Here is a 57,671-nt window from a genome sequence, read left to right as displayed (position 1 = left end):
CTGATAAGTTAACACGATCAATCTCTCCTGTTTGATACAGGTTAACATCAGAAGCTGTTTCTTTAACAACACTGACGTTGATTTGATTAAGTTTAACGTTTTCTGCATCCCAGTAATCTTCATTCTTCTCAAGAGTCCAACCTTCTCCATGACTCCATTCAGTCATTTTGAATGGTCCGTTTGCCATCATTGTATCCGCTTCCATTGCATAATTCTCACCTTGTTCTTCTACGAACTTCTTATTCATTGGTAGGAATGTGCCAAATGTTGTCATTGATTCGAAGTAAGGAACAGGTTTTTCTAAGGTGACTTCTAATGTATAGTCATCTACAGCCTTAACGCCTAGCTCTTCAACTGGAGTGTCTCCTGCAGCGATCGATGAAGCATTTTTAACAACTCCGCCTAACATGTATGGACCGTATTCGGAACCCGTGTCAGGGTTAACGGCACGCTGCCATGCAAACACGAAATCATTTGCAGTTACAGGGTCTCCGTTAGACCAAGTGGCGTCTTCACGTAGTGTGAATGTCCAAATAAGACCATCTTCACTTACTTCATGACTCTTTGCGATTCCTGGCTCAGGCTCTCCGTTTTCGCCAAGACGGTAAAGACCGTCTTTCGTAGATCCTAACCATTGGAATGCTACCGCATCTGTAGCTAGTGATGAGTCCATTGTTGGAATTTCAGCTGAGTCAGATAGGTTAAGTACTTGCTCGCTGTCCCCAGCAGCTTCTTCTCCTTCGCTACCGCTGTCAGTACCGCCATCAGATCCAGTTTCTGAATCTCCGCCTCCTGAACAAGCAGCGAGGAACATGCTAAATACTAGTGCTAGTACTAGCAATAACCAATTTGTCTTTTTCATGTAGAAAATGACCTCCCCTAAAATTTTTCTGAATTTTGGTGTGGCTCTTTGTCCACATTACGAATTATACAAGTTTTCAAACTATTTTGCATTACCTTTTTTTTATAAAAATTTCACAAAGCTTGCTATTATTACGTTCGCGTAACATAAAACACAACTAATTACCTAGTTTAATTTACAAAAAGCTAACTATTATATAATGGTTTAGGATAATATTTTACTACTTTGTGATATGAAAACATTCACGTAATCAATTTTACTACTACAAGCATTTGGTGACTTTTTGAACATTCTCTACAAATCAAAAGGAGGGGATCTGTCAGATCCCCTCCTCCTTAATTGTTCTATTATTTACCTTCAACAAAGGCATATTTGTACGTATAGTCAGGACCCATTGGGTTGGCGGTTACATTTTTCACATAAGGCTTCCAAAGCTGTGCCCTTGCTCGCTGGTAGAGAGGTGCAAGCACCGCATCTTCTTTAATGAGCAAATTCTCGGCCTCTAAAAATGTCTCAAAGCGTTCAATCGGCTTTAATGCAAGTTCGGTAGCTGCTTTTTCAATTAACTTATCATACTTTTCACTTGAATAACCCGTTTTATTATTCCCCTGATTCGTTACCCAAATGTTTAAGAATGTATTCGGGTCGATATAATCAGGTCCCCAACCGTAATTCTCGAGGTCATAATCCATATTCTTATCTCGCTCTAGACGAATTTGAAAAGGTACACTCTCCACATTGACTGTTAACCCTTCCAGTTGTTCAAGTTGGTCTTTCACATAGGCATCAAGGTTTTGAGCAACTTCTGTGTCGCCACCTAAATACCCAAGCTCTGCTTCTTCAATGCCTAGTTCTTCTTTTGCTTGAGCCCACAGCTCATTTGCTTTTTCTACATTTGTTTCAATAAGGCTTCCATTGATTTCTCGGAAGTCTTTTCCAGACTCAGGGTGTTTGACAAAATTCCCAGGAACAATCCCCCAACAGGAATGGATCCATTATTTAAAATAACATCTACCATCGCCTGACGGTCGATCACCATCTGAATCGCCTTACGCGCTTTCTTGTTTGCCAGTATTTCATTTTCCTGGTTCATCTTAAGGAAGAATGTCGTTGGTTCTTCTTCCACCTTAAATTCTTCAGAGGACCGATACTCATCTACGAATTCTGAGGATAGATTCACACGGTCAACTTTCCCTGTTTGATATAAGTTAACGGCTGCTGCTGTTTCTTTTACAACACTTACGTTAATCTGATCAAGTTTAACCGCATCAGCATCCCAGTAATCTTCGTTTTTTTCCACTGTCCAACCTTCCCCATGATTCCATTCAGTCATGATAAAAGGTCCGTTTGAAAGCAATGCATCTGCTTCCATCGCGTAATTTTCACCTTGTTCTTTAACAAATTTCTCGTTAAGCGGCAGGAATGTCCCGAACGTCGTCATCGATTCGAAATAAGGTGTTGGCTGCTCTAACGTAACTTCAAAAGTATAATCATCAACAGCTTTTACTCCTAATTCATCAACAGACACTTCCCCTTTTGAAACAGCTGTAGCGTTTTTAATCACGCCCCCCATCATATAGGGACCGTACTCAGACCCTGTGTCTGGATCAACCGCCCGCTGCCAGGCAAAAACAAAGTCATGTGCCGTAACAGGGTCTCCATTAGACCATGTCGCATCATCGCGTAAATGAAAGGTCCATACTAATCCGTCATCACTTACCTCGTGCTCCATCGCAATTCCAGGCTCCGGCTCACCGCCTTCGCCAAGGCGATACAGTCCATCCTTTGTTGATCCTAACCACTGAGATGCCAGCGCATCTATCGTGAGTGATGAATCCATTGACGGAATTTCCGCTTTATCAATTAGATTAAGTACCTGTTTGCTGGATTTAGAACTTTCTCCATCACTATTGCCTTCAGAACTAGTTTCTGAATCTTCTCCACTACAGGCGGACAGAAAAATACTTAGAACTAATGTCAACGCTAGTACAAACCACTTTTTTCCTTTCATGTAATCATTCCTCCCTTTATTTTATGTACATTTTGCCAACGCTTTCAATTATACAAATTTTAGTACAACTTTGCACCCCCTGTAATTAAAATACATTTCAACCCTCGTATAAAGCATATATTTGAAATCAAAAACATGCTATAATATGTAAGAGTTTTTCAGAAAGGTGTGAACGAAATGGCCATTGTACGGAGCAAATGGACAATCGTTGTGTTGAATTTCTTCCTATGCGCACTGCTCTTTGTATTTTGGGCGCCAGCTCATGACCTCCTTAACTTCATCAATTTATTATTTTATATAGCTTACGTTTATTTATTTATCGGATTGATTTTATGGGTTGTTCGCGGTGGGTTCTTTGATGGAATCACTTACAGCATGAGAAGGTTCACAAACCGTATGTCAAAGAATAAGGACTACCTCGATGAATGGGAAGATAAACCTTTGCCATCTGAGATTGTGCATCGTTCATGGTCACGTTTCTTTATGTTTCAAGGGGTAATTTTGAGTATTGGGTTAGCCGCATTGCTTGCTGTATATTATAATTAAGGACTAGACTTGCAAAGGAAGAGAGACTCTTCTATAATTTTCTAAAAGCTACTTACTAGTGTGTGTTCGAAAAGTTGACGAATGGGAACGTCGACACTGGCACATCCCGTACGTCGCAAGAAGGTCGAGGGCGCGACAGTTTTTCCGACCACAGCGTATGCCTTTCCTACGTGAGGTCGGAAAAACCGAGCAACAAGAAATGCGCCGTTAATCATTTGAGGACTTTTTGAACTTCCTCTTATACATCTAAATCGCTATGATAAAGTGAAGTAATTTTATTCTATTGCTTACAAGAGAAACTGTGGTTGGCTGGGAGCAGTGAAGCGGAATAAAATGAAATTGGGGCTTTGGAGCAGATTTACGTAAATTCGGCGATAACGAACTTGAGCTGACTTTTCAAGAAAAGCGCTGGGGGCAATCTAAAAGACATTCTAGTCTTAGCGACTGAACTGAGCATTTTCAAAAAGTAATAAGGGTGGCACCGCGAAACATTCGTCCCTTCCATATAAATGGAAGGGACGAATGTTTTTTTATTTAAAATTTATTCAAGGGGTGAAGAAAATGAAAACTATTTTTTCTGGTATTCAACCTAGTGGTACATTAACATTAGGGAATTATTTAGGGGCATTAAAGCATTTTGTTGACTTGCAAAATGACTATAACTGTTATTTCTGCGTGGTAGATGAACACGCCATCACCGTGCCCCAAGACCGTCTTCAACTTAGAGAAAACATTCGATCCCTAGCGGCCTTGTACATCGCTTCAGGGATTGATGTAAGCAAATCAACATTGTTCATTCAATCTGAGGTGCCCGAGCATACGCAATTAGGATGGATGTTGCAATGTGTCAGTTATATCGGGGAACTCGAGAGAATGACACAATTCAAGGATAAATCCCAGGGAGGTAAAGAAGGGGTGACCTCTGGGCTGTTAACCTATCCTCCTCTCATGGCTGCAGACATTCTTTTGTATAAAACGGATATTGTACCTGTAGGAGAAGATCAGAAACAGCATCTGGAATTGACTAGAAATTTAGCCCAGCGATTTAACAATAAATATAATGATATCTTTACTGTACCAGAAGTCAGCATACCTAAAGTCGGGGCACGAATTATGTCACTTCAGGAACCAACTAACAAAATGAGTAAATCGGATGCTAACCAAAAAGCATTCATCTCCATGCTTGATGATGAAAAGAAAATTTTGAAGAAAGTCAAAAGCGCTGTGACAGATTCTGAGGGTGTCGTTAAATACGATAAGGAAAATAAACCAGGAGTAGCCAACTTGCTCACTATCTATTCTATTTGCTCCGGTATTTCTGTTGAGGATTTAGAGGAAAAATACCAGAATACTGGATATGGAGTATTCAAAGAGGATGTGGCCCAAGCTGTTATTGCAACTTTAAAGCCCATTCAAGAGCGATATGATCAACTCATCCAATCAGATGAATTAGACGATATGTTGGATCAGGGAGCCAATCATGCGAGCTTCCAAGCAAATAAGATGTTGAAAAAAGCCAAGAAAGCTATGGGCTTAGGACGTGTTAGGAAAAAGTAAGAAAGCAAGGCAAGTTTCCCATCTTTGAAGCGGAAAGTTCCTGCCCAAACTTGAGATCATTCTACCCTAATTCGTCATCATTTCACCAAAAACCGGAAAGTTTCTGACGAATTTTGAAAAGATTCTAACTAAAAGGTAGATGATTCTGACTAAATTCATGATGATTCCGCCCAAACACATCCATAGACTGACAAAAAGCCAGAATTGAGCTTAACCTCAATTCTGGCTTTTAATATGTTTGGCTGCCTTCTGGTTTTCCCCTTCCCAAATGGTTTCGAAAAAAGGCTGCCCTTTAATAAGCTTTCCGCATAATTCTTCATGGTGTACACTCCAGCCATGAGATGCACCATAGTACAGACGCTCCCATGCTTCTTCATTCGTTAATTCTTTTATAAAACGATATTCAGCAGGATTCCATTCTGTTAACCAATAACGAATTTCCTCTGGGTAATCCGAATGTTTCAACTCATCAAGAGCCATCATTAACAGTTGTTTCAATTGTCTTTCTCGTCTAGTTAATCCAGACATTTTTTTTGGTTCTAATGAAAGAATATGGTATTCTTTGGTTACTAGCTCATCCACTCTGTATGATGCTGGTTTTTTACCATGGACCATTTCAAATACAAGTCGTTCCTGTCGTGGAATTAATCTGCTTTTTTTAACAGGTAACGTGTAACCTAGTGTATCAAAAACAATTACATCCTGTCCGTTTGTCACAACAGCGGCGTATTCAATCGTATGTCGTTCTTGATTTTTCTTCATATAAGTTCTTTTTTGTACATCTTGCAGTAATGACATTGGTAAATCCTGTAAATCGTTTTGGATACATTCAAAAAGCTGGTCTTCAATAAGTAATAATGGAATTTGATCGACAATCTCTATTCCATCCTCTTTCCGCCACTCGTGGAACCTGCAAACATTATAACCATTCTCTTCTCCTTCAAACCAGTTAACCCATAAATCGTGCATATATAACATCTTGCACCCTCACTTTCTAACAGTGATCTCTTTAGGTTACATTATGACCAATACTGGCTTTTTTATTCTTTGAATCCATTATTTAGTAAAGGAATCATTCATTAATAAGATGGCAAAAGATATAAGCACGATCCCAATGGGGAATAAGTAGCATTCCGGACGGGACCTGATAAATAGTAAAAATTCTATCCAGGTTAATCCTGCGGGAATAAGGTTTAAGTAGGTAATCGTTACTGTTCCGCCTGCCACAGAGAATCCAAATCCTATTAAAAATAATAGCCACCGCACCATTGCTTGTCCTCCCGATCTTGTCCCTTTCTTTATTCTATGAAAACTTACCTGTGGACATGCTTTTCATTAATCGAGGATTTCATACATAATTCCCCTTTACTTACACCGAAAATACAGGTAAATTTAATGGAGGAGCTTTCAGGATAGAAAGGATGATATATATGACAGCTAAGCGCTCCGTGCGTAGACGAAAGAGGCGTTTACGTAAAAAGAGGCTGTTCGTAGCTGCGTTGCTTTTAATTTTCATTATTACCCTTGGTTATTCAGGTTATCAATATATGATGGGGAAACAAGAGTCCCTAGGAAAGGTATCTGGGGAAGATGGTGAAGTTCAACTAGATGAAATCTCTAGTAAATATAAAGATGAATTTAAAGGGGTTGACAATCATGATGGGAAAACAAACGTTTTGCTATTGGGTGTTGACCAGCGCGGCAGTGAGACTCCACGTTCAGACACGATTATGATCGCACAATATGATCCCGAGAACGAAAGTGCTAAACTCGTCTCGATTATGAGAGATACGTTCGTTAATATTCCAGGTCATGGATACAACAAGATTAATGCAGCATTTGCCTTTGGCGGACCTGAACTATTACGCCAAACCATTGCTGAGAACTTCGGTATTAAAACAGAATACTACTCAATTATTGATTTTACTGGATTTACACATATTGTGAATACATTAGCTCCAAGTGGTGTAAAAGTTGATGTGGAGAAAGACATGCAGTATAAAGGTGGAAAAGACACCAACATTAACTTGCAAGCAGGTACGCAAAGGCTAAACGGTGATGAACTTCTCGGTTACGCACGATACCGCAGTGACTCAAGAGGCGACTTTGCCCGTGTAGAAAGACAACAAAAAGTTATTAAACTGTTAAAGGATGAACTTCTATCGTTTAGTGGTGTGTTGAAAGCTCCTCGTCTAATTGGAACGATTCAGCCTTATGTTGATACGAATATGGGAAATGCCAAAATCTTAACACTTGGAAAAGACTTTATCTTAAACCCTCCTAAAGATATTGAGACACTGAGTGTTCCTACAGATGATAATGTACAGAGTCTGCGTAAACCCTACCCTATTGGGCTAGTATTATCGCACGACGAACAGGAAACAGCACAAACAATTCAAGAATTTCTAAAATAAAACAAGGCAAGCTCCCAGAAAATACGAAACACAAAATAAAATCCCGATGCCGGAGCGGCATCGGGATTTTTTAATCATGATACTTTTGAAAAATTAGTGAAGCATTATGACCACCAAAGCCTAGAGAATTACTCATCACGATGTTTAACGCCTTTTCCCTCGCTTCATTGGGTACATAGTCCAAGTCACAATCAGGATCAGGTGTCTCATAATTGATTGTTGGCGGCATGATTCCCTCATTAATAGCTTTTAAGGAAATAATCGCTTCGATCGCACCTGCAGCTCCTAACAAGTGTCCTGTCATGGATTTGGTTGATGAGATCGCCAAGCTATAGGCATGGTCACTAAACACAGACTTAGCTGCAATCGTTTCAAATTTGTCATTAAGATCTGTTGATGTACCATGTGCATTTACATAATCGACCTGCTCAGGCTCAATGCCAGCATCGCTCAGTGCTTGATTCATTGCTCGAGATGCCCCTCCCCTTCTGGTGCTGGGGAAGTAATATGGTGAGCATCACCAGTTGAACCGTAGCCTGTCAATTCACCGTATATTTTTGCTCCACGTTTTTTAGCTGATTCAAGTGTCTCGAGGACAAGAATGCCTGCTCCTTCACCCATTACGAACCCGTCTCTGTTCTGGTCAAACGGTCGACTCGCTGTATTTGGGTCTTCATTCAATGAGAGGGCCCGTGCTGCAGCGAACCCTGCAAATGACATTTTATTCATAGGCGCTTCCGTCCCGCCTGCAATCATAACATCGGCATCTCCACGCTCAATTACTCTAAATGCATCGCCAATCGAATTGGCTCCTGAAGCACAAGCTGTTACCGTACAAGAGTTAATCCCTTTCGCTCCTAAAGAAATGGAAACTTGTCCGGCTGCCATATCTGGAATCATCATCGGGATAAAGAATGGACTAACACGACGATAGCCCTTCTTTTGAAAGGTTTCAAATTGGGATTCATATGTTCCCATGCCGCCAATTCCAGATCCAATCCACACTCCTGTTCTTGGTGCATTCTCTTCATTGATTTCTAAGCCCGCATCTTCTACAGCCATATGAGAAGCTGCCATTGCGTATTGAACAAATGGATCCATACGGCGCACATCTTTACGATCAATATACAAAGATGGGTCAAAATCCTTTAATTCAGCTGCAACACTGACTGGATAGTCTTCTTTGTTCACTTTCGTAATTTCACCGACTCCCGATTTTCCTGATTTAATACTTTTCCACATTTCATCGACTGTATTACCTACTGGAGTAACTGCACCCATGCCGGTAATGACGATACGACGTTTATCCATTACTATATTCCTCCTTGATTACTTACCCCACCTGAGTGCAACGGCGCCCCAAGTAAGTCCGCCACCAAATCCTACAAGTACGACAAGATCATTTTCTTTTATTTTACCTGCTTTTACTTCTTCTGACAAAGCAAGGGGGATCGAAGCTGAAGATGTATTTCCATATCTCTTCACAGATGTAGCCATTTTCTCTTCAGGAACACCAAGACGTTGCCTTGCTGCTTCCATAATTCGAATATTCGCCTGATGAGGGATCAAATAATCCACATCCTGCTCACTTAGCCCTATTTTTTTAATCACATTTACAGACGACTCAGGCATTTGTCTAACAGCAAATTTGAAAACCTCTCTCCCATTCATGTAAAGAAAGTCATCCTCTTTACCCTGATACAAATGAGGTCCTCCACTACCGTCAGAACCTAGCTCGAAGGACAGAATTCCTTTTCCCTCACTTACTGGCCCAACGACTGTCGCACCAGCTGCATCACCAAAAAGGACACAGGTGTTTCTGTCCTCCCAATTAGTAATTTTAGAAAGCTTTTCAACACCCACAACAAGGATGTTCTTATAGGCGCCATTTTCAATAAACTGCTTAGCGGTAATGAGTCCATACATAAAGCCAGAGCACGCAGCGCCTACATCCATAGATGCTGCGTGCTTTGCACCTAAGCGATTTTGCAGCATGTTTGATACGGATGGAAATGGTTGGTCAGGTGTAACCGTAGCTACTACAATCATGTCCAATTCTTCAGCTTTAACTCCTGCATTTTCAAGTGCACTCTCAGCTGCATGAAAAGCCATATCAGATGTGTCCATATCATCAGATGCAATTCTTCTCTCCTCAATCCCCGTACGTGTGCGAATCCACTCGTCACTCGTCTCGACAATTTTCTCTAAATCTTGGTTTGTTAATACCTTTTCCGGTACGTAATGACCCGTTCCGATGATTCCAGCATTCATTATGTTCATCCCCTTAAAGGTAAGATCTTATAGTGTGTGTTCAAAAAGTTGACGAATGAGAGACAAGAAGTTCGAGGCGCGAAAGTTTTGAGGACCACAGCGTATGCCTTTCCTACGTGAGGACCGGAAAAACCGAGCAACGAAGACATTCGCCGTTTATCATTTGGTGACTTTTTGAACATCCTCTTATAGCAAATATTATGACTTGGTACTAATTTTAATTCATATCTATTTTTTCTGCAAGTAAACAAAGTCTGCATTCATAGGCATGTTAATCCCACATCTTTAGGATTGTCAGCATATCGTAAAAAAGGAGGTGATTATCATTGAAGAAAGAGACTCCTTCGCCTTTTGATTCATTTATGTGGGGAGAAAAACCTGAATCTAGTAAACCTGCAGATACGGAAAATAAAGTAGAGACAGAAAGTCAAGCCGATTGGTCCACTATTATAAAGGAAGTTCAGAATACCTGGGTCGCTGTTTCCCCCTTGGTACAACCGCTTCTTAAAAAATTCAAGAAATAAGAAAGAGCTCAGAAGCATCTCGCTTCTGAGCTTTATTGGTTAGGTAATTGACCCGTTTCCTCGTAGCTTTTTACAGTATTATCCATTACAAATTGAAACTTTTCAGGAACCACGGGACTATATTCGCCCATTTCTATTGCTCCTTCCTGAAAACCAAAACGAATGACCTTACCTGGTAACTCACCTGCCAAAAACTTCTCCATCGTAATATTATAAACACGGTCAACTCGCTGCACAGTACTTGTCAGAACAGTATTCTCCGCAACGAAGGACTGATCTGATACATAACCGATCCCATAATGGGCATCGTCTTGGATTTCACGAATTAATGGGATATTAAACATATCCCCAGCTGGATAGAATACATCTGCTCCATTTGCTTCCATTTGGTTGTACAGTTGAATCGCCTTCTCCGTGTCTTCCCAGTTATTTGTATAGGTAATATTAATATCAGCCTCTGGATTTTGGAATTTAGCTCCTTCATAAAATCCTTCTACCTCGGGCTGCCACTGAAAGGCTGCTATTAAGCCAATTTTATTGGTTTCTGTCATTTCTCCAGCAACCATGCCAGCAAAGAACCCCATGGCATTTGCACTGAAGTTTAAACTCGTAACATTATCAGCCGAAAACTGACCATTGAAATATATAAAATGAACTTCTGGATAGGATTGATGAAGATCTTGAAAGTAACTGCCATATGCATTACCATGACCGAAAATAACATTTATCCCTTTATCAACAAGTTCAGCAACAGCTTGAGTTGTTTGAGATTCGGTTTTTATTCCTTCTTTAAAATAAACATCTACTCCGAAGTCCTTCTGAATAGACTGCAGACCTTTGTAACCTTGTTGCCCCCATGCTTGATCATGGATGGTAGTTTCAACAAGCATTCCTACTTTATCTGTATGTCCTGATGCAAATGGATGCTGACACCCCGATAGCAGCATAAGTGTGATTAGAATCAAAATATAAAAAGTTTTCACCCGAAGCACTCCTATTAACCTTCATTCACTCCTTTATTTTACATGCTTCTGCCTAATGAAGTAAATGTGTATATGTGCTTATAAGGTAAAATTATCCACCTCTTCTCTAAACTTTTGATAGGTTTGCCACACATTTTCAAGATGACCTTTGTCCTCACCTCGGGAAAAACGCTGGTCATCTAGGCGAAAAACATCTCCATTGCTCACATACTTAAATATTTCTTTAATAAAATCCTCCACATAGACTGCCCGAGAATTTATCACCCAATGACGAAATTCTTCGTATGTGTCTGCTTGAATATCCATCCACTCCCCGTATAGTTGAGGAAGCTCGACACATAACCTGTTTGATGTGCGCCCATTGGGACAAATCTCGATCATATCATTATAAATATACAGTCGTTGATCCTCATAAGATTGGTGGCTATGATTTTCACGATCTTCTCCCGTGCTAAAATGCTGAAAGTTGCTATTTCGACCGACGCTCATATACAAATGTTCTTTAACCTGTGTATCGATTTTGTCTATTCCTATTACTTCCCTGCCGTCTTGGAGTAAATGTTGAATACAGTGATATCCAATCCAATGAAAACAATTATATATAATAGAAACCATATCTATTTCCCCCTTTTCACCTCACATTTTATTCGGAAACTGCTTGCCTCATGCTAAATCAAGCGATTTCATATTTATTTTTCATGAAGACTCTGGTAGAATGAATAAAGAATGTGTGAAAATGAGGTGAATATCCATGCGGATTGTTATGACGATAGTGTGGGCCTTCTTGTTAAGCCTAATGACAGCATATGTCATCAGTAATATGACTGGAACAGGTTTTTCTTTTCTTCAAGTAATGGTTATGACCATTTTGTTCGGTGGCACCACTATTGTGCTTGGTGAAGGGATCATTAAAGAAGAAGAAGCCTAATATTTGAAAGAAAACGCTGCTACTTATGTATGTTAGTAATAAGCAGCGTTTTTTTGTTGCAATAGTGTAGGGGATCATTTTTCTAACACGTCTATAGGTTAATAAAGAATAGCACCCTGTTCGCTATTCTTCTGTCCATGAAGGAGGAATACATACATGCAGGAATTTTGGTTGTTAATTAAGTATTTATTTTTAGGGTTATTCCAGGGAGTTACAGAACCTATACCGATATCTTCCAGCGGTCATTTAGTCATTTTACAGTCATTAATGAACTTGGAAATCGAAGGTATTGAATTTTTAGTTTTAGTGAATTTCGGATCGCTCATAGCTGTTCTTATAATTTATTTTGACGACATTATTCGTTTATTTAAAAATAGCATCGGCTACCTAACTTCTAAGGATACCAGACAAAAAGACGATTTCGAGTTTGTATTATATTTATTTATTGGTACCGTACCAGCTGGTGTTCTAGGTATATTATTTAAAGACTTTTTCGAACAGCTTGAATACGTTGAAACGGTTGCTATTGCTCTAATCATAACTGGGATTGCCCTGTGGATTATTCGTAACATCCGCGGCAGTAAAGGAGAAGGCATGCTAACGTGGAAAGATGCGATTATTGTAGGCTTGGCCCAAGCTGTCGCATTAATTCCAGGCATCAGCCGGTCAGGAGCTACCATTGTAGCAGCCATGCTGCTTGGGATGAAGCAGCAAACGGCACTGCGTTTCTCGTTCCTGCTTTATATACCTGTAAGTTTAGGGACGATGCTTCTTTCGGTAGATGATTTACTGGCAGATGATTTATCGACATTTTGGTTACCTTATTTGCTTGCGTTTATTGCATCTGTCTTCGCTTCTTACTTTTCACTTAAATGGTTTATGAATATTATGGAACGAGGAAATTTAAAATATTTTGCTTTCTATTGCTTCATTGTTGGAGGACTTGTATTAATTTTCCTTTAAGAGGATGTTCAAAAAATCACCAAATGATTAACGGCGAATGTCTTCGTTGCTCGGTTTTTCCAGTCCTCACGTAGGGAAGACATACGCACGCTGTGTGATCTTCAAAACTGTCGCGTTTCGATCTTCTTGCGACGCACAAGGAACGTGCTCGTGTCGACTTCGGAACAGGAAGTAGACGATTTTTGTCGACGTTCTCATTCGTAAGGATATAATACGTTAACTTCCTCTTTAGTTGAGGCCATTAAAAAATTGCAATGCTTTTCAATACAAGCCAACGTGATCTTTGCGTATTTAGCTTGTTTTATGCACGATTTAAAGCCATATATGCATATTTACAATTTTCCCTTCTATATTATGCCTTGAAGCTCATGGGGTGTTTCATATCTGAATTAACATAAAATGGCTTCCGACTTTGGATGATATCCAAAATCGGAAGCCATTTTATGTTTCCCACCATAATTTTCAGTGTCCTTCTGTTTTATTGGTGTAGTTATAAAATTAAATTGGTATAAGGTAAGGCTGCCAGTATTTTTGGAAATAAAGGCAGCCTTACCATTGCCTGTCCTGTTTATCCACCGCTAACTGGAGGAATGAATGCGACCACATCCCCTTCGCCTATCTTTTGCAGATTATCTGCATATTCTTCGTTAATTGCAGTCATTGCCTCATTAAGGCGATCCAACTGAAACTGTTTCCCTATATATTCTTTTACTTCAGTAACCGTTTTTCCAGTCACATCTACCTTCAAACTTTCTTGTCCGACTTTCTCTTGTAAATCGGCAAAAAATAAAATGCGATTCATTTCATATCCTCCTTCTTTGGTGAACCTTCTGGATATGTTTTGGTTTCCTTCTGATCACCGATCCATGCTTCCCCATCTTCCCAGTGTTCCTTTTTCCAAATGGGTACGATTTCTTTCATTCGCTCTATGGCGTAACGACTCGCATCATATGAATCGGCCCTATGAGGAGTGGAAACAGCAATGACTACAGCAATGTCTTCTATCTCTAAACGACCGATCCGATGCCCGATAGCTGTTCTAGCATCCGGCCAGCGTTCCTCTATTTCTTGACCAAGCTGTTCAAGCTTTTTCTCTGCCATTGGTAGATAAGCTTGGTACTCTAAATGAAGTGTTCGTTTTCCATATGTAAATTCTCTTACAGTACCTACGAATGTATTAATCGCGCCAGCCTCACGTCTAGAGACGAGCTTAACAACTTCTTCGATAGAAATGGGTTGGTCTGTAATCCAAAACTGCTTATTCATCGTCTTCCCTCCCCTTCATGATGCTATATATATTTTCAATCGACTGCTTCCATTCATCCATCGCAAAGACGGGTACCTCCAGATGTTTTACCCATTCCAGGTCCCACGTCAATACAAAAGCAATTTGCTCTAGATTCAATAATCGCAGATCTGATTCCTCTTTTAGAATAACTGCTTTCCTGTAGGCTTCCTTTTTAAAGCCTTCTATAAGGATTAAATCGGGTCCAAACGACTGATAAAGGTCAATTAACCACCCCAGGGGAGGACTTTGTTTATGATTGTATTCTAACTGAAAGGTATCAGCATTATCTACACCTGTTAAAAACGATCCAGCCTTTTGCAAACGGTAGCTATCGGTCTCGGTATGCATCGGTTCAAGCGGCTGTTTATGAGCGTGGTGCTTAACCGTTGCAACTTGATCACCAATCGTTGAGCCATATGCAACCAGATCGCATAACACCGTCGTTTTCCCGCTATTTTTATAGCCTACGATCTGAAAAGTAGGTGCTTGATTCATTCCCTATCATCCTTTACTGAAGGAATTAGAACGCCTTGTCCGGCCCGCGGCATAGGATGTTTGTTTATAGCTTCTTAAGTATTGAAAAACCCCCGCCATCTTGGGGCAGGGGCTTCCATGTTAATCAATCAGGTATGCCGAGAGCAATTTTAGCATAACGGCTCATACGGTCTTTCGTCCATGGCGGATTCCAAACAATATTGACAGTGATTTCATTTACTTCCGGAAGATCAGCAAGTACACGTTTTACATCTTGTTCAATATGACCTGCTAATGGACAGCCCATTGCCGTTAATGTCATTGTTACTGTTGTATTACCGTTATCATCCATATCGGCTCCGTAGACGAGGCCAAGATTAACGATATCGATACCCAGCTCAGGGTCAATGACATTTTCCAGGGCGCCCATGATATTTTCTTCAAGTGCGGTATCCACAAGTATTTCCCCCTTCACACATTAGTTCTACTCTATTATAAACAAATTTCTTCTGATATTAAACCTCTAACCCTTGGCTAAAGGACAATTTCAATCCAGTTCACCATTTCTTTAATGGCAAAACGGCTCACTTTATGGTCCCGGCCTACTTCACGAAGGAAGCGAATGTTTTCAGGATTTTTATAATACTCAATCGCCTGATTGTAAAAATCGTAAGAATGTTCGTATGGCACGACTGGATCTGCATCACCATGCCAGAAGAATAACGGCCGTTCTTGCAGCTTATCCATTTGTACGGATAAATCGACAGCTCCTAGTGAATCGTATAAGTAATCCAGCTCTTCTTTACTAAGAGGAAGCTCGATGCCCGTCATTTCAACATCTTTAATTAACTTTTGTGCAAATTCAACAGGCTTAGGCGATCCCATCATAACAGCAGCGGCCTGAATCCAAGGGTAGATGGTTAACGCGGCACTTGTTGTTACACCGCCCATGGAAGTACCACCAACACCAAAACGGTGATCTTTAATGAGATTTTGGCGATCAAGTTCTGATTTTATATCCTTGAGATCTTTTAGATTTTGATTCACAATATCCCAAAATTTAAAGTTTAATTCTCGTTTAGTAAGCTGCTCTTCCTCTCTATCTCCGTGATACAAACTGTCAGGTAAAATAACACGATAGCCTTTTTCTGCAAGTAAATAAGCTTGTGGCAAGTTGTGTTCTTTGGCAGAGGTAAACCCGTGAAAATATGTAAACACAGGAAGCGGTTTCTCTCGCTTCTCATCTTCAACAATAACTAGTCCAGGGATGTCATTAAACTTCTCTCGATAGATGCTAATCATACATTCGAATCCTTTCTACTGTCTAGTTTTTACTTTCTTTTAACATGCATCTAACAATTATTGTGTAGTATAATCGTAACACTGCTTCTATTAATTTGGAAAGTATTAGGTTTTCAGGGTAACATCTCTTTACATAAAGCCTTTATAACCGCTAAACTTAATGATATATAAACGAGGTGAAGGATATGAAAAAACAACATTTAATTGCACTTGATTTAGACGGAACATTATTAACAGATGCGAAAACAATCAGCCCACAAACGAAAGCAATGGTATTAACCGCTATTGAAAACGGACATATTGTAGCCATTGCTACTGGTCGTCCACACCGGGCCAGTATCGATTTTTACCATGAGCTCGGGTTGGACACCCCCATGGTAAACTTTAACGGAGCATTGATTCACCATCCTAGAGATGAACGCTGGGATGCCTTGCATTCTCCACTATCCATCCGTATTGCTCGTAAAATTATTCATACTTGCCAGGAAATTGGTGTAAAAAATATTTTAGCTGAAGTAATGGATGACGTTTATTTGGATCGCCATGATGAAGAAATTATGGAAATTTTCCACACGACAGATGATAACCCTGTAACAATCGGTGGTCTGAAGCAAAACCTAACAGAAGACCCAACTTCCCTGCTTATTCACCCAAAAGAAGGACAAATTCAGACATTACGTGAAGAATTGGATGTACATGCCTCATTGATTGAACATAGAAAATGGGGTGCTCCATGGCATGTAATTGAGATTGTTCGGGCTGGAATGAATAAGGCGGTTGGTTTAGAAAAAATCGCTCATTATTATCATATCCCGAAAGAACGAATTATTGCATTTGGTGATGAGGATAATGATTTCGAAATGATTGATTTCGCTGGTGTCGGTGTAGCGATGGGTAATGCGATTGACGAGCTTAAAGATCTTGCTAACTATGTAGCAGATACGAACGAAAACAACGGAATCGCTGAATTTTTAGCCGAGTACCTACAATTGGAGAGGAAAGCGATTTAAGTAAATTATTACCTAGACTAGAGAGTGAGGAGTCAGCCATACTAAGCTTGGACGCGAAAGAAGCGTTCAGGCTTTTTTAGTGACAGGAGGGCTTGTCATGGATAAGAAAAAGCAAAAAGATGACAAACGCTGGGTGGAAGTTAAACCATTTGAAGAGAGTCAGATGGAGCCAAAGAGGCTGACGGATGCTAAGCGTAAAGAGATCGAAGCTGATCAGCATACTGTAGGAGGGTTTTAAAATGGAAAATTCCCTATTTAATAACGCAAAGAAAGCTGTTAGCCGCTTCACACAGAAAAATCGTGAAGGAAACCATGTCACGAACCAACAAGATATGCAAGCAGCCAAACAGGCGATTCAATCTGCATATAGCCAGTGTTCTCAAGAAGAGAAGCAACAGCTACAGCAGTTAGAACAGCAGCTTGACGCTGAACATCAAAACATGCGTTAATTCACGTCATGAGGATCAGACCACTTTGTTGGTCTGATCCTTTTTTACAGACTTGTTATTCCCCAGGAAATAACAAATGGAAAGGTAAAAAGTTCTAATATGCTTCTTGCTTTCTTAATTCTTTTAGTAAGTCTTCTAAAACTTGACGCAGTTGTCGATTGTTTCCCTCGAGCATTCTAAAGTATAGGGCACGTAACAGGTGTTTACAGTTATTAATGATAATATCCTCGTTTGGATTATCCCAGCTTTCGCGTTCATAAAGCAGTGTTTCAATCCATTCTAACTGTTCATTAGGTTCAATCTTCTTGAACATAGTTAAAATAGCTGTAACCATTCTTTCTTCTTCATCAAACAAATATGGCTGATCAATTAAAAATTGCGTACGAATAATCGGAAGCATTTGTTTTACTTCCTCTGACGTGATCTCATCGCAGGCCGCAACACTATCTAATGCATCGGCAGCATGGGCCATCGCATGAGCCCACCCCTTCCCCTGTACATAGCCTCTATGGTCTGATTCTTGCTGCATGTATTTTTTCAGATTATCCCAAACCCTGTGAATCTCTTCTTCCTTAAGAAAGGGTTTTTCCCGATGTTTTTTCATGATCGGTGGGATTAGCAGGACAGAGAAACTTCTTTTAAAAACAGCATCCTCTTCCTTCTTAGACATTCCAATTCGGTAAAACAAATAATTTTTATTTAAAACGGATTGTAGAATGTTCCTCAACTGTTCATTATTGTAATGGCCTCGTTCAATAAAGGCTGTAAAGATCGAATGAATTAAATCATCACGAAGAACAGGATGAACAGAGCCAATCCTTTGAAGCATCATTGTTGTTAATTCCTGCAGGCTTTTACCTTCAGGCAACAAAAAATCGTTGGCCTTTATTGGTTGTAGCACATCGATCAATTTGGTCTCCATTAAATCCCTCCCTAAAGTGTATTTATTGTACCATATAGCATTATAAATAACGCAAACATTATGCTGTCAGTTTAGTCTATGATCATTTTCTGCTAAAATAGGTGAGACAAGTAGTAGAGGAGGAACTTTGATGGCTATTAAAATTGAAGAAACACCAAATCCGAATGCAAGGAAGTTTACCACAGACTCATTAATTTTCACAGGTGATGGCAGCGTGTCTGTTATGCCTGGTCAAACGAGCGAACACTCCATTATGAATGAATTGATGGCACTTGATGGTGTTGATAATGTATTCGGGTTTCAAAATTTTATCACAATAAACAAATTACCAAATGCAGACTGGGAGACACTTACTCCTAAAGTAGAAGGCTTGCTTTCAGAAAAAGGGTATTAAAAGAACAAAAGCGTAAGTGAGTCGGTAGACACGACAGAGAAAGTTCGGCTAAAACGAAACGTCCTGTGGGGCATGTGCCATCGCCGAACTGTCCTGGGGCCTGTGAATCCACAGAGGGCGATTGACTAGGCTTTCGTGTCTTGCGGCTTGCGCTGGATGTGGCTAACTTTATGTAAGCTTCCACAGGCAAATATTTTATAATTTCCAGACCACAACAAAAGGCTGAGATGTGACGTGTCACATCTCAGCCTTTCTTCTACCCATTTGAATCGAAATTCTCTAGAGGAACGTAATTCATATTGACAGGCTGATCGTTTTCATCAAGCTGGTAAATAGTCATGACGAGTGCACCTTGATCAGGTAATTTTTCTTCCGTTATGTCGATCTGAATATCAAACGAGGACCATTCTGGTGCAGCTTTATCCACTTGAACCTTCTCCTTATCAATAAGGATATTGTGACCATTATCGACACTATAATAAAACGTCCCTTCATTTACACTGGCTTCTCCGGAAACGGAATAATTCCCCTTCTCACCCTTTAACGTAAAGTTGCGAAATGCCTCATTACCAACAGCTATGTTTTGTGCTGTATGAGGGGAGGCTTCTGCATTTGCTTCTTGCTCTGATTCAGGGCTATTTTTGTCTTCAACTTCCTCCCCTACTGCAAATGATTTTGTCATTTGAAACGGATGAGATTCAAGAGATTGATCATTAATTGTAGTGACTAGGAAGACCATACGAGCCTCATATTGTCCCTTTTCAAGTTTCTTTTTGACCTGTTCTTTTGCTTCAAGGACCCCTCCTGGTTGTAATTCCTTTGTCGTCAAGCTTTGTGAAAAAACTTGTCCTTCTGAATATTTGTACACTGTGTCTCCTGCTTCATTCACGATTGTAATTTCGTACAGCTGACTGGAATTAAACCCAAGAATAGCAGCTTCCTCCGCCTCGTTTGTTAGCGAAAACTGAATATCTACTTGACTTTCTGAAGCCTTTACATTTGCCTCAAACGTAAGCTGTTCAATAAAAGAGACTACATTATACTCAGGACTAGAGTTCTCACCATTGTTTTGTGTCTGTTCATCATTATTCATATCCCCATCCCCACCTGCTGTTGATTCTGACTTTGGTTCTGAGCACGCTACTAGCAAGATAACCATTAGACCTATCATGATAGGAAACAGTTTTTTCAGTATCATCACATCCTTTTTACAGACTCATCCCCATTATTATTTGTCATCTTTTCTAAAGAAACCAAATATTCCTGTTGTTTGCACAATATTTGTAAAGGCTTGTGGATCCACCTCTGTAATAATGTGCTGTAAATCATACAATTCATACCTGGTAATGACCATTACAAGCATATTCTTATCCTGCTGGGTAAATGCCCCTTTAGCAGGTAATGTAGTAATTCCTCTTACCATTTTAGCATGAATAGCCTTCTCTAAGTCAGCCGCCTTTGTTGTAATAATCATAGCTGTAAGTTTCTCATGACGTGTATGAACTGCGTCAATAACTCGTGTCGTAACATAGAGAGTTAACAAAGTGTACAACGCATTTTCCGGCTCATACAAAAGACCGGCTACAGCAATAATCACACTGTTTATAATAAGAAAGTATATCCCGATTGGACGGTCCTTCATACGTGATAAGATCATGGCAATAATATCAAGACCGCCGGTAGAAGCCCCCCATTTTAGTGTAATACCAACGCCGACTCCACCGATAACACCACCGAATACGGCATTTAATATAATATCTTGTGACAGCTGCTGAACTGGAATAAGCTCAAGGAAAAGTGTTGTAAATACAACAGAGATGACACTATAAACGGTAAATCCTCTTCCAACTTTAAACCAGCCTAGTATCGCAACAGGAATATTAAGTATGAATAAAAGCAACCCTGTACTCACACCTGGCACATGTAAAATATCTTGAAAAATACTAGTTAATAACTGGGCAACCCCAGTGAATCCACTAGCGTAAACATTTGCTTCAATTAAGAATAAATTTAAAGAAGCCGCATTTAAGACTGCTCCAAAAATTACAATGAATATTCGTTTAAATTCAAATGAAAACATAGCTACCTCCCTTTTACAACTTTCTTATAGAGCACTATTCTTTTTTATCACCGCTACCCTGCAAAATCAAGCCTTTATTTATGAATTCCCATAAATAGGCCCTAATAACCCTTCCTTTTGTGAAGGATATTGTTTTGACTTAAGATCCTCTTAAGCCTAAACTTAACATATACAAAAATAAAGGAATGTAGGTGAAAATGATGAGTGTACAAATTCTATGCGACTCCGCTAGTGACTTATCTGAAGAAACATTACATAAATATAACCTGGAGCGCGTTTCGTTAGGTGTAACTATTGGCAACGAAGAATATGAAGACGGCAAGACCATTTCACCAAAGCAAGTGTACAAATTGATGAGAGACGGTAAAGCACCTAAGACTTCACAGGTTTCCCCTAAAACCTTTCGTGACACCTTCACAAGTCATGTAGAAAATAATCAAGCCTTTATTTATTTTTCCGTGTCATCAGAACTTTCAGGAACATACCAGACAGCTAAGATGGTCGAGCAAGAGATAAAGGAAGACAACCCTGATGCTCAGTTTAATGTCATTGATACAAAAGCTGCCTCACTAGGTTATGGTCTTATTGCGATAAAGGCTGCTGAGTTAGCACTCAGTGGGGCGAGTTTCGATGAAATTGTTGAAACGGGAACCTACTATGCCAAGCATATGGAGCACATTTTCACAGTTGACGACCTTGAATACTTATATCGTGGCGGACGAGTAAGCAAAACAGCCGCCTTTGTCGGAAGCCTCTTAAAAATAAAACCACTGCTCCATGTAGAGGATGGCAAATTAATTCCGCTTGAAAAAATCCGTGGTGCTAAAAAAGTTCTTAAACGAATGATTGAAGTGATGGAAGAAAGAGGCCAATCTCTAGAACAACAGCGTATCGCGATCAGCCATGGAGACGACCTTGAAACGGCTGAAAAGTTCGCTGACATGATTAGAACGGAATGTGGAACGACCGATATTCACATTGATATGATTGGTTCAGCCATTGGCGCCCATGCGGGACCTGGCACAATCGCTTTATTCTTTTTAAATAACACCCCAAAATAGAAAATGACTGATTTTTTTTGCACATGTTTCACATTATAAAAAGAAGCGCGGGCACTCCCCTTTTAGCCCGTGCTTCTTTTTGCTTGGTGCCAGATAATCTACCAGCCCCAATCCTCCCTTATTCTATTGCTCACTCCGTCTGCTCCTTATGCTAATAGCAATGACACTACCTACAAACAAAAGCATCACTCCAACTACAAAAGCAATAAATGACCAATTGTATCCTTGGTCCGGTTCAATAACAAATACATCGGCTGTCTCCCGTTCCATTCCAAGCTTGTACATACCATCATCCGATTGACGAACAAGTCCATCCTGTAACAGTCCCCGCATTTGGCTATCATCGGGTAATTCTGTCAGCTCAACCGTTTGGGTTTCGGTTCCATTATTAATGGCAATAATCATTGATTCATCGTTATAAGTTCGTTTAAAAACAGCAAGCCCGTCTTGATTATGAAGTTCTTGGAAATTTCCTCTTGTTAAGGCAGGAAATTCATCCCGTATAGAGTTTAGCTTTTCAATTCGTTGGTTAAGTTCCTCGTTCTGTGCTTTAAAGTCCATCATTTTGCGATTAGCTGGGGGCTCACCGCCATCGAGTGGAATTTCAGTTCCATAATAGACCATTGGAATGCCTGGCGTTGTAAACAGATATGTTAAACCCAATTTCCAGCGTGTAATAGGATTTTGACCTGCTTTAACGGCTAACCTGGTAAACCGCGCACTGTCTTCATAATCGAGGAAATTGCCCAGGAGCAGAGGGGAATCATAATTCTGCTCACTTTGTTCCCAGACCTTATAAAGGTCATCTAGTGAGTGCCCAGGTTCTTTAAAAGTCTCTGAAGCTATTTGGTAAAATGGATAGTTCACAAAAGAATCTATCCCTGTTGATTGGTAGTCAGCGATCGTCTCTACATTACTATTTTTCACTTCACCTAATAGTAAAAAGTCCTCTTTAACAGTTTTCACATGTTGAGAAAAATCACCCCAAAACTCTTTAGGCACATAACTCACACTATCTAACCGGTAACCATCTATGTCGGTTTCTTCTATCCAAAATTCCGCTGCATCAAATAAGTATTGCCTCACCTCAGGATTTTCTGTGTTTAAATCGGGCAACCCTGATTTCCAGCCGTCTTCGCTTTGACCTCTTGTAGATTGCTGCTCATGGAACCAATTCTCCTTTCCCTCCTCATCAAGCCAAGGGTGATCCTTGCTTGTATGATTCACAACAAATTCAAATATTACCTTCATATCACGTTTATGGGCTTCCTCGACAAGCCGTTTAGCGTCTGCTAAGGTTCCAAAGTGTTCCTCAACAGCAGTAAAATCCTCCACCCATTTGCCGTGGTAGCCTTCTTCACTATTGGCCATAATCGGTGATAACGAAATTGTCGTAAACCCCATCTTCTTAATGTAATCAAGTTGTTCAATAATCCCCTGTAAATCCCCGCCATGATAAGCAATAGGATCTTCAGGATCAACATTATGATCGTTGCTATTGCTTCCATTCATAAATCGATCTACCATGATATGATAGATGCTTTCGTCCTGCCATGTTCGTTCTTCTTTTTCAACGGCACCAACCTTAGGGGCGCAAAAAAGAAGAAACGGGATGATCATGAGAATCGTTGCAAGTTTCCTCATCTCCGCTCCTCCTACTAGATATATTATGTACGCCTTTAAGGTTATCCCTTTGTACCTTCAGCCGTCAAACCAGAAATGAAGTCGTTTGACGAGAATTACCGCTGAAAGATGACTGTTCTAGGAATATATGCACGGTTTAATGAGGTATTTGCGTATTTGAGGGAGCTTTTTCGTATTTACAAATTTACCATATAGGCTTCTCTTCTACTTCAATAAAAAGTCCGCCCAACAGGGAAGGCCGCTGAAAAAGTGACGTTTGTTCACTTCAATAAGGAATGTATTTTACATTTTTGTTATGTATGAAATGTCCATATGATTTTTGTGTACAAAGACCTCAGATATACAATCTGATATCTGTGGCTCTCTTGGTCGGTTCCATTATAAAAAGAGACAGGGGGGTGAGGGGAACGATTCGTCGCCCTCACCCCTGTCTCTGTTCCTAACCTTTTTTCCAGATAACGGCTTTACAATTCAACAACCACATTTCCATTATTCCTGCAATCATGGATTCCATTATATAGAGAGTTTAATTAAACTTTTTCAGTGGTCTCCAATAGGGAAGACTTTTTGCTACTTTATACTGATGTGATACGTCTTTAACCAATGATTAATTTGGCATAAGTGTGCAATCAATTGTGGTCCTGCCATCAGCTGGCCAAACCAAGGTGTATCCATTGATGTTCCACCTGAGTCGTTAAGCTTAATAATTTCTTTGCGTTCAAATAGCTCAAACAGCGGCGACTGAGTGTCCGCAATAATTTCCTTCATCCACTCTTTTACACCTGCCGTATATTGCGGATGGAATGTTTTTGGATAAGGATTTTTCTTTCTAAATAACACTTTATCAGGCAAAATTCCTCGTAAGGATTCCCTTAGCAAACCTTTTTCCAGATCGCCCGTATGCTTCATTTTCCAGGGAATATTATACGCGTACTCAACAAGCCGATGATCACTGAATGGCACACGAACTTCTAAGCTCGCCCCCATACTCATACGGTCTTTACGCTCAAGCAATGTCTGCATGAACCAGTTCATATTTAAATAAAACATCTGTCTTTGTTTAGACTCGAGAGCATCTTCCCCATCTAGTAACGGTGTTTCATCTATTGTTTCTTGATAGCGTTTCAGCATATACCGCTCAATATTAATCTCACTTTTTAAATCTTGTCGAACAAGCTGATTTCGTTCAGCTAATGAGCGAAGCCAAGGAAACCCATTTCGATCACGGTCTTCTTTTCGGTAAAACCATGGATAGCCTCCGAAGATCTCATCCGCACACTCTCCTGAAAGGGCAACCGTTACGTGGCTTTTTATTTTTTCACAAAACCACAGCAGTGACGAGTCCACATCTGCCATCCCAGGTAAATCACGCAGCTCTACTGCCCTCTCCAGCCTTGAAATCAGGTCTTCAACTCCTGCTTCCATCGTCAAATGACTAGTTTTGTTTTGATCACTGATCAGTTTAATATATTCACCATCTTGATCAGGTTGAAAGGCATTCTTCTCGAAAAATTTCTCCTGTTCTTCATAGTCAATCGAGTACGTTTGCAGGCTTCCCTTTTGATTCTTTTTATAATGATCAGCTGCAATTGCCGTAATTGCACTTGAGTCCACTCCACCTGAGAGAAATGTTCCAAGCTTTACATCACTGACAAGTTGACGTTCAACCGCATCTGTAAACAGCTCTCTAACACGATCAACCGTTTCCTCCCATGTATCGGTATGCTCCTCACTTTTCACGTTCCAATAACGATCCACTTTCAGCTTTCCTTGTTCCCAAACAGCACAGTGCCCAGGGCGAAGTTCGTGAATATGATCAAAAATGCCATGTCCAGGTGTACGTGAAGGACCTAGGGCCAAAATTTCATGAATTCCCTCTTCAGAAATGCTTGCTTCGATAGAAGGGTGAGCCAATATGGCCTTTATTTCAGAAGCAAACATCAGTCCATCTTTCTGCTCACTAAAGAAAAGTGGCTTAACCCCAAGTCGATCTCGGGCAATAAAAAGCTTGGATCGCCTTGACTCCCATACACTAAAGGCAAAAATGCCATTTAGATGTTCAACACACTTTGCTCCCCATTCCATGTAACTGACGAGTACGACTTCTGTATCTGAATGAGAACGAAACGTCCACCCTGTTGACTTCAATTCCTCTCTCACTTCATCGGTATTGTACAACTCACCGTTATAACATAAGACATACTCTTCATTATTTGCTTCACGAACCATTGGCTGCCTTCCACCGTCTGGATCAACGACCACAAGTCGTTTGTGCCCAAACGCCGCAGGTCCCTGCACCCAATTTTGATAGTCGTCAGGACCACGGTGACTGAGTGTTTGAGCCATCCCATCGATTGTCTGCAACTTATTCCCTTCATTTGTCTGCAAATCAACCCATCCAACAATTCCACACATAACTCCACCATCCTTTTTGCAAAAAAAGCACTATATATCACTATATGATGAAGCCGTTAGTTGTGATGAAAAAAACTCTTGACACTTTTAATGATAATGATTATCATTATTAATAACAGCTATCTTCTGCCCCCAAAAAAATTAGCGGATGATACTGGAAAGACCAGTTTACCCCCTCTTTTCACATAAAAAATCCTGCATGCTCTAAGCATGCAGGATTTTTTCGTTTTAATCGTGCTCAAAAAGTTGACGAATGAGACGATGCGCGAAAGTTTTGAGGACCACAGCGTATTCCTTTCCTACGTGAGGACCGGAAAAAACCGAGCAACGAAGAAATTCGCCGTTGATCATTTGGTTACTTTTTGAATATCCTCTTTAAGGCAAGATACCTAATTCTAAGAAACCAAACCCTAGAACAAGAGCGATGATTGCAGCAATAAGAAGCTGTCCCCACCATGAAGCGGCAGGCTGTTTCTTTTTGTACTTAATACACACCATTTCCATTGCAGCAACGGCCCATAGACCGACAAGCAACTTAATAATAACGAGTGCGTCATAGTTTGCATAGCTTGCAAAAAGTGAACCACCTGAATAAAGGACCAATAAATAGTCAACTCGCAAGATCATATGAGAAATTTTTGCTGCTTTCTCATTTCCACTTCTCGTAAATGTTGTAACAAGTGCTACTAAAGCAAAAGCGATTACCCAAGAGGTAATATGTAAATGTGCCAATTGTTTCCCTCCTTTTTACATCTTCAACAATAATAATATCATGTTCTTCTTTTAGTTTCCTAATTGAAACTATTTAAAACCCACTTTTTAATCGTGTGTGTTCAAAAAATTGACAAATGAGAACGTCGACACGAGCACGTCTTGTGCGTCGCAAGACGTTCGAGGCTCGAAAGTTTTGAGGACTACAGCGTATCATTTGGGGGCTTTTTGAACATCCTCTAATAGTGAGAAAATTTCTGTTAAACCTGTTATAATTGTTTATGATGCTTAATTGAAATGGAGGGATAACATGACATTTTCCAGTCAAAACATTATCGACCAAACTCAAGAGTACGGTGCAAAAAACTATCACCCCTTACCAATCGTTATCGCGAAGGCAGAGGGAGTTTGGGTAGAGGATCCTGAAGGTAACCGTTATATGGATATGCTAAGCGCATACTCTGCAGTTAACCAGGGCCACCGCCATCCAAAAATCATCCAAGCGCTTCATGACCAAGCAAGCCGTGTGACCCTTACTTCACGTGCTTTTCATAATGATCAGCTTGGCCCCTGGTATGAAAAGATTTGTAAGCTGACGAATAAAGAAATGGCTCTGCCGATGAACACGGGAGCAGAGGCTGTTGAAACAGCAATTAAGGCCACAAGAAGATGGGCGTACGATGTGAAAGGTGTAGCCGAGGATCAAGCTGAAATTATCGCATGTACAGGGAATTTCCATGGCAGAACGATGTCAGCAGTCTCCTTATCATCAGAGGAAGAATATAAGCGCGGGTTCGGGCCCATGCTTCCTGGAATAAAGGTGATTCCTTATGGTGATATTCTAGCATTGAAAGAGGCCATTAATGAAAATACGGCTGGATTCCTTTTTGAACCTATTCAAGGAGAAGCCGGTATTGTTATGCCTCCGGAAGGCTTCTTAAGGGAAGCTTATGACATCTGTCAAAAAGAAAATGTACTTTACATTGCTGATGAAATCCAAGCAGGTCTTGGTAGAAGCGGAAAAATGTTTGCTTGTGACTGGGAGAATGTTACTCCTGATATGCTGATTCTCGGAAAAGCACTGGGTGGAGGAGTCTTCCCGATATCCTGTGTAGTGGCTAACAAGGATATCCTTGGTGTCTTCAATCCCGGGTCACATGGTTCAACGTTCGGCGGAAACCCACTTGCCTGTGCTGTGTCAGTCGCCTCACTCAATGTCATTGAAGAGGAAAATTTAGTCGATCGCTCACTTGAACTGGGCAATTACATGATGGACGAACTTAAAAAAATTGATAATCCTACTATTAAAGAAGTACGTGGAAAAGGATTATTCATTGGGGTCGAATTAACTGAACCTGCCCGTTCCTATTGTGAAAAGCTGAAAGAAAAAGGGTTGTTGTGTAAAGAAACTCATAAAAATGTCATTCGCTTCGCTCCCCCACTCGTGATCGAGAAGGATGACTTGCAGTGGGCAATTGATCAAATTAAAGAAGTTTTACAATAAAGATTCATTCTTAAAAAGATGGCATCAGGACATGTTTTTTTTACAGCCTGGTGCCATCTTTTAAGTTTGCATTCTGAATTAAAGAATCCCACCTGAAAGCTAATCATTCATTGGTAAGGTAATTTCCAGTTTAAGCTTACTACATAGAAAACCGGATACTAGTAATATTACTCACCGGTTTTAGCGAACCGCTGAATCCGTTCACCTATTTGATCACGAATACGTTGGAACACGCCCCATTTTTCCTCTTCCGTTCCCTCAGCTTTAGCGGGATCATCAAATCCCCAATGCTCTCGTTTGACATGAGGTGGAGTGACCGGACACTTATCTGCGGCGTCTCCACATAGAGTGACGATTAAATCTGCATGATTGAAAATTTCTGGGTCAATGACATCAGATTGTTGGTTTGAAATATCAATATCTATCTCGTTCATGGCTTTAACGGCATTTGGATTTAATCCATGGGCTTCGATGCCAGCACTTTTCACATCCCACTCATCACCCAAATGTTTTTTTGCCCAACCTTCGGCGATTTGACTTCTACAAGAGTTACCCGTACATAAAAAGTAGATTGTTTTTTTAGACATGTGGTGAATTCTCCTTTTTTGTTTTTAATATTTTTTGTAAGACTCCTTCATAATTAAAGGTGTCCTGTTCCCTCAACTCTTGTAACATATCGTTATCTAATCAGGTAAAAGCGTTTTTTTCTATAAAATAAGCCATAACCACAAATATAACCCTGTTAACGTAATAAACAACGTTGGTACAGTGAGGAGAAGACCTATTTTAAAATAATATCCCCATGAAATCTTAACGCCTTTTGTCGAGAGCACATGCAGCCATAGCAATGTCGCTAGCGAACCAATCGGTGTAATCTTCGGCCCTAAATCTGAGCCAATGATGTTGGCATAGATGAGCGCCTCTCTCATCGCACCAGAAGTATTCGTCTCGGCAATCGCTAGCGCATCGATCATAACGGTGGGCATATTGTTCATAATCGATGATAAAATTGCCGCAATGAAGCCCATCGAAACGGTAGCCACAAATAATCCTTGTTCAGCTGTATACTGGATGACATTGGCCAGCACATCCGTTAAGCCAACATTACGCAACCCATAAACAACCACATACATGCCTACGGAGAAAAAGACGATCGCCCACGGAGCACCCTTCACAACGGTTGCGGTCTCAACCGCAACACTCTTTCTCGCCATGATAAGGAAGAAGATCGCAACAATCCCAGCGATGATCGATACCGGAATCCCTAAAGGTTCACTTGCAAAATAACCAAGCAATAACACCGCAAGTACCCCCCAAGACATACGGAACATTTTATGGTCTTGAATCGCCTGCTTAGGTTCTTTAAGTTGATTTAAATCATAGTTACCAGGAATGTTCTTCCTAAAGAAAAGATAAAGCACGAGGATACTCGCACCTATAGAGAAGAAGTTTGGAACGATCATCCGTGACGCATACTCAATAAATCCAATCCCAAAGAAATCTGCCGAAACGATATTCACTAAGTTACTCACAATAAGTGGTAACGAAGCCGTATCTGCGATAAAACCACTCGCCATGATGAACGGCAAGATCATTGCTTCTTTAAAGTTTAAGTTTCTCACCATCGCAAGTACGATTGGTGTGAGAATCAGCGCAGCCCCATCGTTAGCAAAGAGGGCCGCAACGACAGCACCTAGAAGAATGACATAAACAAACATCTTCTTCCCGTTTCCTTTGGCTACTCTAGCCATATGAAGGGCAGCCCACTCAAAAAAACCGATCTCATCAAGAATAAGTGAAATAATGATGATAGCTACAAAGGCTAATGTGGCGTTCCAAACAATGTCGGTTACAGCCAGCACATCTTGAAAATCAACCACACCAAAGAGTAACGCAAGAATCGCTCCCCCACATGCGGACCAGCCAATCCCTAGGTTTTTCGGCTGCCAAATCACTAACACCAGTGTAAGTACAAAAATAAATATGGCTACAATAGCTAAATTCAAATGAATCCCCCTACTCATCGCACTGGATACGTAAACCAGCTTTCTCCAATGCTCGTAATTTCTCTTTCTGATCAGGTATTTGTTCTAAAACTTGTTGAATAATTGGGTATGTAGGATGAGAAGTGTTTAATGAGTAAAAGATCCATTGTCCTCTCCTTTGTTCTTTCACAAGCCCGGCATCCCGAAGCTTCCTCAAATGTTGACTGATGGAAGGCTGACTCATTTTGCAGCACTTCTACAAACTCACACACACAACATGCCCCATCTTTTATTAATCCCATAATCGTTAAGCGTGTTTTATCACCCAAAAGCTTCAATGTTTGAGCAGCATTTTCTAATTCAATCATCGTTTTTTTCATGAACAATCACCTCTCACAATCAGCATATTAGCATATGCTTATATATGCAATAGATGCTGTTCATCGTCCACAAATAACACGTCTCTTCTTACAATTGAAAGTACCCAGGCTATTTTATTAAAAGTGTGTGTTTAAAAAGTTGACGAATGAGAACCTCGACACTAGCACGTTCCTTGTGCGTCGCAAGAAGCTCGGGGCGCAAACGTTTTGAGGACTACAGCGTATGCCTTTCCTACGTGAGGACCGGAAAAACCGAGCAACAAAGAAATTCGCCGTTGAATATTCGGTGACTTTTTGAACATCCTCTAAAAGGCTTTTTCATGGAGTTATCGGGAGGATAGATTACCACTCATCATTTTGCACGTTCTGTAAAGAATAAGTATCACAGCGTATACAATGAATCGGTAGTTAAGGAGAAAGATCTAATGGACAAAACAACAGAAATAAAGAATGCCTTAGAGCGCTTGTCAGATTGGGATCAGAAATTAAATTTTCACAAACCCGTTGAAAAGACTCCCGATATTAAAGCATATCTCAATTATTATAATTTTAACCTTAAGAATGTTGATCTTCATTTTGGAAAGATTGAAATTGATGATAAAGAAGTTATTGTTCAAATATTTAAAGCAATTCACAGCAAAGGTACAGTCTTTTTATTACACGGTTATTTAGAGCATGTCGGTTATTTGAAACATATTATTCAATTTCTTAATAAGCATCAGTACAGTGTAGTCAGCTATGACCTGCAGGGGCATGGGCTTTCTGATGGCAAGAAGGCTTCAGTCGATCATTTCTCTGAGTATGTGTTAACGATGGAAAAATTAATGAGAAAAGCCAGAAAAGAGATGCCGGGTCCTTTTTATGTAATCGGTCATAGTACAGGCGCCGCGATCGTGATCAATTATGTTTTAAAACACCAAAGCGATCAATTCGATAAAGTTATATTGGTTGCGCCACTTATTCGATCAAATCATTGGCATCTGACAAAAGTAAGCTTTTATCTAAGCCGAATTTTCCCTTTCATCGAAGGGATCAATAGACGTTTTCGGGAGAACTCATCGAACCATAAATACCTAAACTTCACTCGTAAGGATCCCTTACAACCGAAGGCAATCCCCTTGAATGGATTGAGGCACTCATAAACTGGAACGAGAAAATCCAGACTTATAGTCCAACAACTACAGATGCTTGTATCATCCAAGGGAACAAGGATAAAACGGTGGAATGGAAATACAATCTCAAATTCGTCAAAGAAAAATTTCATACCTTGCAGGTGGTTCATATAGAAAAAGGAAGACATGCACTGTTTAATGAGTCAAAGCAAATCCGACAAAATGTATTCACGAGAATACACCAATTCTTAAAAATTTAACATCCAGGGTTTGAGGTTATTTTGAACTCCTATCTTCATCACTTAGTATTTATTTCTTCACATAAATTAGACTGTTTTCGATTAAAATATTCCTGCAAAGTTACTTTATAATGAGGAGTGAAATGAGCCTATGAGTAAACGATCAAAATCTAAACGCAACATAAAGAAAGGGAAAGATGCTGTGCAGCCCAGTACAGGAGAAGAGAGAATTACTATCTCAAAAGTGGGTAGAGAATTAGGAGATCGAAAAGAGTAGTATTTACAGGTGTTTAACAAAGACATTTGCCTGTTTCCCAGTGATATAAAACAATGGGAGACAGGCAACTCTATCTACTAATAACTATTTTTGGGTAAAGTTAAACGGATGGTTAAACTAAAATCGACCACGGTTCATTTTAATCTCCCCTTCATGCTTCGCTGTAATGGCTGTTTCTGACGATAAGTTAGCGTACGCCAAAGCCATTCTAGTGGACCAAAACGGAACTTTTTCAGCCAAGCTTTACTTAGGAAAACTTGGGACGTGAAAACAACTAGAACGATGACAACACTTAAAAAAGGAGAAATTTGTCCATATAAACCAAATCCAACAGAATAAAAAAGGAGAAAACAGACGAGTGACTGAAAGATATAATTCGTCAAAGACATGCGCCCTACCCATCTTAATGGATTGATTATCCTCCTTCCCACACTTGTTCTAGACATGAGGGTCAGCGATAAAACGTAAAAGATGGCTGAAGCCGTTCCCCCCACATTGTCTTGCATAAGCTGAAACCATTCAGGATTACCATAGAAGTATGGTCCCGCTTTAAATAAAAGAAAGACAATGCCGGTAATTCCCCACCACTTTTTGATGGAAGCCAGGTGTTGATCTGGCTCATAAAGCCATCGCTCCCTTGCCACATACATTCCAAACAAAAACATAGGAATAAGACTGAAAGCAAGGAAAGGAATGGAACCCATGTTGTTTGCATACGTCCAGTCAGCAGCATTTTGCTGCCAAATATCTAGTAAACTTCCCTCACCATAATTTCGTTTAGCGGCATTGATCGCCTCTAGATTATAAAAACCTCCCAGACGGTCTCGAATAGCATACAAGGAAAGGGTCAAGGGAATTACCAGAATCGCAAGTAAAGAATAAGCCCATAGTAGAAGTGTTCTTTTGGATCTATTAAAAAAGGCAAATAACACTAAGCCAAATACTCCATAAGATAATAAAATATCACCATGCCAAATGAGGAAACTGTGAATGAGTCCAAATCCAATCAAAATGGCCAGTCTTCTTAGAAGAACAGGACGGTAATTCATCCCTTTCTGATCCAGACGATCTTTCATCATTTGCAGACCAAATCCGAACATCAAAGAAAATAATGTATAAAAGCTCGCTTGAAAGAAAATGTCAATCATCGTTTGGACGGCATCACTGGTCAGAGAAGGCCAAAAATGCTCCTCCCCACCATATAAAAAGAATGGAGCATTAAAAGCTGGTACATTAACCATAAATATTCCTAATATAGCTAGACCGCGCGCTGCATCTATCCAATTGAGCCGGTCAGATTCCTTGAGCGGTGTTGCATGTTGTTTCATCGTAAATCCCCCTCATTTATTTTACTTTTTATACGAAATTTTCACAATTACGTTTCATATTTATAGATAAGGAGTTTTCCTATATGCCTGCAAAAGTTGGAATGGTAAAAGTGCTCAGCATCTCTAGCTCCAGTATTTTCAACATTGGGGATGTCTACAGCATGTCACCTGCGGCCTCTGTAAAAACGTTTGCTGGAGGTGGTTCTTTTAATACAGGAAGCGGTATACGGATAAACATTGATCGTTCATCGACATATGTAAATGACAGGGAAGTTGTAGACCAGTCCATCATCAATTCTTAGGGGGAGTTTACATGAACTTAACGATCCACCAGACCATTTCAATCCGGGTTCTAAGGATTGGAACGGTGGCCAATTCATCGATTGTACAAATTGGAAGTTCTGGTGTCATTCAAGCAAAAGCAGATCTTTATAATACAGGTGGATTCACGGAAGCTGCAGAAGTGCCCGAGCCAGCTGGGGGGCAAGTTACAGTACCGGAACTTGGTTCTGCTCCTCTTGTTCCTCTTTCAGTAACATAGGCACATATAACATATTTTTTGCATAGGATAGTAGTGGGGGTGAATGCCATTGAACTACTATCAATCATGGAATGAATGGGTCAAACAAGTCATGAAGCATATACAGGATCAGCAGCAAACAATCGAGCAGCTTACCCAGAAAATTGAGCAATTACAAACACAAGAACACCCTAAGACTGTCATTGAAAAAATTGAATATCATTTTGATCAATTGAAAATTGAAACTCTTGAAGGGACTTTGCAAATTGGACTGACTCCAAATGGTATGGACACCGGAAACATTGAAGATTTATATACACCGCAGTCTTCTGCACCAAAGCATGATCAAGCACTAGATGAACTGATGAATGGCGTTGTCCCTCAGGATATTGATAATTATGCCGCAGAGCATGGCATTCCACTTGCCAATCAACACCGGGAGCAAATCATTGCCGACATAAATAAACAGCTTCCTGAACGATTTAATTTTTATAGAAATCAACACCCTGATCTTGATTCTGTTTCCATAGTTGAGAAGCTGCAGCAAGAAGTTCGTCATTCGGTGACCCAATATTTCACCCATAAAGGAGGAGAGCAGGAATGAACTACACCGTCCACAATTATGGATTGCACATAGGTACCATTGACGTGACAGGGATAGGGTCTTCATCCTTATTCCTCATTGGCGATAGTGAAACCATCCGACTTCATTCTTTTTATGATACACCACCCGAATCGCTAATTATAGGGCAATTTGCCCCTATTGAACAAGAAGGGGATCTTAATGATGAATAAACGAACGGTTGTAACAGAAAATGTTCATGTGAAATCTGTCACCATTAGCTCAGAACTTCTGATTGGCGACTTGGATAGGTTAACCCCTACTTCAAGAGCGATTGCCGTTCAAAGGGAAGCCCCAGAAGTTATTGAAGAGAATGCTGATTTCGATGACTATCCTATTTTTAAGCGGGAATTATCCCCTCCACTCTCTCCTTTATCACTTCCAACCACATTCCATCATAACAATAATGAAATCTGTGTAGGTTCGTTTCATTGTTTAGGGGCTTCAACCGCCTCAGCCATTCAAATAGGCGGGACTAATTACGTTGATGCACTCTCTCGTGTGAAACATATCCGTATTTTAAATGATGAACAGTAGCGCCTTTGCATGCATACTTTGTAGCAATAGGCTCGGGAAGGAGTGCTTTATATGCCATCCATTGTAGGTCCCATTCGCATCAATAGTGTTGGCGGCGGGGTAGTAAACTTTGGAGACGCCTTTTATCTCGCCCCAAAAAGCACGAGCAAAACAAATGCTGGGTCAGGAGCATTAAATACGGGTGATTTTATCTGTACCAATAACGGGCTTAGCTCAACCAACCCTTTTGACCCTGATGTGAACGATCAAAATGTAAGCGCGAACGCTTAACGCAAAAAGGTCCCTAATCACATTTGGGAATGTTCGGATGAGTTCAAGTACGGAACGTCCCGTACCAACTCATAAGCAACCCATATCCTATGGTGTCAAGCAAAAATATGAGTCACTAGTCTTGCGCGACTTTGACATGAAAAGAAGGTATGGTCTGGCCATACCTTCTTTTTAGGCTAAATGTAAATATGGACGAATTTGCTTTCTTTTATTGATATTTTCTTCGGTAGGATTTCCGAGTGGGTATTTTCTTTTCAGGATCCTGTTTCTTTACCCAACGGATATACTTTGCCATGTCAGGGTGATCAGCTAGTCTCTCCAATGTATGATAAAAGCCCGCCAGCTCTTCATTTGTAAATAAGGCATGAATTTGACGGTGACAGGCACTGCACAGGATGGCTGTCGAACCATTCACGCCTCCAAATTGTTTAGGAATCAGATGATGCTCCGTTGTCCTGACCGGCGCTCTTAAACAAAGATCACACGTTTCTTTCACCTTCATCAACCTCCACGAGTAAAGATCCATTAAAGAAGTAGAGGCAGGTTCTCACCACAGGCTGCTTCCATATTCTCTCAAGCGCTGTCTTGTACAACCGAAGTTGTGTTTGATACCTTTCCTTCAGTTGCTCAGGTGCTTCTTCATAGTCTTTATCTATGCGATCACTTTTATAATCTAGAATCAGCCAGCCTTCTTTATATGGAATCATCGCATCAATGACTCCCTGAATAAATACCTTCTCTTCCGTTGGTTCCTGCCAATCCTTATAGACTTCATGGGCTGGCAGCGTCATACTGAAAGGAACTTCCCTCTCAACATACTCTGCCTCTTGGGCCAGCTTGCCAATCGGTGTTTGAAAAAAGTTGGCAATCGCTTCAGCATCGATAACATCAGCTTCTTCTCGCCTCAGTAACTCTCTCATAACAAGTTGCTCGACAAATTCTTCAACATCTTCAACTGTATGATCTTTATGGAGCGGAATATGCTGCATGACCGTATGCATGGCACTTCCTTTCTCCCCTGCTGTTAAGCTTTGGCCTTCCTGCATAAACCGTGGTCTTTTTACAATAGGAGAGCGATGGGGGGTGAGAAGCTGGTCGCTTGAATACTCATCCTTTGTTTCACGCTGTCGTTTAACCTCCGTCACGGACTGCTTAGCTCGAGACATGGCCGCCTTCTTGTACGGATATTGATAATTCAGCCTTGCTGTTATCAATTCATTTTCTGATTCTGTTGGGAGAGGGCTCCAATCCGATATGTGCTCATATACTTGCTCGTCTCGCTGCTTTTCAAGCTCACTGATCTCAGCATAATCCTTTTTATGCTTCAATATCACTTGCCACTCGGAGGCATCTTTTTCAATCGCTTCTTCCGTTTTAACCATCACATGTTCTTCGCGTAGTGAATCGGTATCCTGATGGCGAATCAACGCAGCCCCTACCCAGTCAAGGTAAGATTTTGCATCAAGACGCTCGTGGGGAGGCAATACCCAATTTTTCCTTTCAACAAACGTCTCCCACTTTTGCTGTTTTTTCTCAAAAGAGGCTACGCTTCCAATCATGAGCAGTTTTTCCTTCGCCCTCGTTAACGCTACATATAACACCCGCATCTCTTCGGCTAAAAGTTCCCTGAGCTTAATCCGCTTCAAGGCATGGTAGGCGAGCGTTGGATACATCAGGCGCTTCTCTGGATTAATATAACGCGAACCGAAGCCATAGTCTTTGTGGAGTAAATAACGATTATTTAAATCCATCATATTGAACTGCTTGTCCATGGCTCCTAAGATAACAACAGGGAACTCAAGTCCCTTACTTTTGTGAATCGTCATGATCCTTACAACGTCCTCTTGCTCACCAAGAGCCCGAGCTGCTCCAAGGTCATCACCTCGTTCTTCCATTCTTTCAATGAAACGCAAGAAGCGGAATAACCCACGGAATGAGGTAGATTCATATGATTTTGCCCGGTCATACAATGCCCGGAGGTTGGCCTGGCGCTGTCTTCCGCCTGGCATCCCGCCGACGAAATCATAATAGCCGGTTTCACGGAGAATCTCCCAAATCAAATCAGCTAACGCACCTTGGCGAGCTCGTTCTCTAAAGCCGCCCAACTGTTGTAAAAAACGCTGTACTTTCTGACGTGTCTTCGGCTGGTCATGGTAATCACGGATCGATTCATAGTAGCTTACCTTTTGGTTCTCCAAGCGAAGCTGCATTAATTCATCTTCATCGAGTCCGACAATAGGTGATTTAAGCACGGAAGCAAGCGGAATATCCTGCATCGGATTATCGATCACTTTTAACAAGTTAAGCATGACTTTTACTTCAATGGCTTCAAAATAACCCGTTGATAGTTCGGCATACACTGGGATCCCTTGCTTCTTCAGTTCATCGACAATTGTGGGCGCCCACGTCATAGACCTCATCAAAATAACGATATCTCGATATTGCACAGGCCGCTTCATACTGGTGGCTTTGTCCACAACCATCAGCGGCGTCTCTTCCCCATGTCCAAGCCATTTGCGAATATTTTCCCCGTAGGCTCTTGCCTCAATTTGGGCTTTCTCCAGATCTTCATAGCCCTCTTCGTCTTCAGCCTCTTCATCTTTCGTTTCACGGTCGATAATGAACAGTTCAGCTTTGGCATCCTCACTCGTCCATTCATCATAGATCATATTACTGTAAATAAGTTCGGCTTCCGGCTCATATTCCATTTCACCAACATCTTCATCTAATAACTGCCGGAAGATATAGTTCGTTGCATCAAGCACCTGCTTACGGCTTCTGAAGTTGCGAGCAAGATCAATTCGTTCTCCCGCGTCAGGACTCTCGCCATAGCTTTTGTATTTTGTTAAAAATAGTGAAGGCTCGGCATGTCTAAATCGATAAATGCTTTGCTTCACATCACCAACCATGAATAATTGACCAGCATTCTGACCATCTGTTAACAGACGAAGCAATGTTTCTTGAACAAGGTTGGTATCCTGATACTCATCAATTAACACCTCAGTAAACTGATCGTGAAAGCTTCTTGCTACAGAGGAAGGCACAGGATTTTCTTTTGTAGACGACTCATCTAACAAAATCTGCAAACAGTAATGCTCAAGATCTGAGAAATCTACCAACGCCTTTTCTTTCTTCAAAAGGCGGTAGCGTTCGTGAAAATCTTTGATGACGACAGCAAGCTGTTCCATGACAGGGTGTAGCTCATGCATGTCTTTCAAATAGCTGTCGAGTGTACGCTGAAACCATTCATCTTTCATATCATTCCAGCGTTTTTTATACCCGTTTCTGATGTCCTTAGCTCGTTCCTTCTTGTCTTCATCACATTCCATCTTCTTGCGAGAAAGGGAGGCAAATTTGCTTGTGCTGATATAGCTTTGCAGTTCATTCCAGGATATGGCATGAGCCCCTTTGGCCTGTTGAATCATTTCAAGATCCTGAACGGCGGTTTCTCCGTAGCTTGACGGGCCATCAGGTTCACGAGTAAGCTCAAGCAATTGGTGAGCCTCTGTTTCAATCGCATTGAGCCGACTCGTCACATCTCTCTTTAAATGGGAGAGCCAAACCAGCTCATCCTCGTTCTCGACCTGATCCACCTTATACATGTCGACCATCTCATCGAGCCATTGCTCAGGCCATGGATTTTGCATGGCAAATGTATATAGATTGAGCACTAGTTTTTCCACATCTACATCACTGCGGTCACTTGAAAAGCGATCAACAACATCAAAAAAGCGATCGCGCTCCTCCCCCTCTTTGCCATACCAATCTTCAAATAAATCCTCGAGCACTTCCTGCCTGATTAAATCGGCTTCAATATCATCGGCAATCCTGAATCCGGGATCAAGGTCAAGCAAATAGGCGTTTTTTCTTACTACCTCCATGCAAAAAGAGTGTAACGTAGAGATCGAGGCATTTTGCACGAGAGACAGCTGCTTTTTCAAATGCTGTGAGCCTGGATTCTCTTCAAGTGCCTGACTTAATGCCTGGCCGACACGGTTTCTCATTTCCTGTGCAGCCGCATTCGTAAATGTTACGACGAGCAGAGAATCAATGTTCACAGGGGCTGTTTTATGAAGCAGCTTCTGAATAATCCTCTCCACTAAAACTGCTGTCTTCCCTGATCCTGCGGCAGCTGCTACCAGGACGTTAGTTCCTTCTGTATATATCGCACGTTCTTGCTCTTCAGTCCAGCTTACCAAATGGATTCTCCCCTCTCTTCATTATTTGTTGAATCACTTCTTCTTCCTTCCATTCCTTAAGCTTACGATAATCATTATCCTCAAGGGACGGATCGAATTGGCATACGGAGCGGAAAGGACAGTAATCACAGGCACTATGCTGCCCCTTTTGATAAGGATTGAGGTCAACCTCTCCTTCTGTCACCCGTTGTCCCGCTTCTGTCATTACCTCGCGGATATAGCTTCTTAAGTCGTTAAACTTATCTGCTTCCACTGTTTTTGAACCTTTATAAAAGCCGCCATTTGCTTTAAGCCCAGCCGGAATAATTTGGCTTCTGCCTTTTTCAAGACCCGTATCCATCATCTGGACAAGCTGCTCATTCTCAAGTAAGAGACCCTTCATTTTAAATTTCTTAAGGATCTCTTCTTCTATTTGATCATCTGCAAGCATCTGCTTTCCTGACACCATTGGGTTGTGGACATGAAAATACAGCACCCCCGCCGGTAACGCCGGTGCCCCCAGCCAATGTTCAGCATTTGTTAGAACGACATCCAAATAAGCGAGCATCTGTAAAGCAAGTCCATAGTACACATCGGTCAAATCCAGCCCTTTTTCACTAGATTTATAGTCAATGATTCGCAAGTAGAGTTGTTGTTCATTTAAAGCACGATCAACCCTGTCAATACGCCCTCTCAACATGAGGTCATGGCCGTTTGGAAGTGCAAGCGATAAAGGCGGAAGCTTTGAATCCGGCCCCGTGCCAAATCCAAGTTCGAGACCAACTGGTGAGAAACGACTCTTTCGGGCCTGCTCACTTAACATAAAGGCCGCACGTGCTACGACTCCCTCAAGCTTGTGCTTAATGTAGTGATGGCGGTTTGAACTGTGTAAGATCTGGTTTTGCAAAATAGGTGCGAGCTTGTTGATCACTCGTTCGGCATAGTGAGTTGTTTCATTCTTACCGAGTTCGGCAAAATCACGGCCTTCCTGCTGTACCCATTCGGTAATTTGTTTTAAAGCCTCATGGAAGAGCTGTCCGATGTCTGGTGCATCAAGCTTGTATGTTTTACGCTCCTTCAAATTCAAACTATGTTGTGAGAAGTATTGATAGGAACAACGATGATAGGTTTCAAGCCGTGACACACTTGTCTTAAGTGGGCCCTCAAACATCCGTTTCTTTGTATCTTGGGCCAAATTGACGGGCTGATTTTTATAAAACAAACTGTGTAAAATCCGATTCGTTAATCCATTCTTTTCCTCGTCTTCTATATACCAATTGAGCACATTCCACCAAACGGGCTGAATCGGGTATCCTCGTAAATAACGCGAAAGTTGTGAGGTTAAAGCCGACCTCGTTTTGACAGGCGTCGTGATAAACCTTGTCGCGTCTTCAACATCGTCAGGATCCTGAAGAAGGAGATGTTTTTGTACGGATGGAAACAACTCATCTACCCGCTGAATGATCTGTGAGGGAACTTTAGATTTGCCTTCCTCATTACTTAAAGGATAGCTGATCCATAACTGATCCGAAGCCATTGTCAACGCTAAATACATGTAAAACCGATCATCAAGGAGCTGTCGATTGGTACCATCAGCTAACTTGAGTCCACTTTCAGCAAGAAGGGAACGCTCCCGCTCGGACATCATGCTATCTCCTGTTGGTTTCAGCGGCCAAACCCCGTCTGTGACACCTAATAAGAAAGAAGCTTTGATCCCAGTGATACGGGAACGGTCCACGTTCCCTACGACTAGATGATCCATACTTGGAGGGACGTGTGCGAAGGTGAGTGACTCTAGTCCGCTTTCCAACGTGCTTCTAAACACTTGCATTGATATACCTTCATCCCCAGCCATTTCAACCATTTCATCTAACAGTTGAAGCACCGCATCCCATACTTGCTCCTGTTCGCGCGCATGCTCTATTTCGCCTTTTTCATCGTAATGGTCACGCCATGTTTCCAGTTGGGCGGGAATGTTCATTGAATCTAACCAAATGTAGACGGCTCGAGCTCGTTCCTCGATCGTGTTTGCCTCTCTAATGGATTGGTCAAAAGGTTCGAGGACACGAGTCACCTGCTCACGATATGCATTGATTCGCTCCTGCTTTTGTTTTTCATCATCCGTTTGTGAAGCCTGGTCAAACCCTCTAAACCGTTGATATACCCACGGTTCTTTGCTAAACCAACGTTCACGCCGGCGAATGCCGTACTCGAGCACATAGTTCTCAAGCTCATCTATCGCATCTGCTGTTAAAGGATGCCTGGAATCCTTTACTGGAATAAGTCCCGTTTTAAGTAAGCGGAACACAGCATCGTAACGAAAGTTTCCCTCTATAACATCTAATCCAGATCGAATCAGCTCCACAACTGGATGGTTCAACATCGTCTTTTTTTCATCGATAAAAACTGGAATTCCATAGTCTTTAAACAATGTTTCAATTAAACTATGATAGACCTCAGGTTCACGCATGAGTACAGCCATATCCTTATAGCGAAAGCCCTCTTCTCTAATCAGGCGCAGAATTTCCTGGGCGACACCTTCAACCTCCGCCCTTGGATGCGCAGCTTCTGCAATCTGAATAGCTGCCTCTCCTTTATACACAGGAGCGGGCCGCTCATCAAAATAACGCTCAAGGTGCAGTAAAGCAGGGCGCCCCTGCAAACGTCCGTGGTTATGATCAAGCTCGATAATACTTTCCACTTCCACTCCTGCTTGCTCAGCCAGCTGCTTTAATGTAAAGTATGTTTCTTTCGTTTCGTGAAACAAATCTAATTCTTCATTTCCCTCGTGGTCGGGAGTTTCCATCGTCAACGTAACAAGTATACGATTTGCTTTTTTTAGCAATGCTTCAATAACCGTATATTCCTGTGGTGTAAAACTATGGAACCCATCTAAATAGACGTCCGCCCCTTCGAGAAACTGGGCTTCAGGAATTTTATCAGCAAGAAGCTGAAGCTGATCCTCGCTATCTATATACTGTTCCCTTAAAGCATCCGTGAGATGTTCAAATATATACGATAAATCATCAAGCTTATCTCGCAAACCCTCTTCATGACTCGTTTTATGTACAATATGATCCATCGCACTTATCTGCATCTGCAACGTTTCCGGCGAGATGTTATAGCGTTTAAATTCCGTGATCATCCCTTCAAGCTGCTCAATAAACCCTTGCTTTTCAACGGCCTTTTGAAAAACTCTCCAGTCCGATTTCCGCTCTTCAACAATTTTTCGGAGCATCATTTGTACACCGGTTGAGCTGATAAACTTCTTCGTCCCGCCTCCAGTCTCTTGAAACACACGCCAGGCCAGACGGGAAAAACTGAATACTTGAGCCCTAATTGATCCTTCAAGTCCGTCCCGTTTCAGCAAGGCATATTCCTGTTGAAAGGTCATTTGGTCTGGAACAATATACATGATAGACCGACCCTTAGGATCATCTTTTAGCTTTGCTTCAATTTCATCTAAGACTCGTACTCCCTTTCCAGTACCGGAACGTCCAAGCAAAAACTGTATCGCCATTTGATGTAGCCCCTTTTCAGTTATTTTCCTCTTCTTCTAGTATCCTTTATTTTAGGGGATATGGTCAATCATTGCAGTTTTTTATCGGCAGGAAATTGAAGGAATCAAAGAGATTTTGCAAAAAGGGTGTAATCAGTTTCAGGACAACCATTTAGTATTCAAGATGTGTTTTGATTGTCTGAATTTTTATTGTTCCTTAACGCCAAGTGATTGTTCCCTAACGCTGTTACGATGACTAGATGTGATAAAAGCCTGGGAAACTAAAAAGCCGCCCAGCTGCGGACGGCTTTTGTAACATTTACTTAAATTGTAGTTCAACTTGTGAAAAGGGCCAGTAACGCACATCCACTTTTCCGACAATACTTTCAACAGGTACAAATCCAAAGTAACGACTATCTAAGCTGTCCCTACGGTTATCACCCATTACAAACAGGTTCCCCTCCGGAACCACACTTTGATCTGTTACCCCTTCAAGGGTGAAATTTCTCGTGAACAACTCCCCATCATCTGGTCGCAATTCCTCTAAATAGGGCTCTGGAACTGGTTGGTGATTTACGTATAATACATCATTCCTAAAGGCTATATGATCTCCTTCTACGCCAATCACTCGTTTAACGTAATCTTCAGTCTCATTTGCATGAAAAACAATAACGTCTTCGCGATCTACACCTTGCCAATCATAGACTACCTTATTAACCATTAATAGATTCCCATCATACAGAGTAGGCTCCATAGATTCACCATCTACAACATAACTCGCAAATAAATACGACTTTAATACGAACGCCAACAACAATGCAAGCAGCACAGCACGGATGATACTGCGATATTTTTTCATTAATCTATCCTCCAGCCCATGTTCTTACCCTGCTATTTTACCCTTTAGAACATGATTTTAACCGCTGCGATGTGAACGTTTTCTCGTTTTTTGCTGTAGTCTTTTTTCGATAAATTTCCCAAGAATCCAAAATAACAAGATACAAACACCGACGACGACTGTCTTTACCGGGTTTTGTGCAAATGAGGCTATGCTGCTTCCAACATAGGAAACTGTGAAAATCATAACCGATTTCCCTAAAAAAACAGCTAAAATAAATTGCTGTCGACTTACAGCAGATAGTCCAGCCACTACGTTAATTACCGATGATGGGGAGAAAGGAAAACACATTAATAGAAACAGAGGACCAAACCCATGGTCCTCTAGCCACAACATAACTCGTCTTACTTGCTTATTACGCCTAATCACATTAAAAAATCGCTTCTGACCCAAACGGCGCACAAGCATAAATACAAGAACGGAACCAAAAAATGCTCCAATCCAAGAGTATAAAAATCCTTGAAATAGACCATAGACAACTGAATTAGCTAGCACGAAACCTACCAGCGGCAGAATTGGTAAAAACGCCTCCAGCATAGGCAGCAGAATTCCGGGCAACGGCCCAAGACTCTCAAATTGCTGTAATTGGTTAATGATATAGTCAAACAGTCGATCATTTTCAGCCAAGCTTCTTATTTTCTCTACCATGATATTTAACAAATACATGACGGTACTCCTTATCGCTATCAGAACAGCGGATGCTTTTCCTCTATTTTAATGGATACATGAGCTCCTGCCTACCACAAGGTAAGCTTATCCATAGTTTCTCCTTCATTCCCAAGTTTAACCTTTGAAAAATATTCTTGCATACTTTTTTAAAATCCGTGATATAATAAAGAGAACAAACGTTCTTATATGGAGGGGAGCATCATGCGTTACTTAAAACAGGAAGAACTTGATATTGCCTCACGCTATTTATTTTTAACGATGGCCATTGCCGTCATTCGTCAAGACCGTAAACATTTTGAACAGGGTCTGTTTAAAATTAAAGAACCTTATATGGAACTTCTTAGTAAAATGGAGCTTGAAGCTAGGGAAGAAAGAAAAAAGCTGAAAACTCAAATGAATCATCGAAAACTGCAAGTCATCGAATCAGGACGTAATAATTCATTTACTTCTTTTTTATTCCTAGCACACGGCTATGAAGAAAAACGTAATTACTTTAATCCAGCTATTCGAAAAAAGGTAGAAAATATCCTATTTGAGCTTATCTAAATTCTCAGCAATCCTCTCAGCCTGAGAAGCAAGAGGCGGTGGCGTTGGGAAATTGCTTAAGCGGTCCTCAAGAGTGATACGAAATTGTGCAGTGCGCTGGATTTGGTTAGCAATCATACCTTGAGAAACAGGAACATTAACGGAAACGCCGTTGACGAAATGGATGATCGTGGTATGGTCCAGCGCTGGGTTACAATTCCGAATGTACTTATGTGCGATCCAAGAGCACTCTTTTCGTTTCGGGGAAATTATAGGGAAGAAGTACATGCCCATCTTCTGGGATATTACAATAGGAGGCTTATGAGTAAACCCTGCCACTTGTTTTGTCCCTGCCATACGACCTTCCAGACTGCTGGCAAAATAGCGGCAGGACTGATCAATGATGTGGCCTGGATAGAAATATAAATCAAACCGTCCTCCACTTTCAATAACTTCTGTAATAACCTGCCCATGCTCATCATATTTAGCAATCAAAGCCATAGTCTGAGGGTTCACCTCATATTCTCTTGTTTGAACATAATCCATTTTCTCTACTCCCTCTCAAATTTTAATGAGACTTTTCCATCATTTAAATGGAAGCAATAACTTCCACTTCTTAAATTTACCAGATAGTAACCAAAAAGTCTAAGAGTTTTTTAAAAATTAATAATTTTATTTTATCTTTGTTCAAGCCCTGTCATAACGAGAGTAGAAAACCTTCAAAAAGGGTACCTTTAGTATATGAGGTTAAATTTTTCAAAAGGAGAGACGATCAAATGTGGAAAAGAAAGCAAAACAAGGAGCAATCCAGGAAGGACGATTCACTTGAAATAAAAGACTTATCGATAGATGAAGTCCGAAAAGCGATCCATATGTATGCAGATCATAAATCAGGTGAAATTCCGTTGAGTGTTTTAATTAAGAGTGATTTAACATTAGATTATCAGCTGCTAGCTCCCTATTTGCATGGAACCCCCAAACAGCGTTATTACATGTCACGTGAAACCTATGAATTATTCACCGAAGAAAATCAACAGTTAGCCCACGACTTAGATAGAGTCCAACAAGCAGTAGATCAATATATGCAGCAAACACAAGAACCTCCAATCATTGAAGGAGATCCTTACAAAAAGATAAGTTATTTTATGCTTGAAAGTTTGGGACTGCTGTCAGACCCCCAGAAAGAGACTTTTATTTAACGAATGAAGAATTTATGATTACGTACCAAAAGCCTAGCTAAGTTAGGAAAGGTAAATAAAGGGTTCGACCTAAAACTATAAACACAACCGGCTCAGTGAGGTAGATCTGTTGAAACAATTGTCTGGGCCGTTTTTGCTAGCAAAAAAAGAATAAAAGAATAAAAAAATGCCAATGCCCCAGGATTTGAGCATTGGCCAATTGAGACGACTGGTTAACTTTTGAGTGAGGGAATTAATTGTATGAAACAACTATATCAATTATAGTCCTTTCATAATGTACACTCATCAGTAAATTCATTACTGATCTAATTATGACTAAGAGTCATAATTATGGTGTAATCAATAAGCGCGATCGCTTATCTAAATCTTATTGTAATATATCTTTTTCTTCTCTTCACCGAAAAAGTTTTGCGGAAGACCGCAAGACATTGCGTTATTACTAGATAATGACATGCTGACCTCTTTCGGTAAAGCACAATATTTTCATTTTAACTCTTTCTTCCATTCATGATTGTGTCAGCTTTTCACGCAAGTTTTTCCTTAAAATCTTCCCTGTCGTATTCTTCGGTAACTCCTCCATAAAGTGGATTCTTGCCGGTTGCTTGTATCTCGCTAAATATTCTTTGCAATATTCTTTTAATCTTGATTCGTCCAGGGAAGGATTCGTTGAAACAACAAAGCTAATGACAGATTCTCCAGAGTTTGGGTCTGGAGTGCCAACTACCGCTACCTCAGAAATATCAGGATGATTATAGAGCACCTCTTCTACTTCCCTCGGGTAAACATTGTAACCGCCAACGATGATCATGTCCTTTTTACGATCGACAATATAAAAATAGCCTTCGTCATCTACACGGGCCATATCGCCTGTGTAAAGCCACCCCTCACGAAGCGTTACAGCAGTTTCCTCAGGCAGCTTATAGTACCCCTTCATTATATTTGGCCCGCGAACAATTAACTCGCCTACCTCCCCGGGCGGCAGTTTTTCGCCAAGCTCGTCCACAACTTTATTTTCTACATTAACGATGTTCGTTCCGATTGATCCGGGCTTGCGTGGGCGATCAAGTGGATTAAATGCTGTAACAGGAGACGCTTCTGATAAACCATATCCTTCAGAAACCCGTACATTAAACTGCTCTTCGAATTTGTTCAGTAAGGCAACCGGCATCGAGGCTCCCCCTGAAACACAGATCCGTATATTTTTAAACGTATCTGTCTGATCGGTACCTGTTTGAACTAAATAATTATACATCGTAGGGACCCCAGCAAACACAGTCGCCTTCTGACTGCTTGCCAATTCGAATATTTCTTGAGGTGAGAACTTCGGTGCGACGAGCACTGTTCCACCGTTCATCAATGGACCATTGAGAGCAACCGTTAAACAAAACACGTGAAACATTGGGAGGGTGGCAATGACGCGGTCTTCATGAGTATACTGCAGATAATCAGCTACATCTTTAGCATTGGAATAAAGGTTCTTATGGGTTAGCATCACCCCTTTAGGTTTTCCGGTAGTTCCTGACGTGTATAAAATAACAGCCACATCTTCTTCCTTTAATTCAGGTCTTTGAAAGGTTACCTCTCCTTCATTCATTGTTTCTGTAAACGATTTCATTTTGCCGGATAATGAAGACTTTCCAAGCCCCATCCCTGTTTCCGCTACAAAATAATGGGATATCGTTAGTTGTTCATCGATATGCTCAAATTTCTCCATAAGCACATCCATTGTCATAATAGCTTTCACGTCACCATTTTTTAAAATATACTTCATTTCTTCAGCCGTATAAGTCGGGTTAATCGGAATGACTGTAGCCCCCACCCTTAGAGCTCCATATAGACCAATCATAAACAGCGGACTGTTTCCACTAACAAGGGCTATATGGTTTCCTGCACCATAACCAAGTTTCTTTAAGCTTGAAGCAAATTTAGTAACAGATTCATCAAATTCCTGATAGCTTACCCCTTCTCCTTGGAATATGTAAGCCTCCTTAGATGGATTTTGCAAAGCTGCGGCAGAGAGTTGATCACTTAAATTCATTTGCTGCTCCCCCTTTGTTATGAATGACTATTCATTCATTTTATTTTAAAAATATTCAATTTTATTATAAAATACAGATAATTAATAAGCAAACACTATTACTTTTCATAGTAGAAAAGGACCGACATCAAATGACGTCGATCCTGTTTTCCATTAATACACCATATCCAGAAAGTCTTCTTTTGTAATTTTGCCTAAGTAGTGGGAAATGTCTATATCTGATAGTGCATCTGAAATCGCTTGCCGTTCATATTTGATATCGACTAATTTATTTTCAATGTCAGCAATATCACCTATTCCGAAGAAATCACCATAAATTTTGGCATTACGAATATATCCTTTGACCACATCTAAACGAATATCGTAGCTGCCTGCTCCTTCGATGCGTTTCGTATGCTGGATATTAAACTTCGGTGATTTTCCGTAGTTCCAATTCCAATTATTGTAGCGCTCATCAGCAATCTTATGAATTTCTTCCCAATCCTGTTCGGTTAATTGATAGTAAGGTGCTTCTTTTTCATCCTCTACATCAAATATATACCGTATTATAAGGTTTTTGAATTCATTTATCGTAATCGGTTCTTCAAGGAATTCAGAAATGTTAGCTACGCGGCTGCGAATCGACTTGATCCCTTTAGACTTAATTTTTTCAGTTTTAACATTGAGGGCCGAAACGACGTTCTCAATCTCGGAGTCTAACATTAACGTACCATGACTAAACATGCGGCCTTTCGTTGTAAACTGTGCGTTACCCGATATTTTCCTACCGTTGACTACTATATCATTGCGACCGGACAATTCCGCTGCGACTCCAAGCTTGTTTAAAGCCTTTGTGACCGGCTCGGTGAATTTGGCGAAATCATGGAAGCTATCCCCGTCATCCTTAGTTATAAAACTAAAACTCAAGTTGCCAAGATCATGGTAGACTGCTCCGCCGCCAGATAAACGACGAACGACATGAATGCCATTATCCTCAACGTAATTCGTATTAATCTCTTCCACCGTATTTTGGTTTTTTCCAATGATAATAGAAGGTTTGTTAACATAAAAAAGTAAATACGTCTCGTTAATATCTAAATTTTTCAGGGCGTATTCTTCGACAGCTAAATTAATGTGAGGATCATTACTTTCCACATCATGATTGATTACTAGCATACAATCATCCTTTCCAACTTTATACCCAACGCCTATTGTACGCAATTCGACATGATTTAACAATTAATTAAGAATCTTCTCCCCACGTCAACCCTTCTGTCGCCAACTGAATTGTTCCGTGAAAAACATCTTCCGCTTCTTGTTTCAGACGAGTGTGTTGACCAAAATGCGGGAGGTGGCTCAGCCAAAGAGTATCGACGTTTGCTTTGTTTGCAATCGTGGCCGCTTCCTCACTTGTCATGTGCCCCGGGCCGCTACCGTCCATTCCTTTATAAAAATTCGTATCAGTAACTAATAAATCTGCTCCTTTTGCAAATTGGACCCACTCATTGTTATAGCTTGTATCAGCTGTATAAACAAAAACATCTGTACCATCACAGATGCGCATCCCATAGCAAGGAACAGGATGGTCCGTTTTTAAGAAGTTAATAGATAAAGGTCCTAATTGAAGGGTCTCCCCTGGATGATAAGCCATACCGTTTGTGTACTGATGGGATAGCTTACTAAATGCACCATCTTCTGAATGTCCGTAAATAGGCAATATATTTTCCGTTTGTTCAAGGTTATTTTGCACGAGCCAAGCATACTGTAATACACCGAGATCAGCTATATGATCATGATGATAATGAGATAAAATCACAGCATCTAAATCTGTGACTTTTTTGAATTGTTGTAATCGTGATAGTGATCCACTTCCACAGTCCACTAATAACGTATAGTCATTCTTCTCTACTAAGTAACTAGACGTAGCACTCCCAGCAGCAGGATAACCACCCCAATATCCAATCACAGTGATTTTCATTTTCTCACTCCTCTTATATCTTTTCGCCTATTTCTTATTTGTTTTATAACAGACCGTTGATTTTTGCATATTGTTATAATACAATGATAATAATCAATAAATTGGAGGCGATCTTTCATGATGAACGTACTTGAATTCTTCCGTAACCTTCCGAAAAAACAGTGTGCGAGTTGTGGCAATGCCATTCAGGAACAAGCAGACTGCTACGGCAATCTGTGCGATGAATGTAACTCACCTGCTCGTTAAAGATAGTATTCCACACAATAGAATGATTGGAACATCCTCTTTTTTGAGCAGCTGAAATAAGCTGCTATTTTTTTGTCCTCAATAGGTTCCTTTTAGTGCTGGCACACGATCCAGAACAGACTTCGATGCACTTTCTAACGTCCCTCAATGATTCTGCCCTAATTTGCAAGTATTCTACCCAAACTTCATAAGATTCTTACTTAAACTTCGAAGATTCTACCCAACCCTGGAGGATTTCGACTATAATTCCAATGATTCTGACTAAACCCCGAAAGTTTCTTCCCTTACTCAATTTTTCCCTCTTTCAAAACTGTTTAAAACACAAAAAAACCGCACTATAATTGTGCGGAAGAAGAAACGGGATGACGCTTTGTCGAATCTCGAATAATTAGTTGATATGGATAGATGAAGCGTCTATTTTGGCTCGATCGTTTATCACTCATTTTTTCTACTAGGACTTCGATTGTTTTGGCAGCCATTTCATCAATCGGCTGTTCCACTGTCGTAACAGCTGGTACCATAAGTAAAGAAAGCATCTGATTGTCAAAGCCTATAACGGCTAGATCATTAGGTATCGTCCAATTAGACTGACTCGCGGCATAAACAATCCCGGCCGCTACTTCGTCTGAACCTGTAAATATTCCATCTACTTGAGGATGGTGTTCTTTTAAAAACTGAAAGACTTTCTGACCATCACTTACGTCCAATGCCCAGTCAAGCTCCATATCCGTGTCAAAAGGCAGGTCATACTTAGCTAAAGCCTCTAGAAATCCGGCTCTGCGTTCTAAGGCAATGTATGTTTTGTGTGCACCACTCGCATAGGCCAAGTGCTTGCAGCCTTGCCGAATTAAATGCGTGGTAGAGTCGTAGGCGGCTTGCCTATGATCGATGTGAACCATGGACACTCCATCAACACGCATATACTCATTGCATAACACAATCGGACCTGAAGTGAGATAGGGTTCAACATCTTCCCAATCATTGGTCAGTGATGCCATCACTATCCCATCGACCTGCTTCGTTTTTAAGAGCTGTAAATAATCGAGTTCTTTTTGCTTTTTATCGTGTGTTTGACAAACGATTACCTGATAGTCAGCTTTCGAAGCTTCTCTTTCCAATGACTCGATAAGGTGACCGAAAAAAGGATTCGTAACTCGCGGCAATAGTACGGCTATGGTTTCCGTCCGCTGACTACGTAATCTGCGAGCGGACGAATTCGGAACGTAACCTAAGTCTTTCATTGCATGTATGATTCGTTTCTTTTTTTCTTCTGTCACGTAAGGCTGATCATTAATGACACGGGATACAGTCGTTCTTGATAAACCCGCTAACTTTGCTACATCTTCAATCGTAGCCATACAATTCCCCCTGCAAGACTTTCTATTTTGAAATCGTTTTCATAACAAAGCATACTAATAGATTCCAAAAGATGCAAGAGGATGGTGTTTTACATAGGATTAGGGTGGTGATAGAGAGCGTGTCCGGAGTCTGTTACCACTGTTTCAACCGTCAACCCCTTTCGCTTTCTTACGTTGTCTTCTTAGTACAAAAGCGCGGGGCGCCCCGGTAGACACGACAGTAGAAGTTCGACTAAGATCGGGGACTAGTCTTTCGTGTCTTGCACGCTGGATCTGGATGTGGCTAACTTCATGTAAGCTTATCGACAGGAAAATATTTTTATAATTTCCTAGACGACAAGCAAACGGCTGCTCTAGTCGCAGGCGTTTAGCTTGTCTTCATATTTAAATGTTGGAGTACTTTTTGTACCGCCGCTTCACCTTGGTCAATACAGTCCGGCAGACCAATACCCTTATAAGAACCTCCTGCTAAATAAACTCCCGGAAGTTCCTTTCGCATATGTTCCTCGACTTCATTTAAGCGTTCTTTATGACCAACGGAATATTGCGGCATGGCGTTATACCAGCGAGTGACAACCGAAAAGTCGGGCTTAGCTGTGATATCCATTGTTTGATTTAAGTCCTTTAAGGCGATCTGGACAATTTCCTCATCAGATAAGTCGACAACCTCCTGATCTCCCGGTTTCCCTAAATAGCAGCGGAGCATGACTTTTCCATCTGGTGTCGAATGCGGCCATTTTTTATGTGTCCACGTACAGGCTGTAATTCTGAATTTGCTGTTTCTGGATACGACAAAACCAGTACCGTCGATATCCTTTTTAATAGCTGATTGATCGAAAGCCATGACGACATTAGCCACTGAAGTAGCTTTCATTTTCTTAAAGGCATCCATGAATGAGTACTGAGACAGCATCCGCTGAGCGGCAAAAAATGGGGCCGCAATGACGACAGCATCACATATTTCAACTGTTCCATCACTTAAGAGAAGATGGTAATAACCTTGTTTCCTCTCAATATGATCCACTTGCAAACTTTTATGAATCGTCCCTGGCTCTAACTTGTCAGCGGTTGCTTCAACGAGCGATCCAAGTCCGTCATTCAGTGTCCGGAACATGCTTGGCTTTTTTGCTTTTTTAGGTGGAAGCGTCCGTGTTTTTCTTAGCCCTTTAATTAAGCTGCCGTAATCTTGTTCTAGTTCATAAAATTGTGGGAAAGTGGCCTGCAAGCTTAGATCATCAATATCTCCAGCGTAAATTCCTGATAGGAGTGGTTCAATTAAGTTTTCAACGACTTGGCTGCCTAATCTGCGTCTAAAGAACAACCCAAGTGATTGATCGTTTTCTGCAGTTTGCTTGGACATAGCCAAATCGAAAGCTGCTCTTACCTTAGCTGCCGGGTTAAAAAGGCCAGAAAATAGAAAAGGGCGAACTCTTGTAGGAATGCCCATCACAGAACCTTTTGGCATTTTATGAAGTTTTTCATTAACTAAAATATAGGATTGACCTGTGCCGTTTGGGACGATCTGGTCTTCTAACCCTACTTCGTGGGCCAACCTCGTTGCACTTTTCTTACGTTCTAAAAAGGAGTCCGGACCGCGCTCAATGGTGTACCCATCACGTTTAAGTGTGTCTATTTTTCCGCCTAAATGGTCGGTGGATTCGATCAATTGCACGTCCAGGGGCAGTTGATGTTGTTGTTTTTCTTTTTGTAAATAATAAGCAGCGGTTAATCCGGAGATTCCGCCGCCTACTATGATTACTTTTTTAGTTTGAGACATCTACTACACCTGCTCCTTCACTTTACGCATGACTACACCGGCTAACGTGTAAATAAAAGTGGGATGAGTGTTTGGCATTTCTGGACGATAGTAATTTGCTCCAAGCTCCTCACAAACAACTTTACATTCGTAATCATTATCATATAGCACTTCCAAGTGATCGGAGACGAATCCAACTGGAGCGTAGACGAAAGATCTATACCCTTTCCCATTGTACAGATCTCTCGTTAAATCTTGCACATCGGGGCCAAGCCATGGATCTGGTGTATTGCCTTCACTTTGCCAGCCAATCTCATATTGTGTAATACCTGTCGCTTCAGAGATGAGTTCGGCCGTTCTTTCCAGTTGGTCAGGATAAGGATCCCCGCCGTCTAATATTTTCATTGGCAAACTGTGGGCAGAAACAACTAAACAAGCTTTATCCTTCTCCTCTTCCTCCATTTTCGAGTACTGTTCAAGAATTTTTTCTTTCCAAAATTCAATAAATCCTGGGGCATCATACCAACTTTCAACAGAACTAATTTTGATATTATGCTTAGCCGCTTCTTCTTTCGCACGTCCGTTGTAGGACTTCACGCTGTACGTTGAGTAATGTGGAGCTAGTACAAGAGACACCGCTTCCTCAACACCGTCTTTCGCCATTTGTTCTACAGCATCTTCCACAAATGGTTCAATATGCTTTAATCCCAAGTATAGTTTGAACTCAATATCATCTTGCATTTCATTTAATGCATTTTCCAGTGCCTCCCCTGGTCCTGCGTGATCCGTGCCAAAGGAGAAATACCGCCGATCGCATCGTAGCGATCTCTTAAGTCCTGCAGCATGTCGTCAGAAGGTTTGCGTCCATGGCGAATGTGTGTGTAATAACGTTCTAAGTCTTCTTCTTTATATGGGGTCCCATAGGCCATAACAAGGAGTCCCATTTGTTTTTTAGCCATCAGTCTTTCACCTCTTATGATTTTGAGTAGTCATGGATAAGATGTGTGAGTCGTTTCAAAGTTTCTGGTGTAATGTCAGGTGTAACACCGTGCCCTAAATTAAAGATATGAGCCGGATGTTGTTTACCTTCATCAATAATCTGCTTTGTACGTTCTTCAATAACATCCCAGTCAGCAAGCAAAATGGAAGGATCCAAGTTCCCTTGTAACGGCTTTCTAATTCCCATCGCGCGCGCTTCTGTCACGGATAACCTCCAATCAAGACCAAGTACATCGATCGGCAGGTCATCCCATTGTTCGGCCAAATGCCTTGCCCCGACACCAAATAAAATTAGGGGGACCTGTTCAGATTTTAATTCACTGAAGATGATGTCCATCACCGGTTTAATATAGGTTTGATAATCGGCTTCATTAAGGGCACCTACCCAAGAGTCAAAAATCTGAATAGCACGTGCCCCGGCTGCTACTTGGGATCGTACATAAGTGATCACCATATTAGCCAGTTTATCCATCAACTTAAACCACGATTCAGGGTCGCTATACATAAGTGCTTTAGTTTTATTATAATTCTTGGAAGGACCACCTTCAATCATATAGCTTGCCAGCGTAAACGGAGCACCGCTGAAGCCAATCAATGGTACATTCAGCTGCTCTTTCGTCAACAGGCGAATCGTATCCAGTACATAAGGAACATCTGCTTCGGGATCGATCGTTCCTAGTTTAGCAATGTCTGCTTTGTTTTTTATTGGATTATGAATGACTGGACCAATTCCTTTTTTAATTTCAACATCCACACCAATCGCCGGGAGTGGAGACATGATGTCTTTGTAAAGGATCGCCGCATCTACTCCGTATTGTTCAACAGGCAGTCGTGTTACATATGCACACAACTCAGGTTGATGGGTGATCTCAAATAAAGAATACTTTTCCTTCAATTTACGGTATTCCGGTTGAGAACGTCCGGCCTGGCGCATAAACCAGACAGGCGTATAGTCCGTTTCCTCTCCTCTAAAAGCCTTTAAAATCGTATCATTCCATTCGTTATTCATCACTCACTACTCCTTTTTAGTACGAGTTCAAAAGTGCTGATTATCATTTGGTAACATCTTTGAACATCCTCATATACACGTACATCAAGCATCCGTTTCCCACTATACCCATTAATCATCATTGTGTATAGAAAAATAACCCTTTTGTCACCATTTTGTACGTTTTCGCTCTACCACTCAAGTGTTACAGAATTGGATGGTGTTCCTTCAAGTCCTGTAAGCGGATCGTAAGGAACAACAACAAATGTGGGACGATCCCAAACATCTAATACGCCTACACGGTACTCCCCTTTTCCAATCACTTCGTCGACCAACGTTTTATCCTCTCCTGTACCTTGATAGATTCGATAGACGATACGCTCATCTTCACCCGGTGTCCAACTGAGGGTCCCACGAATAACACCTACTCCGCCAAAGCCAATTGAACCTTCTACTTCAGTTAGTGTCGGAAGAATAATTGGTTCAGGCAGGCTTTTCATACCTTCTGGTTTTGTAAAAGTTTCTGATAGGTCTTGCTGACGATCTAGTTTTGTTACTATTGATTTCATTAATTCGGTTGGATAGGAACTCCCGCCTGTTAAATAGTAGTCCTCACCTGACTGATCATACCCCATCCACAGTGTGCCAGTATATTCAGGGGTATAACCTGCGAACCATACTTCTTTATTTCTACCCTTAACAGTTGGATGCTGTTGTGTACCTGTTTTCCCTGCTAACGCTTTAGGGTAGCTCCCTGCTTTTGCTGTACCTTCAGAAGCTGTGGTCTCAAGCATTTCTGTCATATACCAGGCCGTCTGCTTGTTGAATACTTGCGTTTCTTTTTGCTCATGGCGATGAATCACTTCCCCATTACGGTTAATAATCCGCTGTATGGTATACGCATTTGTTACTTTTCCTTCATTGGCAAAACTTCGATAAGCTTCCGTCAGCTGCAAAGGAGAGTACCCCTTAGATAATCCCCCAAGAGCTATCGATAGCCCTTGATCTTCCGTTGGCAAGCCCAGGTCACCCAGGTACTCTTTGGCATAAGTAATACCGATCTGATCAAGTAACCAGACAGCGGGTGCGTTTTTAGAATCTACGAGTGACTGATAAAGAGAAGTAAGCCCAGCGTAATTTCCATCGTAATTACTAGGTGAGTATTCTCCATAGGACCGTTTTTCATCAACGAGCAGTGAGTAAGGGATATAGGTCGGGCCCATTAACGCAGGGCCATATACAGCCAAAGGTTTGATGACCGAACCTGGTTGTTTTTTAATCGTAACGCGATTTAAATCTCCATGTTTAAAATCCCGCCCGCCAACTGCCGCAATAATGGCTCCACTTGTATTATCCATAAGCGTAAATGCACCTTCTACCCCCGCTTTTGAACCAGGTACAAATTCTCCATTTTTCATTTCTGTAACAGCCATTTCCTGTATTCCAGGATTCATTTTCACAATTAAACGGTACCCTCCGCGCTTTAATTCATTGCGGGACAAGTGGTATTGTTCAGCTGCTTCTTTGATAACTAAATCAACATAACTATTTGACCACGTTTCAGTTTCTCCTGTATCTTTTTTAACTCCAAGCGTCGCTCCTTGTAAGCTGACCATTTTTTCAGCTTCAATCATCCCTATGGCCTCCATCCGGGAAAGAACGATATTTCGACGATCCTCTGCCTCTTCAGGATTTTCAAAAGGCGAATAGTTGTTAGGAGCTTTAGGTAAAGCAGCAAGCAATGCTCCTTGGGGGATGGTTAGTTCTGAAACGGATTT

General features: G+C 41.0%; 56 protein-coding genes, 4 pseudogenes and 1 other annotated feature (2 of these 61 only partly in view). Of the genes and pseudogenes, 23 read left to right on the top strand and 37 right to left on the bottom strand.

Annotation, left to right across the window (positions count from 1 at the left end; all coding sequences use genetic code 11):
* Positions 1–862, bottom strand: partial view of a peptide ABC transporter substrate-binding protein gene (locus MUO14_RS20850; RefSeq protein WP_244752437.1) — the 5' portion only. 821 nt of this gene lie to the left of the window's left edge; the window shows 862 of its 1,683 coding nt (coding positions 1–862); the start codon lies at positions 860–862; its stop codon lies off the left edge, out of view.
* 347 nt (positions 863–1,209) lie between these two features.
* Positions 1,210–2,594, bottom strand: a pseudogene (locus MUO14_RS24885) (peptide ABC transporter substrate-binding protein).
* 456 nt (positions 2,595–3,050) lie between these two features.
* Between MUO14_RS24885 and MUO14_RS20840 the strand changes: the two are divergent.
* Positions 3,051–3,419: a DUF3899 domain-containing protein gene (locus MUO14_RS20840; protein WP_244752436.1), complete on the top strand. Its 369-nt coding sequence runs from the start codon at positions 3,051–3,053 to the stop codon at positions 3,417–3,419.
* Between the two features lie 247 nt (positions 3,420–3,666).
* Positions 3,667–3,922, top strand: a binding site (T-box leader).
* A gap of 58 nt (positions 3,923–3,980) precedes the next feature.
* A complete protein-coding gene (gene trpS / locus MUO14_RS20835) occupies positions 3,981–4,976 on the top strand; it encodes a tryptophan--tRNA ligase (protein ID WP_244752435.1) in 996 nt (331 codons plus the stop codon).
* A gap of 216 nt (positions 4,977–5,192) precedes the next feature.
* Here the strand turns inward: trpS and MUO14_RS20830 are convergent, their stop codons facing one another.
* Positions 5,193–5,954 (bottom strand): DUF3603 family protein, encoded by a 762-nt coding sequence (locus MUO14_RS20830; RefSeq protein WP_244752434.1) that lies wholly within the window; start codon positions 5,952–5,954, stop codon positions 5,193–5,195.
* Positions 5,955–6,032: 78 nt separating this feature from the next.
* The gene (locus MUO14_RS20825) at positions 6,033–6,245 is read right to left on the bottom strand and encodes a YuzI family membrane protein (RefSeq protein ID WP_244752433.1); all 213 of its coding nucleotides are present in this window, start codon (positions 6,243–6,245) and stop codon (positions 6,033–6,035) included.
* A 161-nt stretch (positions 6,246–6,406) separates the two neighbouring features.
* Here MUO14_RS20825 and MUO14_RS20820 point away from each other — a divergent pair, with 161 nt between their 5' ends.
* A complete protein-coding gene (locus tag MUO14_RS20820) occupies positions 6,407–7,390 on the top strand; it encodes an LCP family protein (protein WP_244752432.1) in 984 nt (327 codons plus the stop codon).
* A 70-nt stretch (positions 7,391–7,460) separates the two neighbouring features.
* On the opposite strand, the pseudogene fabF reads toward MUO14_RS20820, so the two are convergent.
* A pseudogene (gene fabF, locus MUO14_RS20815) lies at positions 7,461–8,701 on the bottom strand (beta-ketoacyl-ACP synthase II).
* A gap of 18 nt (positions 8,702–8,719) precedes the next feature.
* Positions 8,720–9,661 carry a beta-ketoacyl-ACP synthase III gene (locus tag MUO14_RS20810; RefSeq protein WP_244752431.1) on the bottom strand — a complete coding sequence of 314 codons (942 nt, stop codon included), beginning with the start codon at positions 9,659–9,661 and terminating at the stop codon, positions 8,720–8,722.
* A gap of 326 nt (positions 9,662–9,987) precedes the next feature.
* Between MUO14_RS20810 and MUO14_RS20805 the strand changes: the two genes are divergently transcribed.
* A complete protein-coding gene (locus MUO14_RS20805; protein WP_244752430.1) occupies positions 9,988–10,185 on the top strand; it encodes a hypothetical protein in 198 nt (65 codons plus the stop codon).
* A 32-nt stretch (positions 10,186–10,217) separates the two neighbouring features.
* On the opposite strand, the gene MUO14_RS20800 is transcribed toward MUO14_RS20805, so the two are convergent.
* Complete coding sequence (locus tag MUO14_RS20800; protein WP_244752429.1) at positions 10,218–11,168, bottom strand: BMP family ABC transporter substrate-binding protein; 951 nt, start codon at positions 11,166–11,168, stop codon at positions 10,218–10,220.
* Between the two features lie 78 nt (positions 11,169–11,246).
* A complete protein-coding gene (locus tag MUO14_RS20795) occupies positions 11,247–11,783 on the bottom strand; it encodes a hypothetical protein (RefSeq protein ID WP_244752428.1) in 537 nt (178 codons plus the stop codon).
* A gap of 136 nt (positions 11,784–11,919) precedes the next feature.
* On the opposite strand from MUO14_RS20795, the gene MUO14_RS20790 reads away from it, so the two are divergent.
* On the top strand, positions 11,920–12,096 hold the full coding sequence (locus MUO14_RS20790) for a DUF2929 family protein (protein WP_244752427.1): 177 nt from the start codon (positions 11,920–11,922) through the stop codon (positions 12,094–12,096).
* Between the two features lie 156 nt (positions 12,097–12,252).
* Positions 12,253–13,059 (top strand): undecaprenyl-diphosphate phosphatase, encoded by an 807-nt coding sequence (locus MUO14_RS20785; RefSeq protein ID WP_244752426.1) that lies wholly within the window; start codon positions 12,253–12,255, stop codon positions 13,057–13,059.
* Between the two features lie 568 nt (positions 13,060–13,627).
* Here MUO14_RS20785 and moaD read toward each other — a convergent pair.
* The 5 genes from moaD to MUO14_RS20760 all read right to left on the bottom strand — a co-directional run bounded on the left by moaD (position 13,628) and on the right by MUO14_RS20760 (position 16,123).
* Positions 13,628–13,861 carry a molybdopterin converting factor subunit 1 gene (gene moaD, locus MUO14_RS20780; RefSeq protein ID WP_244752425.1) on the bottom strand — a complete coding sequence of 78 codons (234 nt, stop codon included), beginning with the start codon at positions 13,859–13,861 and terminating at the stop codon, positions 13,628–13,630.
* Entirely contained in the window at positions 13,858–14,325 is a 468-nt protein-coding gene (locus MUO14_RS20775; protein ID WP_244752424.1) for a molybdenum cofactor biosynthesis protein MoaE, read from the bottom strand. The genes moaD and MUO14_RS20775 overlap by 4 nt, the downstream gene beginning before the upstream one ends.
* A complete protein-coding gene (mobB, locus tag MUO14_RS20770) occupies positions 14,318–14,842 on the bottom strand; it encodes a molybdopterin-guanine dinucleotide biosynthesis protein B (protein WP_244752423.1) in 525 nt (174 codons plus the stop codon). The genes MUO14_RS20775 and mobB overlap by 8 nt, the downstream gene beginning before the upstream one ends.
* 124 nt (positions 14,843–14,966) lie before the next feature.
* The gene (locus tag MUO14_RS20765; RefSeq protein ID WP_079529396.1) at positions 14,967–15,278 is read right to left on the bottom strand and encodes a metal-sulfur cluster assembly factor; all 312 of its coding nucleotides are present in this window, start codon (positions 15,276–15,278) and stop codon (positions 14,967–14,969) included.
* Between the two features lie 77 nt (positions 15,279–15,355).
* On the bottom strand, positions 15,356–16,123 hold the full coding sequence (locus MUO14_RS20760; RefSeq protein ID WP_244752422.1) for an alpha/beta fold hydrolase: 768 nt from the start codon (positions 16,121–16,123) through the stop codon (positions 15,356–15,358).
* A 185-nt stretch (positions 16,124–16,308) separates the two neighbouring features.
* On the opposite strand from MUO14_RS20760, the gene MUO14_RS20755 reads away from it, so the two are divergent.
* The 3 genes from MUO14_RS20755 to MUO14_RS20745 all read left to right on the top strand — a co-directional run bounded on the left by MUO14_RS20755 (position 16,309) and on the right by MUO14_RS20745 (position 17,582).
* Positions 16,309–17,133, top strand: a complete 825-nt coding sequence (locus tag MUO14_RS20755) for a Cof-type HAD-IIB family hydrolase (RefSeq protein WP_244752421.1) — start codon at positions 16,309–16,311, stop codon at positions 17,131–17,133.
* A 97-nt stretch (positions 17,134–17,230) separates the two neighbouring features.
* Positions 17,231–17,371, top strand: coding sequence for a hypothetical protein (locus MUO14_RS20750; RefSeq protein ID WP_244752420.1), 141 nt, complete (start codon positions 17,231–17,233; stop codon positions 17,369–17,371).
* A gap of 1 nt (position 17,372) precedes the next feature.
* Complete coding sequence (locus MUO14_RS20745; RefSeq protein WP_244752419.1) at positions 17,373–17,582, top strand: DUF3813 family protein; 210 nt, start codon at positions 17,373–17,375, stop codon at positions 17,580–17,582.
* Between the two features lie 94 nt (positions 17,583–17,676).
* Here the strand turns inward: MUO14_RS20745 and MUO14_RS20740 are convergent, their stop codons facing one another.
* Entirely contained in the window at positions 17,677–18,504 is an 828-nt protein-coding gene (locus MUO14_RS20740) for a DUF2785 domain-containing protein (protein ID WP_244752418.1), read from the bottom strand.
* Positions 18,505–18,634: 130 nt separating this feature from the next.
* Between MUO14_RS20740 and MUO14_RS20735 the strand changes: the two genes are divergently transcribed.
* Positions 18,635–18,898 carry a NifU N-terminal domain-containing protein gene (locus MUO14_RS20735; RefSeq protein ID WP_244752417.1) on the top strand — a complete coding sequence of 88 codons (264 nt, stop codon included), beginning with the start codon at positions 18,635–18,637 and terminating at the stop codon, positions 18,896–18,898.
* 256 nt (positions 18,899–19,154) lie between these two features.
* Here the strand turns inward: MUO14_RS20735 and MUO14_RS20730 are convergent, their stop codons facing one another.
* Together MUO14_RS20730 and MUO14_RS20725 are read right to left on the bottom strand one after the other, a co-directional pair.
* Positions 19,155–20,096: a BsuPI-related putative proteinase inhibitor gene (locus MUO14_RS20730; RefSeq protein WP_244752416.1), complete on the bottom strand. Its 942-nt coding sequence runs from the start codon at positions 20,094–20,096 to the stop codon at positions 19,155–19,157.
* A gap of 30 nt (positions 20,097–20,126) precedes the next feature.
* Entirely contained in the window at positions 20,127–20,978 is an 852-nt protein-coding gene (locus MUO14_RS20725) for a YitT family protein (RefSeq protein WP_244752415.1), read from the bottom strand.
* A gap of 200 nt (positions 20,979–21,178) precedes the next feature.
* On the opposite strand from MUO14_RS20725, the gene MUO14_RS20720 reads away from it, so the two are divergent.
* Positions 21,179–22,039, top strand: coding sequence for a DegV family protein (locus MUO14_RS20720; protein WP_244752414.1), 861 nt, complete (start codon positions 21,179–21,181; stop codon positions 22,037–22,039).
* A 123-nt stretch (positions 22,040–22,162) separates the two neighbouring features.
* On the opposite strand, the gene MUO14_RS20715 is transcribed toward MUO14_RS20720, so the two are convergent.
* The 3 genes from MUO14_RS20715 to MUO14_RS20705 all read right to left on the bottom strand — a co-directional run bounded on the left by MUO14_RS20715 (position 22,163) and on the right by MUO14_RS20705 (position 26,830).
* Entirely contained in the window at positions 22,163–23,683 is a 1,521-nt protein-coding gene (locus MUO14_RS20715; RefSeq protein ID WP_244752413.1) for an alpha-amylase family glycosyl hydrolase, read from the bottom strand.
* Positions 23,684–24,253: 570 nt separating this feature from the next.
* Positions 24,254–26,098, bottom strand: a complete 1,845-nt coding sequence (gene asnB / locus MUO14_RS20710) for an asparagine synthase (glutamine-hydrolyzing) (RefSeq protein ID WP_244752412.1) — start codon at positions 26,096–26,098, stop codon at positions 24,254–24,256.
* Positions 26,099–26,473: 375 nt separating this feature from the next.
* On the bottom strand, positions 26,474–26,830 hold the full coding sequence (locus MUO14_RS20705) for a YisL family protein (protein WP_244752411.1): 357 nt from the start codon (positions 26,828–26,830) through the stop codon (positions 26,474–26,476).
* Between the two features lie 289 nt (positions 26,831–27,119).
* Here MUO14_RS20705 and MUO14_RS20700 point away from each other — a divergent pair, with 289 nt between their 5' ends.
* Positions 27,120–28,313 carry an ornithine--oxo-acid transaminase gene (locus MUO14_RS20700; RefSeq protein WP_244752410.1) on the top strand — a complete coding sequence of 398 codons (1,194 nt, stop codon included), beginning with the start codon at positions 27,120–27,122 and terminating at the stop codon, positions 28,311–28,313.
* Positions 28,314–28,480: 167 nt separating this feature from the next.
* On the opposite strand, the gene arsC is transcribed toward MUO14_RS20700, so the two are convergent.
* From arsC to MUO14_RS20685, 3 genes and pseudogenes are all read right to left on the bottom strand, one after another.
* On the bottom strand, positions 28,481–28,900 hold the full coding sequence (gene arsC, locus MUO14_RS20695) for an arsenate reductase (thioredoxin) (RefSeq protein WP_244752409.1): 420 nt from the start codon (positions 28,898–28,900) through the stop codon (positions 28,481–28,483).
* 120 nt (positions 28,901–29,020) lie between these two features.
* Positions 29,021–30,319, bottom strand: a complete 1,299-nt coding sequence (locus MUO14_RS20690; RefSeq protein WP_244752408.1) for an arsenic transporter — start codon at positions 30,317–30,319, stop codon at positions 29,021–29,023.
* Positions 30,320–30,329: 10 nt separating this feature from the next.
* A pseudogene (locus tag MUO14_RS20685) lies at positions 30,330–30,678 on the bottom strand (ArsR/SmtB family transcription factor).
* A 425-nt stretch (positions 30,679–31,103) separates the two neighbouring features.
* Between MUO14_RS20685 and MUO14_RS20680 the strand changes: the two are divergent.
* Positions 31,104–31,820: an alpha/beta hydrolase gene (locus MUO14_RS20680; RefSeq protein WP_244752407.1), complete on the top strand. Its 717-nt coding sequence runs from the start codon at positions 31,104–31,106 to the stop codon at positions 31,818–31,820.
* A gap of 360 nt (positions 31,821–32,180) precedes the next feature.
* Entirely contained in the window at positions 32,181–32,306 is a 126-nt protein-coding gene (locus MUO14_RS24430) for a hypothetical protein (protein WP_255822139.1), read from the top strand.
* A gap of 134 nt (positions 32,307–32,440) precedes the next feature.
* On the opposite strand, the gene MUO14_RS20675 is transcribed toward MUO14_RS24430, so the two are convergent.
* The gene (locus tag MUO14_RS20675) at positions 32,441–33,634 is read right to left on the bottom strand and encodes a DUF418 domain-containing protein (protein ID WP_244752406.1); all 1,194 of its coding nucleotides are present in this window, start codon (positions 33,632–33,634) and stop codon (positions 32,441–32,443) included.
* Between the two features lie 83 nt (positions 33,635–33,717).
* Here MUO14_RS20675 and MUO14_RS20670 point away from each other — a divergent pair, with 83 nt between their 5' ends.
* The 6 genes from MUO14_RS20670 to MUO14_RS20645 are packed head-to-tail and all read left to right on the top strand — an operon-like array spanning position 33,718 to position 35,583.
* Complete coding sequence (locus MUO14_RS20670; protein WP_244752405.1) at positions 33,718–33,936, top strand: spore germination protein; 219 nt, start codon at positions 33,718–33,720, stop codon at positions 33,934–33,936.
* A gap of 11 nt (positions 33,937–33,947) precedes the next feature.
* Positions 33,948–34,175, top strand: coding sequence for a spore germination protein GerPB (locus MUO14_RS20665; protein WP_244752404.1), 228 nt, complete (start codon positions 33,948–33,950; stop codon positions 34,173–34,175).
* Positions 34,176–34,224: 49 nt separating this feature from the next.
* Positions 34,225–34,758, top strand: coding sequence for a spore germination protein GerPC (gene gerPC / locus MUO14_RS20660; protein WP_244752403.1), 534 nt, complete (start codon positions 34,225–34,227; stop codon positions 34,756–34,758).
* On the top strand, positions 34,755–34,949 hold the full coding sequence (locus tag MUO14_RS20655; RefSeq protein ID WP_244752402.1) for a spore gernimation protein GerPD: 195 nt from the start codon (positions 34,755–34,757) through the stop codon (positions 34,947–34,949). Before gerPC ends, MUO14_RS20655 begins: the two co-directional genes overlap by 4 nt.
* Positions 34,942–35,313: a spore germination protein GerPE gene (locus MUO14_RS20650; RefSeq protein ID WP_244752401.1), complete on the top strand. Its 372-nt coding sequence runs from the start codon at positions 34,942–34,944 to the stop codon at positions 35,311–35,313. The genes MUO14_RS20655 and MUO14_RS20650 overlap by 8 nt, the downstream gene beginning before the upstream one ends.
* A 51-nt stretch (positions 35,314–35,364) precedes the next feature.
* The gene (locus tag MUO14_RS20645; RefSeq protein WP_244752400.1) at positions 35,365–35,583 is read left to right on the top strand and encodes a spore germination protein; all 219 of its coding nucleotides are present in this window, start codon (positions 35,365–35,367) and stop codon (positions 35,581–35,583) included.
* Positions 35,584–35,791: 208 nt separating this feature from the next.
* On the opposite strand, the gene MUO14_RS20640 is transcribed toward MUO14_RS20645, so the two are convergent.
* The 5 genes from MUO14_RS20640 to MUO14_RS20620 all read right to left on the bottom strand — a co-directional run bounded on the left by MUO14_RS20640 (position 35,792) and on the right by MUO14_RS20620 (position 44,824).
* Positions 35,792–36,085 carry an HNH endonuclease gene (locus tag MUO14_RS20640; RefSeq protein WP_244752399.1) on the bottom strand — a complete coding sequence of 98 codons (294 nt, stop codon included), beginning with the start codon at positions 36,083–36,085 and terminating at the stop codon, positions 35,792–35,794.
* Positions 36,063–39,782, bottom strand: a complete 3,720-nt coding sequence (gene addA / locus MUO14_RS20635; RefSeq protein WP_244752398.1) for a helicase-exonuclease AddAB subunit AddA — start codon at positions 39,780–39,782, stop codon at positions 36,063–36,065. The genes MUO14_RS20640 and addA overlap by 23 nt, the downstream gene beginning before the upstream one ends.
* Positions 39,766–43,281 (bottom strand): helicase-exonuclease AddAB subunit AddB, encoded by a 3,516-nt coding sequence (gene addB, locus MUO14_RS20630; protein ID WP_244752397.1) that lies wholly within the window; start codon positions 43,279–43,281, stop codon positions 39,766–39,768. The genes addA and addB overlap by 17 nt, the downstream gene beginning before the upstream one ends.
* A gap of 298 nt (positions 43,282–43,579) precedes the next feature.
* On the bottom strand, positions 43,580–44,119 hold the full coding sequence (gene lepB / locus MUO14_RS20625) for a signal peptidase I (RefSeq protein ID WP_244752396.1): 540 nt from the start codon (positions 44,117–44,119) through the stop codon (positions 43,580–43,582).
* 57 nt (positions 44,120–44,176) lie between these two features.
* The gene (locus MUO14_RS20620) at positions 44,177–44,824 is read right to left on the bottom strand and encodes a TVP38/TMEM64 family protein (RefSeq protein WP_244752395.1); all 648 of its coding nucleotides are present in this window, start codon (positions 44,822–44,824) and stop codon (positions 44,177–44,179) included.
* Positions 44,825–45,028: 204 nt separating this feature from the next.
* Between MUO14_RS20620 and MUO14_RS20615 the strand changes: the two genes are divergently transcribed.
* Positions 45,029–45,373 (top strand): YhjD family protein, encoded by a 345-nt coding sequence (locus MUO14_RS20615; RefSeq protein ID WP_244752394.1) that lies wholly within the window; start codon positions 45,029–45,031, stop codon positions 45,371–45,373.
* On the opposite strand, the gene MUO14_RS20610 is transcribed toward MUO14_RS20615, so the two are convergent.
* Positions 45,356–45,898: a competence protein ComK gene (locus MUO14_RS20610; RefSeq protein ID WP_244752393.1), complete on the bottom strand. Its 543-nt coding sequence runs from the start codon at positions 45,896–45,898 to the stop codon at positions 45,356–45,358. The two genes, MUO14_RS20615 and MUO14_RS20610, sit on opposite strands and share 18 nt — an antisense overlap.
* A gap of 230 nt (positions 45,899–46,128) precedes the next feature.
* Between MUO14_RS20610 and MUO14_RS20605 the strand changes: the two genes are divergently transcribed.
* Positions 46,129–46,551 carry a DUF3939 domain-containing protein gene (locus tag MUO14_RS20605; RefSeq protein WP_244752392.1) on the top strand — a complete coding sequence of 141 codons (423 nt, stop codon included), beginning with the start codon at positions 46,129–46,131 and terminating at the stop codon, positions 46,549–46,551.
* Positions 46,552–47,056: 505 nt separating this feature from the next.
* Here MUO14_RS20605 and MUO14_RS20600 read toward each other — a convergent pair.
* The 3 genes from MUO14_RS20600 to MUO14_RS20590 all read right to left on the bottom strand — a co-directional run bounded on the left by MUO14_RS20600 (position 47,057) and on the right by MUO14_RS20590 (position 50,546).
* Positions 47,057–48,589 carry a fatty acid--CoA ligase family protein gene (locus MUO14_RS20600; protein ID WP_244752391.1) on the bottom strand — a complete coding sequence of 511 codons (1,533 nt, stop codon included), beginning with the start codon at positions 48,587–48,589 and terminating at the stop codon, positions 47,057–47,059.
* Between the two features lie 153 nt (positions 48,590–48,742).
* Complete coding sequence (locus MUO14_RS20595; RefSeq protein WP_244752390.1) at positions 48,743–49,744, bottom strand: lipoate--protein ligase; 1,002 nt, start codon at positions 49,742–49,744, stop codon at positions 48,743–48,745.
* A 67-nt stretch (positions 49,745–49,811) separates the two neighbouring features.
* On the bottom strand, positions 49,812–50,546 hold the full coding sequence (locus MUO14_RS20590; RefSeq protein WP_244752389.1) for an MBL fold metallo-hydrolase: 735 nt from the start codon (positions 50,544–50,546) through the stop codon (positions 49,812–49,814).
* A gap of 117 nt (positions 50,547–50,663) precedes the next feature.
* Here MUO14_RS20590 and yhfH point away from each other — a divergent pair, with 117 nt between their 5' ends.
* On the top strand, positions 50,664–50,792 hold the full coding sequence (yhfH, locus tag MUO14_RS20585) for a protein YhfH (RefSeq protein ID WP_244752388.1): 129 nt from the start codon (positions 50,664–50,666) through the stop codon (positions 50,790–50,792).
* Between the two features lie 335 nt (positions 50,793–51,127).
* Here yhfH and MUO14_RS20580 read toward each other — a convergent pair whose 3' ends face one another.
* The 5 genes and pseudogenes from MUO14_RS20580 to MUO14_RS20560 form a co-directional block, all read right to left on the bottom strand.
* The gene (locus MUO14_RS20580) at positions 51,128–52,150 is read right to left on the bottom strand and encodes a LacI family DNA-binding transcriptional regulator (RefSeq protein WP_244752387.1); all 1,023 of its coding nucleotides are present in this window, start codon (positions 52,148–52,150) and stop codon (positions 51,128–51,130) included.
* A 367-nt stretch (positions 52,151–52,517) separates the two neighbouring features.
* On the bottom strand, positions 52,518–53,927 hold the full coding sequence (gene hemY / locus MUO14_RS20575; RefSeq protein ID WP_244752386.1) for a protoporphyrinogen oxidase: 1,410 nt from the start codon (positions 53,925–53,927) through the stop codon (positions 52,518–52,520).
* A gap of 3 nt (positions 53,928–53,930) precedes the next feature.
* Positions 53,931–54,865 (bottom strand): annotated as a pseudogene (hemH, locus tag MUO14_RS20570) (ferrochelatase).
* Between the two features lie 14 nt (positions 54,866–54,879).
* Positions 54,880–55,914 carry a uroporphyrinogen decarboxylase gene (hemE, locus tag MUO14_RS20565; protein ID WP_244752385.1) on the bottom strand — a complete coding sequence of 345 codons (1,035 nt, stop codon included), beginning with the start codon at positions 55,912–55,914 and terminating at the stop codon, positions 54,880–54,882.
* Between the two features lie 170 nt (positions 55,915–56,084).
* Positions 56,085–57,671: the 3' portion of a transglycosylase domain-containing protein gene (locus tag MUO14_RS20560; protein WP_244752384.1), read on the bottom strand. The gene runs 582 nt beyond the window's last position; only the last 1,587 of its 2,169 coding nucleotides appear in the window; its start codon lies off the right edge, out of view — the gene reads right to left on this strand; its stop codon occupies positions 56,085–56,087.

The sequence above is a fragment of the Halobacillus shinanisalinarum genome (assembly GCF_022919835.1).
In the GTDB taxonomy this organism is placed as follows: domain Bacteria; phylum Bacillota; class Bacilli; order Bacillales; family Halobacillaceae; genus Halobacillus_A; species Halobacillus_A shinanisalinarum.
This window is presented reverse-complemented; position numbering and strand designations above follow the sequence as displayed.

Bases quoted from the DNA above. Each gene is read 5' to 3' on its own strand.
- MUO14_RS20775 (WP_244752424.1), bottom strand. From the start codon at position 14,325: ATGAATAAGCAGTTTTGGATTACAGACCAACCCATTTCTATCGAAGAA.
- hemY (WP_244752386.1), bottom strand. From the start codon at position 53,927: ATGTCTCAAACTAAAAAAGTAATCATAGTAGGCGGCGGAATCTCCGGA.
- MUO14_RS20665 (WP_244752404.1), top strand. From the start codon at position 33,948: ATGAACTTAACGATCCACCAGACCATTTCAATCCGGGTTCTAAGGATT.
- trpS (WP_244752435.1), top strand. From the start codon at position 3,981: ATGAAAACTATTTTTTCTGGTATTCAACCTAGTGGTACATTAACATTA.
- MUO14_RS20595 (WP_244752390.1), bottom strand. From the start codon at position 49,744: ATGCTAGTAATCAATCATGATGTGGAAAGTAATGATCCTCACATTAAT.
- MUO14_RS24430 (WP_255822139.1), top strand. From the start codon at position 32,181: ATGAGTAAACGATCAAAATCTAAACGCAACATAAAGAAAGGGAAAGAT.
- yhfH (WP_244752388.1), top strand. From the start codon at position 50,664: ATGATGAACGTACTTGAATTCTTCCGTAACCTTCCGAAAAAACAGTGT.
- MUO14_RS20620 (WP_244752395.1), bottom strand. From the start codon at position 44,824: ATGTATTTGTTAAATATCATGGTAGAGAAAATAAGAAGCTTGGCTGAA.
- mobB (WP_244752423.1), bottom strand. From the start codon at position 14,842: ATGAATCAAGCACCTACTTTTCAGATCGTAGGCTATAAAAATAGCGGG.
- MUO14_RS20810 (WP_244752431.1), bottom strand. From the start codon at position 9,661: ATGAATGCTGGAATCATCGGAACGGGTCATTACGTACCGGAAAAGGTA.
- asnB (WP_244752412.1), bottom strand. From the start codon at position 26,098: ATGTGTGGAATTGTTGGATGGGTTGATTTGCAGACAAATGAAGGGAAT.
- MUO14_RS20785 (WP_244752426.1), top strand. From the start codon at position 12,253: ATGCAGGAATTTTGGTTGTTAATTAAGTATTTATTTTTAGGGTTATTC.
- MUO14_RS20610 (WP_244752393.1), bottom strand. From the start codon at position 45,898: ATGGATTATGTTCAAACAAGAGAATATGAGGTGAACCCTCAGACTATG.
- moaD (WP_244752425.1), bottom strand. From the start codon at position 13,861: ATGAATCGCATTTTATTTTTTGCCGATTTACAAGAGAAAGTCGGACAA.
- MUO14_RS20645 (WP_244752400.1), top strand. From the start codon at position 35,365: ATGCCATCCATTGTAGGTCCCATTCGCATCAATAGTGTTGGCGGCGGG.
- MUO14_RS20725 (WP_244752415.1), bottom strand. From the start codon at position 20,978: ATGTTTTCATTTGAATTTAAACGAATATTCATTGTAATTTTTGGAGCA.
- MUO14_RS20675 (WP_244752406.1), bottom strand. From the start codon at position 33,634: ATGAAACAACATGCAACACCGCTCAAGGAATCTGACCGGCTCAATTGG.
- MUO14_RS20615 (WP_244752394.1), top strand. From the start codon at position 45,029: ATGCGTTACTTAAAACAGGAAGAACTTGATATTGCCTCACGCTATTTA.
- MUO14_RS20830 (WP_244752434.1), bottom strand. From the start codon at position 5,954: ATGTTATATATGCACGATTTATGGGTTAACTGGTTTGAAGGAGAAGAG.
- MUO14_RS20760 (WP_244752422.1), bottom strand. From the start codon at position 16,123: ATGATTAGCATCTATCGAGAGAAGTTTAATGACATCCCTGGACTAGTT.
- MUO14_RS20680 (WP_244752407.1), top strand. From the start codon at position 31,104: ATGGACAAAACAACAGAAATAAAGAATGCCTTAGAGCGCTTGTCAGAT.
- MUO14_RS20600 (WP_244752391.1), bottom strand. From the start codon at position 48,589: ATGAATTTAAGTGATCAACTCTCTGCCGCAGCTTTGCAAAATCCATCT.
- MUO14_RS20715 (WP_244752413.1), bottom strand. From the start codon at position 23,683: ATGAGGAAACTTGCAACGATTCTCATGATCATCCCGTTTCTTCTTTTT.
- MUO14_RS20790 (WP_244752427.1), top strand. From the start codon at position 11,920: ATGCGGATTGTTATGACGATAGTGTGGGCCTTCTTGTTAAGCCTAATG.
- MUO14_RS20700 (WP_244752410.1), top strand. From the start codon at position 27,120: ATGACATTTTCCAGTCAAAACATTATCGACCAAACTCAAGAGTACGGT.
- MUO14_RS20740 (WP_244752418.1), bottom strand. From the start codon at position 18,504: ATGGAGACCAAATTGATCGATGTGCTACAACCAATAAAGGCCAACGAT.
- MUO14_RS20795 (WP_244752428.1), bottom strand. From the start codon at position 11,783: ATGGTTTCTATTATATATAATTGTTTTCATTGGATTGGATATCACTGT.
- MUO14_RS20825 (WP_244752433.1), bottom strand. From the start codon at position 6,245: ATGGTGCGGTGGCTATTATTTTTAATAGGATTTGGATTCTCTGTGGCA.
- MUO14_RS20730 (WP_244752416.1), bottom strand. From the start codon at position 20,096: ATGATACTGAAAAAACTGTTTCCTATCATGATAGGTCTAATGGTTATC.
- MUO14_RS20670 (WP_244752405.1), top strand. From the start codon at position 33,718: ATGCCTGCAAAAGTTGGAATGGTAAAAGTGCTCAGCATCTCTAGCTCC.
- MUO14_RS20650 (WP_244752401.1), top strand. From the start codon at position 34,942: ATGAATAAACGAACGGTTGTAACAGAAAATGTTCATGTGAAATCTGTC.
- MUO14_RS20720 (WP_244752414.1), top strand. From the start codon at position 21,179: ATGAGTGTACAAATTCTATGCGACTCCGCTAGTGACTTATCTGAAGAA.
- MUO14_RS20755 (WP_244752421.1), top strand. From the start codon at position 16,309: ATGAAAAAACAACATTTAATTGCACTTGATTTAGACGGAACATTATTA.
- MUO14_RS20840 (WP_244752436.1), top strand. From the start codon at position 3,051: ATGGCCATTGTACGGAGCAAATGGACAATCGTTGTGTTGAATTTCTTC.
- MUO14_RS20735 (WP_244752417.1), top strand. From the start codon at position 18,635: ATGGCTATTAAAATTGAAGAAACACCAAATCCGAATGCAAGGAAGTTT.
- MUO14_RS20655 (WP_244752402.1), top strand. From the start codon at position 34,755: ATGAACTACACCGTCCACAATTATGGATTGCACATAGGTACCATTGAC.
- addB (WP_244752397.1), bottom strand. From the start codon at position 43,281: ATGGCGATACAGTTTTTGCTTGGACGTTCCGGTACTGGAAAGGGAGTA.
- arsC (WP_244752409.1), bottom strand. From the start codon at position 28,900: ATGTCTAAAAAAACAATCTACTTTTTATGTACGGGTAACTCTTGTAGA.
- MUO14_RS20605 (WP_244752392.1), top strand. From the start codon at position 46,129: ATGTGGAAAAGAAAGCAAAACAAGGAGCAATCCAGGAAGGACGATTCA.
- lepB (WP_244752396.1), bottom strand. From the start codon at position 44,119: ATGAAAAAATATCGCAGTATCATCCGTGCTGTGCTGCTTGCATTGTTG.
- MUO14_RS20750 (WP_244752420.1), top strand. From the start codon at position 17,231: ATGGATAAGAAAAAGCAAAAAGATGACAAACGCTGGGTGGAAGTTAAA.
- MUO14_RS20820 (WP_244752432.1), top strand. From the start codon at position 6,407: ATGACAGCTAAGCGCTCCGTGCGTAGACGAAAGAGGCGTTTACGTAAA.
- MUO14_RS20580 (WP_244752387.1), bottom strand. From the start codon at position 52,150: ATGGCTACGATTGAAGATGTAGCAAAGTTAGCGGGTTTATCAAGAACG.
- MUO14_RS20745 (WP_244752419.1), top strand. From the start codon at position 17,373: ATGGAAAATTCCCTATTTAATAACGCAAAGAAAGCTGTTAGCCGCTTC.
- hemE (WP_244752385.1), bottom strand. From the start codon at position 55,914: ATGAATAACGAATGGAATGATACGATTTTAAAGGCTTTTAGAGGAGAG.
- MUO14_RS20590 (WP_244752389.1), bottom strand. From the start codon at position 50,546: ATGAAAATCACTGTGATTGGATATTGGGGTGGTTATCCTGCTGCTGGG.
- MUO14_RS20640 (WP_244752399.1), bottom strand. From the start codon at position 36,085: ATGAAGGTGAAAGAAACGTGTGATCTTTGTTTAAGAGCGCCGGTCAGG.